The organism is Streptomyces sennicomposti (assembly GCF_019890635.1).
Lineage (GTDB): Bacteria > Actinomycetota > Actinomycetes > Streptomycetales > Streptomycetaceae > Streptomyces > Streptomyces sennicomposti.
Window position 1 is genome coordinate 1 of record NZ_JAIOAB010000033.1, and the last position, 57,514, is coordinate 57,514.

The following is a 57,514-nucleotide window of genomic DNA, read 5'->3' on the forward strand; positions in this document are numbered from 1 at the left end:
GCGGCGGAGCCCACGGCCGACGGGGCCGCTCCACGCGTCGAGGGCGGCCTGCGGGCCGTCGTGTTCGACCTCGACGGCGTGCTCGTCGACAGTTTCGAGGTTCCTCAGGCGCGCCGGAACCGCAGCGTCACCAGTTCGAAGGGCCTCAGGCGCACGGCGATCCGCTCGCCGTCCCGCTCGGGCGCCGCGGCCTCGGCGAGGGGCCGTTCCAGCAGGTCCGTCGCCGTCACCCCGGCGAACGGGAAGCCGGCCGTCAGCGTGGCCCGGGCCCGGCCGCCGTGCGCCTCGTGGAAGCGGACGACCACGTCGCCGCTGCCGTCGTCGGCGAGTTTGACCGCCGTGACGACCACCGCCGGGTCGTCCACGCTCACCAGCGGGGCGACCTCGCCGGATCCGGTGCGGCGCCGCTCGGGCACGTTGATCCGCCAGCCCTCGCGGACCGCGTCGGCGATGTCCGCGCCGGGCACCAGGGCGTGCCGGAAGCGGTGCACGCCCTGGTCGGTCTCGGGGTCGGGGAAACGCGGGGCGCGCAGCAGCGACACCCGGACCGTGGTCGTGGTGCCCCGGTCGCCGTCGGCGCGGACCGTGCGGGTCACATCGTGGCCGTATGTCGAGTCGTTGACGATCGCGACGCCCCAGCCGGGCTCGGCGACGTGGACGAAGCGGTGGTTACAGGCCTCGAACTTGGCCGCCTCCCAAGAGGTGTTGGTGTGGGTGGGCCGGTGGAAGTGCCCGAACTGGGTCTCGGACGCGTACCGTTCGGCGTGCACGTCCAGCGGGAAGGCGAGCTTGAGGAACTTCTCCGTCTCGTGCCAGTCGACCTCGGTGTCCAGCACCAGCCGCCGTTCCCCGGCCGCAAGGGACAGCACCTGGGTGACGCGGGAGGCGCCGAAGGACCGGACGATCCGCACCGAGGCGCCGTCCTCGCCGGGGGTGACCGAGTCGGCGTCGGTGAGGTCGGTGACCGTGTTGCGGTAGAACTCGTCCACGTCCCAGGCGTCCCACATGTTCGGGAAGTCGGGATGCAGCTGGAGCAGGTTCGCGGCGCGGCCCGGGGCGATCGTCTCGCGGTCGGCCTCCAGGTCGTGGGCGGAGACGACCAGGCCCCGGGCGTCGACGGTGATGCGCAGCAGGTCGTTGTCCAGGACGTGTCCGCCGTCCTCGCCGGGGGTCAGGCGGGTGCCGCCCGCGGTGGCCGGGGTGGATGCGCCGCCCGCGGGGACGCCGGCGCGGGTGTGCGGGGCCGCGTTGAAGAGGAGTTCCGTGGTGCCCTCGCCGGCCAGCGCGCGCTGCGCGGCCTCGATGATCGCGCCCAGTTCGGCGGCGACGCGGTCGTAGGTGGCGCGGGCCTCCCGGTGCACCCAGGCGATGGACGAGCCGGGCAGGATGTCGTGGAACTGGTGCAGCAGCACCGTCTTCCAGATCCGGTCCAACTCCTCGTACGGGTAGGGGAATCCGGTACGGACGGCGGCGGTGGCCGCCCACAGCTCGGCCTCGCGCAGCAGGTGCTCGCTGCGCCGGTTGCCCTGTTTGGTCCTGGCCTGGCTGGTGAGGGTGGCGCGGTGCAGTTCGAGGTACAGCTCGCCGACCCACACGGGCGGTTCGGGGTACTCGGCCTCGGCCTTGTCGAAGAAGGCGGCCGGGGTCTCCCACACCACCCGCGCCGAGCCCTCCAGGTCGCGCAGCCGGGCCGCCTTGGCGACCATCTCCCGGGTGGTGCCGCCGCCGCCGTCGCCCCAGCCGGTGGGCGCGAGGGAGTGTCTGGCGACGCCCTTGTCCTTGAAGTTGCGGGCGGCGTGGGCGATCTCGCTGCCCTTCATCGAGCAGTTGTAGGTGTCGACGGGCGGGAAGTGGGTGAAGATCCGGGTGCCGTCGATGCCCTCCCACTGGAAGGTGTGGTGCGGGAACCGGTTCGTCTGCGACCAGGAGATCTTCTGCGTCAGCAGGCGGGTGGAGCCGGCCGCCTTGATGATCTGCGGGAGTCCGGCGGCGAAGCCGAAGGTGTCGGGCAGCCAGGCCTCGTCGTTCTCGATGCCGAACTCGTCCAGGAAGAACCGCTTGCCGTGCACGAACTGCCGGGCCATCGCCTCCGAGCCGGGCATGTTGGTGTCGGACTCGACCCACATGCCGCCGGCCGGCACGAACCGCCCGTCCGCGACCGCCTTCTTCACCCGCGCCCACACCTCGGGCCGGTGCTCCTTGATCCACGCCCACTGCTGCGCCTGGGACATGGCGAAGACGAAGTCGGGCTCGTCCTCCAGCAGCGCGGTCATGTTGGACGTCGTGCGGGCCACCTTGCGCACGGTCTCGCGCAGCGGCCACAGCCAGGCGGAGTCGATGTGCGCGTGCCCGACGGCGCTGATCCGGTGCGCGGAGGGCACGGCGGGCGCGGCGAGGACGCCGGTGAGCCGCGCGCGGGCGCGTGCGGCGGTGCCGTTCACGTCCTGGAGGTCGATGGCGTCCAGCGCGCGTTCCACCGCGCGCAGGATCTCGTGCCGCCGCTGGGAGTCCACCGGCAGCTCTGCCATCAGCTCGCCGAGGACCTCCAGGTCGATCACGAGCTGCCACACCGTCTCGTCGAAGACGGCGAGGTCCATGCGGGTGAGCGTGTACTGCGGGTCGCTGCCGGCGGTCTCCTTGTCGCCGAGCCGGGTGGGCAGGAAGGGGTGGTAGTCGAGGATCACCGGGTTGGAGGCGGCCTCGATGTGCAGGCGCACCTCCTCGCCGCCCGCGACGGGCGCGCCGATCCTGACCCACTGGTTGCGCGGGTTGAGGCCCTTCACGGGGGCGCCGTCGGGCCGGTAGACCAGGCCCTCGCACTGGAAGCCGGGCATGTTCTCGTCGAAGCCGAGGTCGAGCAGCGCCTCGACGGTCCTCCCGGCCCACGCCTCGGGTACGGTGCCGGTGACCCGGAACCAGTTGGTGCCCCACGGAGCACCCCAGCGGGCGCCCACCTCGATCGGCGTGGGCTCGGCGGCCAGTCCCTCGGCGACCGGCACGGGCTCGCCGGGCGCGTGCCACACGGCCACGTCCAGCGGGACGGACTCGGGGTACACGGCGGGGCGGACGCGTTCGTCCAGGACGCGCTTGAGGCGGGCTTCGACCAGGCTGCGGTCGTCATGCATGGGGGATGCTCCGTAGGTCGTACGTCAGCGGGCGGATCGGCGGATGGTTACCAGGGTGCGGTTCCCGGGGCGGGGCTCACCAGGTGTGGGTGACGGTCGCGGGGGCCGACGAGGTGTACAGCTCCCCCACCGCGCGCACTTCCAACCGTGCGGCGCGTTCCCCGGGCGCGGGGGCGAGGCCGCCGGTGAAGTACGCCCGCTGGCAGGTGCCGCCGAGGAAGCGGCGGGCGCCGTCGGGCAGCACGCGGTGGACGGTGTAGTGGCGGACCGCGCCGGGCGCCGGATGGTCCCAGGCCAGGCGCAGGTCGCCGCCGGAGGCGGCGGTGATCCGCGCCCCGGCCGGGGCGGCCGGGGTGGTGACGCGGTCGCGGACGGCGAGGCCGCCGAGCCGCCAGCGCACGGGTGTGCCGCCGGTCGCGGTGAGCCGCACGCCGAGCGCGCGCACGGTCCCGGTCAGGCCGGTGAGGCGTACGGTCGCCGTCCGCCAGCCGTCGCCGGTCGCGGCGGGCAGCGGGAGGTAGGTGTACGGCGGCGCCGCCCCGGCCGCGTCCGGCTCGGCAGTGGCGACGGCCAGCTCGGCCCGTACGTCGCCGCTCTCCGTGCGGCAGGTCAGCTCGACCACGGTGTCCCGGCCGATCGGCAGGCGGGTGGCGTACAGGTCGAGCACGGCGGGCGCGTCCAGCGCACCGGACACCAGCACGCTGCTGCCGCCGCGCCAGGCGTCGGCGAAGTCGAAGGACACGGCCGGGCGTTGGCCCGCCGTGCGGACCACCCAGCGCCGGGACGGCAGCCGGTCCTGGAGGCCGAGGTGGTTCCAGGGGGTGTCGGAGGCGACCTGGCCGTCCTCGTGCCAGCGCAGTCCGTGCCCGGTGTTGAAGACGCTCGCGAACGGCAGCGCGGTCACGGTCGAGCGGTCGGCGACGGACACGGCGGGCGCGCGCCAGCGGTCGGTGGGGTCGGGGCGGGCCGGGTCGAGGGAACGGCCGGTCCAGAAGCGGTCGTCGGCGGCGTGGAAGTCCTCCGGGGTGTGGCCGGCGGGGAGGTGGTTGCGGGTCCACTCGGGGCGGTAGAGGCCGAGGGAGGTGGTGTGCGGGGCGTCGGCGGGCACGATCGCGTCCCAGTCGACGGACGTGTTCGAGCCGTTGGACTCCACGTCCACGCCCGCCCACAACGCGTAGCGGTCGCGCCCCAGTTGTCCGGCCTTCTGCCCGGAGGAGGCGAGCGAGCCGGCGCTCCAGCGGAAGTCGAGGAACATGGCGTCGGCGGCCTGGAACAGGGCCTGGTTCTGCCCGTTCAGCGCGCCCTGCCAGCTCACCGAGCCGTTCACGGTCATCGCGTCGTACCAGGTCACCCGCTGTCCCCTGGCCGCGGCGAGGGCCCGCAGCTCCTTGACGAAGCCGAGCATGGCGGCGCCGAGCGTGCTGTCGCCGCCGCCCGTCTCGGCGTTGACGAACCAGCCGTCGAAGCCGTACGCCGCCGCGACCGCGACGAGTTGGGCGGCGAGCGGGTAGTGCCCGGCGGCGTCGCGCCGCACGAGGTCGCGCGTCCACTGGAGTTGTCCGCCGTAGGCGGCGGGCGGCAGGAAGACGTTGCCGAGGACGGGCACGCCGTGCCGGTGGGCGGCGTCCACGATCGGGGCGTTCGGGGCGAGGATCAGTCCCTCGCCCGACGAGCCGCCCCAGAAGACCAGTTCGTCCAGGTACGCCCAGTGGGTGAGGGCGTAGTAGTCGGCGGTGGCCGAGCCCTGGGAGGGGTTGCCCGCGGTGGGGCCGAAGGAGACCAGGGACTGGACGCGGGCCTGGTCCGTACGGGCGGTGGTGTTGGCCGGGGTCGGGGTGAAGCGGGCGGCGAGCGGGACGGAGGCGGCGTTGAAGGCGAGGTCGGCGTCGGTCGCGGCGCGCCAGGACTTCAGGCTGCGCCAGGTGATGCCGGGGCCGGGGCTGCCGGTGGGCAGGGAGTCGGGGTACCAGTAGGAGGCGTACGGCTGGAGGGCGGTCGCGGCCCTCGGGGCGGCCGTCGCCGTGGCGGGCAGGGCGGGCAGGAGCGCGGTGCTGGCGGCGGCGAGCAGGACGGTGCGTCTGGTCGGGTTCACGAGCGGGTTCCTCCTCGGGGGTGGTGGAGTACCTGGTCGGACGTGACGACTTCGGTGATGCCGCGGGCGGTCAGATGCGCGTGGTCGGCCGCGTGGGTGTCGAGGACGGTGGTGGGGCGGGCGCCGTCGGCGGTCAGCCGGAAGAACGCCTCGAACACGTCGCCGCCGGGTGCGCAGCGGGAGCGGGCGGCCGGGTCGGCGGGGACGGCGAGGGCGGTGGTGCGGGGGGCCGGGGCGTAGGTGTGCGCGCGGGCGGCGCGCGCCAGGGCGCGGGCGATGTCCTTGGGCCGGCGGTCGTTGGTGAGCAGGCCGAGGCTGTATTCGAGGTCGGGGAAGTCGGCGAGGTCGCGGGAGACGTCGTGCGAGCACCACCAGGTGACGCCCCACAGGTCGGGGCAGTCCAGGGCGGCGGCGACGGTGGCCTCGGCGAAGGCGGCGGCGTGCTCGGCGGGGATCAGCGGGGCGGGCGCGCCGACCTCCTGGAGCCAGACCGGGCGGTGCGGGTCCGTCGCCCACGCCTTGCTCAGCTCGATCAGATACGCGGCGTGGTGCTCGGTGGGCACGGAGGTGCGGCCGTGGCGCTGGGCGGTGCCGTTGAAGACCCAGGAGTGGACGGCGGTCAGGGCGCCGTGCCGGGCGGCCTGGGCGGGGGTGAACGGCATGTCGTCGCGGTACCAGGTGGCGTCGTACTCGGCGTGCAGGTGCAGTTTGCCGGGGGCGCCCTTCTCGCAGGCGGTGAGCATGCGCTCCAGCCAGGCGTCGATCTGTTCGGCGGTGGCCCGGTCGGGGTCGGGGTGGGGGGCGCCGGAGAACTGGTTGATCTCGTTGCCGAGGGTCATGCCGAGGAAGTGGGGGCGGTCGGCGAGGGCGGCGGCGAGGGTGCGCAGATAGGCGGCCTGGCCGTCCAGGACCTCGGGGTCGGTGAACAGGTTGCGGCGGTGCCAGGTGCGGGTCCAGGCGGGCAGGAAGTCGAAGCTGGACAGGTGTCCTTGGAGGCCGTCCACGTTGACGTCGAGCCCGCGTTCGCCGGCGGCGTCGACGAGTTGGACCAGTTGCTCGACGGCGCGGGGGCGGATCAGGGCGCGGTCGGGCTGGAAGTAGGGCCACAGCGGGAAGACGCGGATGTGGTCCAGGCCGAGCGCGGCGATGGAGTCGAGGTCGGCGCGGACGGCGTCGAGGTCGAAGTCGAGCCAGTGGTGGAACCACCCTTGGCTCGGGGTGTAGTTGACGCCGAAGCGCACGGCAGCAGGCATACGGGGTCCTTGCGGGGTGGGGTACGGGATGCGGCCCGGGGGCTGTTCGCCGGCCCGGCCGTCGTACGTCGGCCGGGCGCGGCCGGAGGCTCAGCCCTTGACCGCGCCCTCGCCGACGCCGCGGAAGAAGAACCGCTGGAGGCAGGCGAAGAGGGCGATCAGCGGGGCCACGGCGATGACGGTGCCGGCGGCGACGAGGCGCTCGTCGCCCGCGAAGGTGCCGTGGAGGTAGTTGAGGCCGATGGTCAGGGTGAACTTGGACGGGTCGCTGAGCACGATGAGCGGCCACAGGAAGTCGTCCCAGGCGCCCATGAAGGCGAAGATCGCGACGACGGCGAGGGTGCCCTTGACCGAGGGCAGCGCGATCCGGCAGAACCGCTGCCACACGTCGGCGCCGTCGACGTAGGCGGCCTCCTCCACCTCGTAGGGCAGGTTGCGGAAGGCGTTGCGCATCAGCAGGACGTTGAGGGCGGCGACGGAGCCGGGCAGGACGACGCCCACGAGCGTGTTGTTCAGGCCGAGTTCCCGCATCGTCGTGAACTGGGCGATGATGATGCCCTCGGCGGGCACGAGCATCGCCAGCACGAAGACCAGGGTGGCCGCCCCGCGGCCCCGGTAGCGCAGCCGGGCCAGCGCGTACCCGGCGAGGGCGGAGCCGACGCAGTTGGTGACGACGTTGGCGGCGGCTACCTTCAGGGAGTTGAGGGCGTAGTCCCACACCGGGATGGTGTCGGAGACCCGTGCGTAGTTGTGCAGGGTGGGGTGGCCGGGCAGGAACTTGGGCGGGGAGCTGAAGATGTCCTCGGTGGGGCCCTTGAGCGAGGTGGACAGCTGCCACAGGAACGGGCCGACGGTCAGGGCGAGGACGGCGAGCAGCAGCGCGTAGCGCAAGACCAGCTCCCAGACGGGGATGCGGCGGCCGTGCTCGTCGGTGAGGCGGGGCTTGCGGGCCGGTGCGGCCGGCTTCGCGGCCGGGGTGTCGGCGGTGGTGCTCACGCGTCCTCCTTCCGGTCGGCCCGCAGGACGAGCAGCATCAGGACCACGGTGACGACGAAGACGACCAGGGAGATCGCGGAGGCGTAGCCGACCCGGCCGGACAGTCCGGTGCCGGTGCGCTGGACGAGCATGACCAGGGTGGTGTCCTCGCCGGCCGGTCCGCCGCTGGGCCCTGCCATCAGGTACACCTCGGAGAACACCTTGAAGGCGGCGACCGAGGAGAGCGCGGCGACCAGGACCATGGTGGAGCGGACGGCGGGCACGGTGACGGTGAGGAAGCGGCGCACCGCGCCCGCGCCGTCCACGGCGGCGGCCTCGTGCAGCTCGCGCGGCACGTTGGCCAGGGCGGCGAGGTAGACGATCATGTAGTAGCCGAGGCCCTTCCAGACCGTGACGGTCATGGCGCTGATCAGCAGCAGCCACTGGTCGCTGAGGAACCCGACCCGGCCGAGGCCGATCGTCTCCAGCAGCGAGTTCACCAGGCCGCGTTCGTCCAGCAGCCACACCCAGATCAGTCCGACCACGACGATCGAGGCGACCACGGGGGTGTAGAAGGCGGACCGGAAGAAGGCGATGCCGGGGATGTTCTTCTGCACCAGCAGGGCGAGCAGCAGCGGCAGGATCACCAGGGCCGGGACGACGCCGGCGATGTAGAGGACGCTGTTGCGCAGGCCGATCCAGAACATGTCGTCGTGCAGCAGCTCGCGGAAGTTGGCGAGCCCGACGAAGCGGCCCGGGACGAGGGTGCGGCGGTCGGTGAAGGCGTTGACCACCGTGGACAGGAACGGGTAGAGCACGAAGGCGGCGGTGACCAGCAGCCCGGGGGCGGCGAACAGCCATGGGCTGGTGGGCAGTTGGCGGCGCACCCGGACCGCCGGCCGCGCGTCCGGGCGGCCCGCGGGGCGGCGGCCCCGGAGCCAGGCCGGGCGGCGGCCGGTGGGCCGGGCCGGACGCGGGGCGGGCGTCCGGGAGACGGTCGAGGCGGACACGACTGCCTCAGCCCTGCTGCCGGAGGAGCTGGTCGCACGCCTTGACAGCGTTGTCAAGCGCGTCCTTGGGGCTCTGCTTGCCCTGGAGCGCCTTGGCGACCTCGTTGCGCAGGGCGGTCTTCATCTGCTCGCTGAACAGGACGGGCGTGTAGTTGACCGCGTTCTTCAGGGACTTGGCGGCGGCGACGCGGACGCGGGTCTCGTCGGTGCCGTCCTCCTTGGTGAAGTACGGGTCGTCCAGCGAGCCGGCGGTGCTGGGGAAGATGGCGACCTTCTTGGCGAACGACATCTGGTGCTCGGCGTCGGTGACGTAGTGCGCGAAGGCGACGGCGGCCGGGGCGTGCTTGGTGCGGGAGTTGACCATCAGGCCCATCACGTACATGTTGGCGTGGCCGGTGCTGGTGATCTGGTCGGTGATGCCGATGTTCTTGTACAGGCTCGGCGCCTGCTTCTTGAAGTTGTCCAGGTCCAGGGCGCTGCCGGGGTTCATGGCGACGGCGCCGGTGAGGAACTTCTTGCCCGTGGACTCGGGGGTGGCGGTGAGCGCCTGCGGGTCGAGCGCCTTGGCGTCGTACAACTGCTTGTACTTGGTGAGCAGTTCGACGCCCTTGGCGTCGTTGAAGGCGAAGCCGGTGCCGTCCTTGTTCATCAGGGCGGAGCCGTAGCGGCCGAAGTCCTCGATGGTGGGCACATTGGCGAGCGTGGCGACCTTGCCGCCGGACTTCTGGGCCAACTGGAGTGCGTCGGCGAAGAGTTCGTCGTACGTCTTCGGCGGCTTGTCGGCGTCGAGGCCGGCCTGCTTGAAGAGGGCCTTGTTGTAGAACAGCGGGCCGGTGTTCAGGTACCAGGGGAAGGCGTACGTGCCGGGCAGGCCGGGGACCTGGTGGCCGGCCCAGGCGCCGGGCAGGTACTCGGACTTGTACGGGGCGGCGGCCTTGTCGAGGTCCATCGCGAGGCCCGCCTCGGCGAGCGGCACGGCCAGGTCCGGGGAGACGTTGACGACGTCGGGCAGGGTGCCGCCGGCGGCGTCCGCGCTGATCTTGTCGGCGTAGCCCTCGGCGGGCTGGTCGATCCACTTGACGTGGGTGCCGGGGTACTTCTTCTCGAAGTCGGCGATCAATCCCTCGAAGTAGTCCTTGAAGTTGGCGCGCAGGTTCCAGGTCTCGAAGGTGATGTCGCCCTCGACCTTGCCGGAGGCGTCCGTCGTGCCCCCGCCGCCGTCGGAGGAGCCGCAGGCGCTCAGCGGCAGGACGAGGGCGGTGACGGCGGCTGCGGCGAGCGCTCTGCGGGACATGGGCACGGTGACACGGCTCCCTCGGACGACGGCGGCGGGGTTGCGGCTCGTTTCGGCAGTGACGATGCATGCCGACTTCGCGGAAAGTCAATGGATTAGGCGGCGCTAAAGCCATTAGTTGACGGAACACGCAGGTCAGAGGCGGTTGGTCAGGTGACTTGCCAACATGACTAATGCGCTTTAGGGTCCTGCTCGGAGTTGTTTCACTCAAGCGCTTTAGCGATCACCGGATCACCGCGTCGCCGTGTCGTCGTGTCGTCGTGTCGCGGGGAAATGAGGACGTCCATGCCGGCCAAGCGGTCCCCGGCTCGCCGGCCGACGATGAAGGACATCGCGCGCCGCGCCGGTGTCTCCGAAAGCGCGGTCTCCTTCGCGCTCAACGGCCGGCCCGGCGTCTCGGAGGTCACCCGCGACCGGGTCCGCCGCGTCGCCGAGCAGCTCGGCTGGCGGCCCAGCACGGCGGCCCGCGCCCTGTCCGGGGAGGGCGCCGCCACGATCGGCTTCGTGCTGGCCCGGCCCGCGGACACGCTGGGCGTGGACTCCTTCTTCCTGCAACTGGTCTCCGGCATCCAGGAGGTGCTGGCCGAGCGCCATCTCGGGCTGCTCTTCCAGGTGGTGGAGGATCTGGCCGACGAGTGCGCGGTCTACCGCCGGTGGTGGGCCGAGCACCGGGTGGACGGCGTCCTCGTGGTGGACCCGCGCACCGACGACCCGCGCCCCGATCTGCTGGACGAACTCGGCCTGCCCGCCGTGGTGATCGGCGGAGCGCCGGACGAGCGGCACCCGGGCCTGTCCACGGTGTGGGCGGACGACGCGGGCGCGATGGCCGCCGTGGTGGACGGACTGTACGCGCTGGGGCACCGGCGGATCGTGCACATCGCCGGGCTGTCCGGCCTCGCCCACACCCAGCGCCGGATCAGGACGCTGCGCGCCGAGGCCGAGCGGCGCGGGCTGACCGGTGTGGAGTCGGTGACCACCGACTACTCCGACGCCGAGGGCGCCGCCGTCACCCGCCGGGTCCTCGGCTCCCCCGCTCCCCCGACGGCCCTGATCTACGACAACGACGTGATGGCCCTCGCGGGGGTCGCCACCGCCGCCGAACTCGGTTTCACCGTGCCCGCGGACGTGTCGGTGGTGGCGTGGGAGGACTCGGCCCTGTGCCGGATGGTCCGGCCCTGGCTGTCGGCCCTGTCCCGGGACAGCGTCGAGTTCGGCCGCACCGCGGCCCGCGAACTCACCGCCCTCCTCGACGGCGGCCCGGCCCGCACCGTACGGGTGCCGCTCCCCCGCCTGATCGAACGGGAGAGCACGGGGGCGGCCCGGGAGAGGTGACGGCGGCGGCCGTCTCGGGGGACCGGGGTCGGCGGCCGTCTCGCGGGGCCCGGGTCGGCTGCCGTCCCGGGGGGCCCGGGTCGGCGGCCGTCTCGGGGGGCCCGGGTCGGCGGCCGTCTCGGGGGGCCCGGGTCGGCGGCCGTCTCGGGGGACCCGGGTCGGCGGCCGTCTCGGGGGAGCCGGGTGCGCGGCCGTCTCGGGGGAGCCGGGTGCGCGGCCGTCTCGGGGGAGCCGGGTGCGCGGCCGTCCCGGGGGAGCCGGGTGCGCGGCCGTCCCGGGGGAGCCGGGTGCGCGGCCGTCCCGGGGGAGCCGGGTGCGCGGTCGCGGGCGCCGTGCGGGACCGCGCTCCGCCTCCGGGCTCCCGAACCGGACCCTCCCCTCACCCCTGCGCCGCGCCGGCGGCGACGGGTTCCAGGCGGACCACGACTCCCTTGGAGGTGGGCTGGTTGCTGGTGTCGGCCACGCTGTCCAGAGGCACCAGGATCTGCGTCTCCGGGTAGTAGGCGGCGGCGGAGCCGCGTGTGGTCGGGTAGGGGACGACCTCGAAGTCCTCGGCGCGGCGTTCGGTGGCGTCCGTCCACACCCCGACCAGATCGACGTGCGCCCCTTCGGACAGGCCGAGTTCGGTCAGGTCGTCCGGATTGACCAGCACCACCCGGCGGCTGCCGTGGATGCCGCGATAGCGGTCGTTGGGCGTGTAGGGGATCGTGTTCCACTGGTCGTGGGAGCGCAGGGTCTGCAGGAGCAGATGGCCCCGGGGCACCTCGGGCATCTCCCAGGCGTTGCGGGTGAACAGCGCCTTTCCGGCCGGGGTGGGGAACACCCCCTCGTTGACCGGGTTCGGCAGTCTGATGCCGCCGGGGCGCGCCACGCGCCGGTTGAAGTCGTGCAGTCCGGGCACGATGCGGGAGATCCGGTCGCGGATCGCCCCGTAGTCGCCCTCGAACTCCTCCCAGGGGACGGCGACTTCGCCGCCGAGGGTGCGGCGGGCGAGGCGGCAGAGGATGGCGACCTCGCTGAGCAGCAGGTTCGAGGCGGGCTTCAGCCTGCCGTGCGAGGTGTGCACCTCGCTCATGGAGTTCTCCACGGTGACGAACTGCTCCCCGCCCGCCTGGAAGTCCCGTTCGGTGCGGCCGAGGGTCGGCAGGATGAGCGCGGTCTCGCCGCACACCGTGTGCGAGCGGTTGAGCTTGGTGGAGATGTGGGCGGTCAGCCGGCAGGTGCGCATCGCGTCCTCGGTGACCGCGCTGTCCGGGGCGGCCCGGACGAAGTTGCCCGCGAGGCCCAGGAACACCTTGATCCGGCCCTCGCGCATCGCCCGGATCGTGTTCACGGAGTCCAGCCCGTGGGCGCGCGGCGGGTCGAAGCCGAACTCCTCGCGCAGCGCGTCCAGGAAGGCGTCCGGCATCTGCTCCCAGATGCCCATCGTCCGGTCGCCCTGCACATTGCTGTGCCCGCGCACCGGGCAGGCGCCGGCCCCGGCCCGGCCGAGATTGCCGCGCAGCATCAGGAAGTTGACGATCTCCCGGATGGTGGGCACGCCGTGCTTGTGCTGGGTGACGCCCATCGCCCAGCACACGATGACGCGTTCGCTGCGCAGCACGTCGTCGCGGAGCTTCGCGATCTGGTCGCGGGTGAGGCCGGTGGCGGCGCGCACGTCCTGCCAGCCGATCGTCCGGGCGTGCTCGGCGAACGCCTCGAAGCCGCTGGTGTGGGAGCGGATGAACTCGTGGTCGAGGACCTGTCCCGGCCGGGCGTCCTCGGCCTCCAGCAGCAGCCGGTTGAGCCCCTGGAACAGGGCCAGGTCGCCGCCTGCGCGGATGTGCACGAAACGGTCGGCGATCTGGACGCCGTGCCCGATGACCCCGCGCGCCTTCTGCGGGTTCTTGAACCGCAGCAGCCCGGCCTCGGGCAGCGTGTTCACCGCGATGACGCGCGCGCCGTTCAGCTTGGCCTGTTCCAGCGCGGAGAGCTGGCGGGGGTGGTTGGTGCCGGGGTTCTGGCCCACCAGGAAGATGAGGTCGGCGTGGTGGAGGTCGTGCAGGCTGACCGTCCCCTTGCCGGTGCCGAGCGTCTCGTGCAGGGCGAAGCCGCTGGACTCGTGGCACATGTTGCTGCAGTCGGGCAGGTTGTTGGTGCCGAACGCGCGGGCGAACAGCTGGAGGACGAACGCGGCCTCGTTGCTCGCCCGGCCCGAGGTGTAGAAGACCGCCTCGTCGGGCGAGGCCAGGGAGTTCAGCTCGTCGGCGAGCAGTCCGAAGGCGTCGCTCCAGCTGATCGGCTCGTAGTGGTCGCAGGCCGGCCGTTTGACCATCGGCCGGGTCAGCCGGCCCTGGTGGTTGAGCCACATGTCGGAGCGGCCGCTCAGGTCGGTGACGGAGTGCCGGCGGAAGAAGTCGTCGGTGACGCGTCGGCCGGTCGCCTCGTCGTTGATGTGTTTCGCGCCGTTCTCGCAGTACTCGTTGCGGTGCCGGTGTCCCGGGGCGGGGTCCGCCCACGCGCAGCCGGGGCAGTCGATGCCGCCGACCTGGTTCATGGTCAGCAGGTCCACGCCCGTCTTTCCCACGGAGGTCTGCTCCAGGGAGTATTCCAGCGCGTGCACCACGGCGGGGACTCCGGCGGCCCACTTCTTGGGCGGGGTGACGGTGAGAGCGTCCTTCGGCTCTTCGCCGGGCGGCTTCTTCATCAGGTTGCCTCTCGCTTGCCCACGGCCAGGGGAAGGGCGGGCGCCACGGCCAGGGGAAGGGCGCCGGCGCCACGGCCCGGCCGGCATCCGGCGGATCAGCCGACCGGCCAGCAGGGCACCCGGCTGCGGGGCGGTTCCGGTTCCGCGGGATGGACGTGCCCGTGGCGGATGCTGCCCCGCCAGGCGCCGCCCGCCTCCCCGCGCCCTTCGATGAACTCCTTGAAGTGCCCGAGTTCCGACCGCAGCACGCGGCCGGTCAGGCCGGGAACCCCGCTCAGCCGTCCCGCGACGCCGCGCGGCTCCGCCTCGATGCGCACCGTGACCGCGGTGCCGCCCGCGGCGGTGGGCCGGAACCGCACCTCGCCGCGGTGCCCGGGACGCCTCTCGAGGCTCCGCCAGGTCACGTGCGAGTCGGGCTCCTGGTCCACGATCTCCGCCTCGAACTCGCGGCGCACCGGGCCGACGCCGATGACCCACGCGGTCACGGCCGGCCGGACCTGCTCGACCCGTCGCACCACGGTCATGAACCGCGGAAAGCTCTTGAACTGGGTCCACTGGTCGTAGGCGGTGCGCACCGGCACCGCGATGTCGATCGTTTCCTCGACGGTATGCATGGCGCACTACCTCCAGGCACCGCTTCCTCCCAGTGTCACCGCCGCCGCGGGGGGCCGCCACACGGGAGGCGGGACGTGTCAGGACGGTCGGCGCGAGGCACGCCGGGCGCACGCGCGGGCGGTCAGCGCGAGACGATCTGCGCGACGAGGTTGATGGCCGTGGCGAGGATGCTGGTGCCGAACACGTAGGAGAGCAGGCAGTGCCGCAGCACCATGGCGCGGATCGCCGGACTCGACACATCGGTGTCCGACACCTGGTAGGTCATCCCGAGGTTGTAGCTGAAGTAGAAGAAGTCCCGATACGCCGGTGGCTGCTCGGAGTTGAAGTCGATGCCGCCCGTGGAGCGCGGGTAGTACAGGAACGCGTAGCGGGTGGCGTACATGAGGTGGAGCGCCGCCCAGGCCATGAACACCCCGGCGAGCGCGGTCGCCGCGTGGGTGGGGTCGGAGTGGCCGAGCAGGAGGACCGCGATGCCCGCCAGCCCGCACACCGCCGTCCCGATCACGGCGATCTCCTCGGCGACGGGCCGCATGTCCTCGCGCCGGGCGTGGCGGTGCGTCGCCTCGGCGTCCATGGGCCACAGGACGATCCAGCCCGCCGCCACGAAGACCGTCTCCATCACGGTGATGCCGGCCAGCGCGCCGAGCGGCGCGTCGGTCGGCACGCCGACGACGGTCCCGGCCACCGCCCCGGCCGCCATCGCGCAGGCCAGCCGGGAGAACGCGGAGGAGAAGAACGACGCCCGTTTCACCATAAGCCGGGACAGTACCGTTTCATCACGACTGTTCCGTAGCGAACCGGGGCAGTAATGGACGATCCGGTACGAAGAATGCCGAACTCCCGGACGGCGAGCGCGGAACTCCCGGACGGTGGGCGCTGAACCTCCGGACGGCGAACGCCGAACTCCCGGACGGCGCCCGCGCCCGGACGCGTTAGCGTGGTGGCATGCACTACGAGGTGACCGAGGCCGACACCGCCGAGGCGTTGGGCAGCGGTGACGTGCCCGTCCTCGCCACCCCGCGGCTGATCGCCTGGCTGGAGGCGGCGACCGTACGGGCCGCCGGGGCGTTCCTGGAGGCGGGCCGGACCACCGTGGGAACGGCGATCCGCGTCGAACACCTGCGCGCCACCGCGGTGGGCGGCCGGGTCGAGGTGGCCGCCGAGCCGCCCGCCGCCCCGGACGGCACCCGACTCACCTTCCGCGTACGGGCCGTCGACGGCTCGGGGCGGCTCGTCGCCACGGGGGAGATCGACCGGGCGATCGTCGACCGGCAGCGGTTCCTCGCGAAGACGGCGGGGGCGTAAGGCCTGTCGGCGTAGAACCGCGGCGCGCTCCGTGCCGCCCTGGTCCGACCGGGCGGGAGCGCGCGTCGCGGGCCGCGGACACGGGCAAGGCACGTGACGATACGAGCGATATGAACCGACCACGGCGCACGCGCGCCCCTTTCGGCCGGCCGTGACCGGGAACGGTCTCCGGCGCACGGCCGCCGCCGTGACACGGGTGCTCTCCCCGCGCGGCGCGCTCGCCCTGCACCGGGTGGACGGGGCGTTCCTGTTCGCCCTGCGCGCGGCGGTGGCCATGGCGGTGGTGGCGCTGCCGCTCGTGCTGTCCGGGCGGGCGGACCTCGCGGTCTACGCCATGCTGGGCTCCTTCACCACCACGTTCGGCCGCAATCTGCCCTATCCGCGCCGGGGCGTCGCCCTCGCCCTGGTCGGCGTGGCCATGACGGCGTGCGTCGGCTGCGGCACGGCGCTGGCCGCGTCGGCCGACCCCCGGGCGGGCGGCGGCGGCGCGGTCGTGGTGGTGGCGGCCACGGCGGCGGTCGCCGGGGCGGCGAAGTTCGGGTGCGACGCCACGCGGCTCGGCGGCCTCGGCGCGGTGCTGCTGCTCTTCTCGTTCGCCGTGGCCGCCAACGGTTCGGCCACCGCCGCCGACGTCCTGCCCCGCACCGCGCTGGCGGCGGTGGCGTCGCTGGTGGCCTGGGCGCTGGCCGTGGCCGGGCGGCTGGTGCACCCGGCCCGGCCTGAGCGCCTCGCCGTCGCGGCGGCGCTGCGCGCCCTCGCGGACCTGCTGGACACGCAGGCGTACGACGCCGGGGGCGGGGCCCGGCGCGAGCGGTACCGGGCGACGGCGGCCGTCCTGGAGGCGTACGACGCCCTCGGGCTCGCGCCGCCCCCGGGCGCCCGGCGAAGCTCCCGGGACGCGGACTGCGTACGGCTCGCGGACCTGGCCTGGTCGACGCTGTTCGGCTCCGCGTCCCGGCCGCCGGAGGATCTGCCCGCGCCCGAGGCCCTGCGCGCGCAGGCCCGCGTCCTCGCGGACCGGCGTGCCAGGCCTCCCCTGCTGCTGCCCGGACTGTCGGCGGCGACCGTCGCGACCTCGGGCGGCGGCCGGGCGGGCGGCACGGCCCCGACGGGTCCTCCCTCGGCCCGGCCCGCCGCCGTACGGGCTTCCGAACTGATGACGGGACACCGGCCGGCCCGTCCCGGTCACGCCCCGGTCCGGCTCGTCCCCGCCCTGCGGATGGCCCTCGGCACCGGGGCGTCCGGCGGGCTGGCCCTGCTGCTCGGCCTCGGGCACGGCTACTGGGCGGCGATCTCGGCCGCCGCCGTACTGCACTCGGTCAACGCCCGCACGACCGCGCAGCGGGCCGTGCAGCGCACCCTGGGCACGGTGGCAGGGCTGCTGCTGGCGGTCGGCGTGCTGGCCGCGCATCCGGGTCCGGTGGCCCTCACCGCGGTCATCGTGGTCCTGGAGTTCCTGCTGGAGTACGTGGTGGTCCGCAACTACGGCCTCGGCGTCGTCTTCCTGACCCCGCTGGCGCTGCTGCTCAGCGATCTGGCGGCCCCCGTCTCCGCCGAGGAACTGGTCTTCGACCGCGGCCTGGCCAGTCTGCTGGGGATCGCGGTGGGGCTGCTCTGCGCGCTGCTGGTGGCCGGCGACCACGCGGCGGCACGGGCCCGGCGGGCGCTGGCCGCGTGCGGGCGGGCTGCGCAGCAGGCGGAGCGGGCGCTCGCCGGCCGCCCGGGGCCGCCGCCACCGGAGGTCCAGATGCGGCTGGCGCAGGCGGTGGTGGAACTGCGGGCGGCCGACGACGCCGCGGCGGGCGAGCTGTGGTCGGCGGGCATCGACCCCGTCGAGCTGGCCACGGCGGAACAGCGCGGCTACCGGCTCCTGGAACGGCTCCTGCACCATCGGTGGGACTGAGCCCGCCCCACAGGACCGACACCTCGGGGCGGCAACCGGTCCGTGACCCCCCGGGGGCGAGAGCCGGTCGGCGGCGCACCGGGGCGGGAGCCGGTCCGCGACGCACCGGGGCGGGAGCCGGGGCCGCGCTGCCCGGGCCGGGAGCCGGTCCGCGACGCACCGGGCCGGGAGCCGGTCCGCGACGCCCCAGGCCGGGAGCCGGGGCGGGGAGGGCCGGGGGCGGAAGCCGGGGCCGCGCTGCCGGGGGCGGCAGCCGGTCGGCGGCGGCCCAGGCCGGGAGCCGGGGCCGCGCTGCCCGGGCCGAGAGCCGGTCCGCGACGCCCCAGGCCGGGAGCCGGCCCACGGCGCACCAGGGCGGCAGCCGGGGCCGCGCTGGCCGGGGCGGGAGCCGGTCGGCGGCGGCCGACCCCTCACCGCGCCGGTACGGCGACGCTCAGTCCTCGGCCCCCTCGGCCCCCTTCGCCTTTGCCTTCTCCGCCTCCTCGGCCTCGCGCAGGATCCCGTCGAACTGCGCGCCCATGGCCTCGGCGAGCGCCTTGGCGGCCGACAGCGGCCGGACCATCACGGTGAAGTCCTCGATCTTCCCCTCCTCGTCGAAGTGGAGGAAGTCGCACCCCTGGAGCTGCTTGCCGGCGACGGTGGCCGTGAAGACGAACGCGTGGTCGCGGCCGTCGGGGTTGGCGATCTCCCGTACGTAGGTGAAGTCCTCGAAGACGCGCAGCACACCGCGCAGGATCGCCGTGGTGATCGCCTTGCCGTGGTACGGCTTGAAGACGACCGGGCTGGTGAAGACGACGTTCTCGGCGAGCAGCGCCTCGATGGCCGCCACGTCGCGGTTCTCGACGGCCTTGCGGAAGGGATGCACGGGGCCACCTCTAGTCAATTCGTTGAATAGGTGCATCGGAGAATAGGACCGTCTCGCGCACGCTGTCCACCCTCGTGCGCACCCCGGATCAGTCACTTTTTTGACTAATCAACGGCGTGCTAGCTTGCCCGCATGGCATTGCGCAACGCGGTGATGGCGGCGCTCCTCGAAGGAGAGGCGTCCGGCTACGACCTCGCCAAGGGGTTCGACGCGTCCGTCGCGAACTTCTGGACGGCCACGCCCCAGCAGCTCTACCGCGAGCTGGACCGCATGGAGGGCGAAGGGCTCATCGCCGCCCGGGTGGTCGAGCAGGAGCGGCGGCCGAACAAGCGGCTGTTCTCACTCACCGAGGCCGGCCTGGAGGCCGTGCGCGCCTACGTCGCCGAACCGCCCGGCAGGCCGACGGCCATCCGGGACGAGCTGATGGTCAAGGTGCAGTGCGCGGACGTGGGCGACCTGGGGGCCGTACGGACGGCGGTCGCCGAGCGCGTCGAGTGGGCCACGGCCAAGCTCGCCCGGTACGAACGGCTCCAGGAACGCCTGCTGGACGGGCGCACGGAGGACGAGTACCTCGCGCGGGCCGAGCGCGTCGGGCCCTATCTGACGCTGCTGCGCGGCATGGCCTTCGAACGCGAGAACATCCGCTGGGGCGAGACCGCGCTCCGCGTCATCGACCGGCGCACGACGGCGACCGGCGCCGGCGGGCACACCGGCTTCCCGCAGGCCCCCGCCGCGTCCGCCCCCACCGCGCCCACCGGCCGGTGACCGGCGGCGCCCGGCACGGGTCCGGCGCGGCGATCCGGTCACGGTCGCGGACGGGCCGCGCCCGGGCGGCGTCCGCCGCAATCAACAGAACCGCGACCATCTGTTTCCGCCGGTGGTTCGCCGCCCGCCCGGCCCCGGCAGGCTGGCCCGGCGGGGGCGTTTCCGAGGCCCCGGGGACCGTCGCGGGGTCTCGGAAACCGTCGCGCGGCCGAGGGCCGGTTGATGCGGTGCCCGAAGTGCGAGAGGGTGGCGGAGCCGTGTCTTCCAGTGGAAGGTGACCAGACACGCGGAAGCGGGTCTGAGGATCATGACGAGTAGGGAAGGCTCCGCGCGCTTCGCGCCGGGGCCGCTGTCGTCCGTGGGCGCCTCGTGGATGCGGGCGCCCTTCCCGGCGTTGGTCGTGGACGCCCTGGGCGCCGTGGTGGAGGTCAACGCCGAAGCGGCCGCCCTCTTCCCGGCGGCGGCCCCGGGCGTGCCGCTGGCGCGGTTCGCGCCCGGCTGGCTGGCGGACGGGCACCGGCTCGCCGTCGCGGGCGGGACCGACGCCGTGGGCACGGTGCGCGGCCGGCACGGCCCGTCGGTGCTGGCGGCCCACCCGACGCCCGGGGCGGACGGCGAGGTGGTGTGGTGGCTGGCCGACGAGACCGGCCGGTCGCTGGCCGAGGCCGCGCTGCGCACCGAACGGGAGCGCACCGCCTTCCTGGCCGACGCGTCCTCCCGGCTGCTCGCCTCGCTGAACGTCGAGCGGTGCATGGAGCTGACGGTGGAGCTGGCCACCGGCCGGCTGGCCGACGCCGCCGTGCTGGTCACGCCCGCCGTCGGCCGGCGCCATCCGGTGGCGAGCTGCGCCGGGGGCGCGGTCGAGCACGGGTCGGTGCGTCTGGACCCGGCCTCGGTGCCGGGCCTGGCCGAGGCGCTGCGCGGGTTCCCGCCGGTGCCGTCGCGGTGGATCGACCCGGCGGCGCTGCCCGGGTGGGCGGTGCCGGACGGCTTCGCCGGCCCGGTCGGGTCCGTGGTGGTCACCCCGCTGCCGGGGCACGGCGTTCCGGCCGGGGCGCTGATCCTGCTGCGGCGCAGCGGCCACGCCGCCTTCGACGCCTCGGAGGAGGTGTTCGCGCGGGTCTTCGCCGCCCGGGCGGGCGCGGCCCTGTCGGCGGCCCGGCTGTACCGGGAGCAGAGCGGCATCACGGCGACGTTGATGGCGGAGCTGCTGCCGCCGAGTCTGCGGCAGGTACACGGCGTGGAGTTCGCCGGCGGCTACCGCACCTCGATGGACGCGGAGCGCGTCGGCGGGGACTTCTACGACGTCCACCCCGGCGCCGGGCCGGACGACGAGACGCTGGCGGTCCTCGGCGACGTGTGCGGCAAGGGCCTGGAGGCGGCCGTGCTGACCGGAAAGATCCGTAGCACACTGCATGCGCTGCTGCCCCTGGCCGACGACCACGCGTATCTGCTGCGGCTGCTCAACGACGCCCTGCTCAGCAGCGGTCACACCCGGTTCGCCACCCTGGTCCTGGCCTCGGCGCGGCGGCGGGAGGGCCTGACCCGGCTGCGGCTGACCAGCGCCGGGCATCCGCTGCCGCTGATCGTGCGGCAGGACGGCACGGTGGAGGAGGCGGCGACCTCCGGCACCCTCGTCGGCGCGCTGCCGGAGGTCAGGTCGCGCACCGCCGAGGTCGATCTGGGGCCGGGCGAAACGTGTCTGCTGTTCACCGACGGGGTCACCGAGGCGCGCGGCGGGCCGCTGGGGGACGTGATGTTCGGCGACGACCGGCTGCGGGCGGCGCTGGCGGAGTGCGCCGGTCTGCCGGCCGAGGCCGTCGTCGAGCGGATCCAGATGCTGGCCGCCGCGTGGATCGGCGACAACCGGCACGACGACATCGCCGTGATGGCGATCACCACGCCCCGCACCGCACACCTGGCGACGGTGGACGGACACACCCCGGGCAGGTACACCGCATGACCGACGCCACCGCCGTCCAGGACGTCGGCGCCGTACTGGCCCACGCGCGCGAGGAGTTGTGGCGGGCGGCGTGCGCCCGCGACGAGTACGCCGCCGGGCAGGCCGTGTTCACGGCGCTGGACGCGGGCGCGGCGGCGGAGGACGTCCTGCTGGACGTCGTGGCGGCCGTGCAGCGCAAGGTGGGTGCGGAGTGGGCGGCGGACCGGTTCACGGTCGCCCAGGAGCACGCCGCCACCGCGATCCACGACCGGGTGATCGCCGCCATGGCCCACCGCGCCCCGCCCCCGCCCCCGCGCGCGCCGGGCGGCACGGTGACCGTGGCCTGTGTGGACGGCGAGTGGCACGCCCTGCCGGCCCGGCTGCTGGCCGAGGTGCTGCGCTGCCGCGGCCACCGGGTGGACTTCCTCGGCGCGCAGGTGCCCACCCCCCATCTCATCGCCCATCTGCACCGGACCGCGCCCGCCGTGGTGGCGCTGTCCTCCTCGCTGCCCGTGCGGCTGCCGGACGCGCACACCGCGATCACCGCCGTGCAGGCCCTCGGGATCCCGGTCCTGGCCGGCGGCGCGGCCTTCGGCGACGACGGCCGCTACGCCCGGCTGCTCGGCGCCGACGCGTGGGCGCCCGACGCGCGCGCCGCCGCCGACCTGCTCGCCCGCGGTCTGCCCCGCCCCGCGCCCGGCGCCGTCCGGCAGACGGTGGACGATCTGCCGCATCTGCTGGACCAGGAGTACGCCCTGGTGCTGCGCGGCAGAGGGCGGTTGGTGCGGGACACCCTGGCCGGGCTTCAGGAGCGGCTGCCGGCGATGCGCGCCTACACCGACGCGCAGCGCGAGCGGACCGCCGAGGACGTGGCGCACATCGTGGACTTCCTGTCCTGCGCCCTCTACACCGACGACGGCCGGCTGTTCACCGGCTTCCTGGAGTGGACGGGCGACGTCCTGGAGGCCCGCCGGGTGCCCGCGCGCGTCCTGGACCCCGCTCTCGCGCTCCTCCAGGACCTGCTGAAGGACTTCCCCCGCTCGCTCGGCTTCCTCACCCGGGGCCGGGCGGCCCTGGCCGGGCGCGCCGCTCGTCCCCGCGGTCCCGGCGCCGAAGCATGACCGCCCTCCCGGCGACGCCTTCTTCCACGCCTCGGCCCCGGACGGCGCGGGCGTCGCCCTCATCCGGATCACCGGCGGCCTCGACCGGATCACCAGCGGCGTCGACCGGATCACCGGCGGCCTCGACCGGGACACCGCCGACGAACTCACCGTGACGGCCGCCGCGTTGCTCGGGTGCGATCCGCCACCGCGCCGGCCGCGCCTGGACCGCGCGGGAATGACGCTGTGCGACTCCCTCGGCCCGGCCGCGCTGCTGATGGTCCACCGCGAGGCGACCGGGGCCAGCACCCGGCTGCGTCCGGCCGGCCGGCCCGCGGCGCTGCGACGGCTGCTGGACGTCACCGGCACCGCGCACCTGTTCCCCGAGCCGTGAGCGTTCCCCGGGCCATGGGCGCGCACGAGGGGTGCCCCGGCCGCCGTGCCGCGCCGGCGGCTTGTGAGAATGCCCTGGTGAACGACGAAGCCGAGATATCCGAGACCGTGCTCGACGGGGTGCGGATCGTCCGCGTCACGGGCGAGTTCGACTCCGACGGGGCGGACGGCGCGGCTCGGTGTTTCGCCGTTCCCGCTTCCAGGTCGGCCCGGGCCACCGTGGTCGACCTCGCCGAGGTCACCTTCGCCGACTCCTCCCTGCTGCACACGCTGCTCACGGCGCGGCTGCGGCACGAGGAGGCGGGGGTCCCGTTCGTGCTGGCCGCGGTGAGCCCACCGGTGCTGCGGCTGCTGGAGCTGACCGACACCGCCCGGGTCTTCACCCGGGCCGCCGATCTCGCGGCCGCCCTGAAGCTGACCCGCCCATGACCGGCCGTACGCCGCCCCTGTCTCCGCGGCCCCCGGAGGCGGGCGAGGGGTCCGCGCCCGGCGCGGGAGCGGACGTGACCGGCGCGGGAGCGGACGTGACCGGCGCGGCGCCCGGCGCCGGCCCGAGCCGGCCGCCCACCGCGGCCGCCGCCCGGGACCAGGTCCGCCGCCTGCTGACCGCGCCCGCCGGTGACACGCCGTCGGCCGTCCTGGACGACGTGCTGCTCGTGGTGACCGAACTGGTCACCAACGCGCTGCGGCACGGCGGCGGGCTGACCGCCTTCGACGCCCGTCTCGACGGCGGCGTCCTCACCGTCAGCGTCGCCGACGCCTCGCCCGTCGCGCCGCACACCGTGCCGCGCGCCCACGCCGCCGCTCCGGGCGGGTTCGGCTGGCGTATCGTCCAGCGGCTGTGCCGGCGGGTCACGGTCACACCCACGGCGGGCGGCAAGACCATCGAGGTGGTCATGGCGGCGTATCCGGAGGTGTGAGCGGACCCGAAGAGTGCCCGGTTGGGCGGATTGCCGTGTGCCGTATCGTCTTCCTGGCATATTCGATCAAAGCTCAGGTGGGGAAGACGTGACGACAGACAGCAAGCTGCCGCTCCTGGTGGAGACACTGACCGCACAGCGTGACGCATTCCTCTCGCAGTGGACCAGGACCGTCGGCGAAGACCTGCAAGGCCGGCTGAGCCTGGCCGAACTAGGCCGCGAACTGGGCGAGTTGTACGAGTCGATACTCCGCGCCCTGACGGGGGGCGATCTCGACAGCCACGGCGAGAACTTCGCCGAGACCCGCAGTCTGCTGATCGAACTCTCCCGCAACCGGGCCCGGCAGGGTTTCACCCCGACCGAGACCGCCCGCAGCGTCTTCTCCCTCAAGGAGGTGCTGGAGCCCACGCTGACCAGCGACGAGAAGGGCGCGCAGCAGTACCTCCAGTTCGCCCGGCTGCTGGACGACCTCGGTCTGCTGACCACCGAGGCGTACGTCCGCACCCGTGAGGAGATCATCTCCGCGCAGGCCGAGCAGCTGCTCGAACTGTCCACGCCGGTCGTCAAGCTGTGGGACGGCGTCGTCGGGGTGCCGCTGGTGGGCACCCTGGACTCCGCGCGCACCCAGGTCGTCATGGAGAAGCTGCTGCAGACGCTCGTCGACAGCGACTCCACGCACGCCATCATCGACATCACGGGCGTGCCGACCGTGGACACCCAGGTCGCCCAGCACCTGCTGAAGACGGTCGTCGCGGCCCGGATGATGGGCGCGCAGTGCACCATCTCGGGCATCCGCCCGCAGATCGCGCAGACCATCGTGGCGCTCGGCATCGAGTTCGGCGACATCCCCACCAACGCCTCGCTCTCCGACGCGCTGCGCCAGGCGCTGAAGGAAGTCGCCGAGGACGCCACCGAAGAGATCCGGGGCCTGCTGTGACCGACCGCGTCCCCGTCCTCAAGATCGGCGAGATCCTGCTGGTCTCCATCCAGGTGGACCTGGAGGACCAGATGGTGATGGACCTCCAGGACGACCTGTCGAACCGGATCGTCGCCACGGGCGCCAAGGGCGTCATCATCGACATCTCCGCGCTGGAGATCGTGGACTCCTTCGTCGGGCGCATGCTGGCCACCAACGCCGCCATCTCGCGCGTCCTGGGCGCGGAGACCATCGTCGTCGGCATGCGGCCCGCCGTGGCCATGACCCTGGTGGAGCTGGGGCTGTCCCTCCAGGGCGTCCGTACCGCTCTCAATCTGGAGCGCGGGCTGAAACTCCTGCGCCGGATCAGCGCGGGCCGCGCATGAGGGACTACGGCGCCGCGCTGGCCTCGGCCGACACCGTCTCCGTAGCCGACAGCAGCGACGTGGTCTCCGCCCGGCAGATGGTGCGCACCCTCGCCCAGCGCAGCGGCATGTCGCTGGTGCACCAGACCAAACTGGTCACGGCGGCCAGCGAACTCGGCCGCAACATGCTGGTCTACGGCGGCGGGGGCGTGGTCCGCGCGGCCACGATCACCGAGGCCGAACGCTGCGGCGTCTACGTGGAGTTCGAGGACCGTGGTCCTGGCATCGCGGACATAGAGCTGGCGTTGACGGACGGCTGGACCTCGGGCTCCGGGATGGGGCTCGGACTGAGCGGCGCCAAGCGGCTCGTGGACGAGTTCGACATCAGCTCCGGGCCGGACGGCACCACCGTGCGCATCCTCAAGTGGGGCCGGTGAAGGGCGTGCTGATCGCCGAGTCGGGTGATGTGCACTGGCTGCGCGCGGACGTCGCCCTCGCGGCGGCGGCGCGCCGCCAGGTGGGTCAGCTGGCCCGCGGCATCTGCCTGCCCGAGGAGCGGGTGGCGCGGGCCGAGCTGTGCGTGACGGAGATGGCGACCAATCTCCTCAAGCACGCCGACGACGGCGCCCTGGTGCTGCGCGTGGTGCGCTCCCGGGGCAGCGCGGCCGTCGAGTGCCTGTCCCTGGACAACGGCCCCGGCATCGCGGACGTGCACCGGGCGCTGCGCGACGGCACGTCCGCCGCCGGCAGCCTGGGCATCGGCCTGGGCGCCATCGGGCGGCTCGCGGACGTGTTCGGCGTCCACTCCCTGCGCGGGCGCGGCACCGCGCTCTACGCGCGCTTCTGGGCGGACGGCGAGGTCCCGGCGCCCGGCCCGGTGGAGACCGGCGGGCTGACCCGCCCGATCGGCGGCGAGCAGGTGTGCGGCGACAGCTGGGCCGTGCGCACGGTGGACGGGCACGGCCCGGACGCGCTGCTGCTGATGATGTGCGACGGGCTCGGCCACGGGCCGCTGGCGGCCCGGGTCGGCGACCGGGCCAGGGAGGCCTTCCGCGACAGCCGCAGCACCAGCCCGGCGGCCGTGCTGGAGGAGACCCACCGGGGGCTGCGCGGCACCCGCGGCGCTGCCCTGGCCGTCGCCCTGGTCGATCCGGCCGGGCAGCGGGTGCGGCTGTGCGGGGCCGGCAACATCACGGCGCTGGTCGCGGCCGGCGACGCCCGCACCGGGCTGCTGTCGATGCCGGGCATCGCCGGTGTGCAGCTGCCCCGGCCGCGCACCTTCGAGGCGCCGTTCCCGCCCGGCGCCGTCCTGGTGATGCACTCCGACGGGCTGAGCGACCGCTGGAAGCCGGCGGACTTCCCCGGTCTGTTCCCGCACGACTCCGCCCTGGTCGCCGGGCAGCTCCTCAATCAGGCGGCGGTCCGCAGGGACGACGCCGGGATCGTCGTGGCCGTGCACGGGCGGCCATGAGCACCGGACCGTCCGTCCATGAGCTGATCACGGTCGTCCTGCGGGAGGGCGGCGATGTCGTCGCCCTGCGCCGGTGCACCCAGTCGGCGTGCCGGGCCGCGGGGCTGAAGGGCAGTGCGCTGGTCCGGCTGACGACCGTGGTGAGCGAGGCCGGCGAGCATCTGCTGGGGGCCGCGCGCCTCACCGCCCGGCTGAGCCTGGAGCGGGACGGCGTCGCCGTGCTGCTGGCCGTGCGTTTCGGCTGGGCCGAGGCGCGCCGGCCGCCGGGAACCCTGCTGACCGCGGCCGAACGGCTGCTGGACGAGAGCGGTCTGCTGCCCTCCGGCGACGGCGACGGCCACGAACTGCTCCTCGCGCAGCGCCTTCCCGCGCCGGCGACCTCCCTCGGCGAGCTGGCCGCCGATGTCCGCGGGCGGCTCGCCGGCGGCGACGCGACGGCCGACCTGGTCGACACGCTGCGCACCCAGAACCGGCAACTGCTGGCCGCGCTGGAGGAGTCACAGCGCCAGCAGGAGGAACTCCAGCGTCTGAACGCCGAGTTGGAGGAGACCAACGCCGGGGTGGTGGCGCTCTACTCCGAGCTGGCCGGCGAGCTGGAGGAGACGAACAGCGGTGTCGTCGCCCTGTACGCGGAGCTGGAGGACAAGACCCGCCAGCTCGAACGGGCCGACGCGTACAAGTCCCGGTTCTGGGCCAACGTCAGCCACGAGCTGCGCTCGCCGGTGAACTCGGTCATCGCCCTGGCCCGGCTGCTGCTGGACTCGGCGGCCGACCCGCTCACCGACGAGCAGCGCCGGCAGGTGTCCCTCGTGCAGGCCTCCGGCAGCACCCTGCTGGCGCTGGTGGACGAGCTGCTCGACATCGCCAAGGCGGAGTCCGGACGGCTGGAGCCGCACCCCGCCGAGGTCGATCTGCGCTCCCTGCTGCACCAGTTGCGCGGCATGCTCCAGGGCACCGCGCAGCCCGGGGTGGACCTGCGCATCCCGGACCACATACCGCTGCGGCCCTTGGTCACCGACGAGGTCATGCTGACCAGGATCCTGCGCAACGTCCTGTCCAACGCGCTGAAGTTCACGGTCGGGGGCCGGGTGGCGCTGGAGGTCGCCGAGGAGGAGCGGGAGGACGGCGACCGCTTCGTCTTCCGCGTCCAGGACACCGGCGTCGGCATCCCGGCGGAGGAACTGGAGCGCGTCTTCGAGGAGTTCTACCAGGTGCGCGGGCCGCACCAGCGGGGCCGGGCGGGCACCGGCCTGGGCCTGCCCTACGCCCGCCGGCTGACCGAACTGCTCGGCGGCCGGCTGACGCTCGACAGCGAGGTGGGCCGCGGCACCCGGGTGATCATCGAGATCCCCGCCCGCCTCGGCCGTGGGCCGGGGGACGCAACGGCCGCCGTGACCGGCGCGGAACCGCCCCCGCACCCCGATGCGGCACGGCCCGCTGAGCCGGTCCCGCCGACCGGCTCCGGCGGCCCCTTGGTCGGGTCGGTGGTGGCCGTGGACGACGACGAGACGTTCCTGACCGCGATCCGCCCGCTGCTGGCCGCTGTGGCCGGGTCCGTCACCGTCGTCACCGACAGCGGCCGGGCCGTGGCGACCGTGGAGCGCGAACACCCCGACGCCGTCCTCCTCGACCTCGACATGCCCGGCCCGGACGGCTACGAGGTGCACCGGCAACTGGCCGCGAACCCGGCGACGGCCGCCGTGCCCGTGGTGGTGCTGACCGCGCTGGAGGCCGGTGACGTGGACCGCGCCCGCCTCGCCGGGGTCCGCGCCGTGCTCAACAAGTCCCGCCTGACCGCCGCAGACCTCGCCGCCGCCCTGCCCCGGCCGCAGGCCGCGCCGGCCGCGGACCGGCCGTCGGCCCCCGCGCCGGCCGGGGACCAGCCGTCCACCCCCGCCCCCTCGACGTCGCCCAGGGCCAAGGAGCGCCGATGACCCGACCGTCCGACACCGATCACAGTCCGGCCCACATCCTGGTGGTGGACGACACCCCCGCCAACCGGTACGTCCTGGCCACCACGCTGCGCCGGGCCGGGCACCAGGTCACCGAGGCCGAGGACGGCACCCGCGCGCTCGACCTGCTCCGGGGGCCCGGCCCGCTGCCGGAGATCGCCATCGTGGACGTACGGCTGCCCGACATGACCGGCTTCGAGGTGTGCGAGCACATCAAGAACGACCCGGCCACCGCCGCCGTGCCCGTCATCAACATCTCCGCCGCCGCCATCACCGTGGACGACCGCGCGCAGGGCCTGTACCGGGGCGCCGACGCGTATCTCGTCGAGCCGGTCGCCCCGGACGAACTGCTCGCCACGGTCACCGCGACCCTGCGCTACACCCGCGCCCGGCGCCGCGCCGAACTCCTCGCCGAGCGGCTGCACCTGCTCAACCGCCTCACCCTGGCGCTCTACAGCGCCGCCGACGCCCGCGAGCTGGTCAAGGTGACGGCCGAGGCGGCGGCGGTGATCTTCCGGTGCAGTGTGGCCGCGCTGCTCACCACACCGCAGGGCAGCCCCCTGGTCGCCCACACCTGGCAGGACGAGGACGGGACGGCGCGCGCCGACGCACCGCAGGTGCACTCCACGGCGGCCTGGCCGCAGCGCCGCGACCCCTCCGGCCGGGCGCAGCCGCCGGGCACCGATCTGCCGTGCCTGCCGCCCGAGTTGAAGGACCCGGCGCGCCGCCGGACGGTGATCGGCCGGGCCAAGGCCGAGCGTCCGCCGGTCGTCATCGTCACCTCGGCGGACGCCGTCACCACGCCGGACGACGAGCAGTTGCTGACCCAGCTCACCCAGGCCAGCGCCCTGGCCCTGGAGGCGCTGCGCAGCTACAGCGAGGAGCACGCCCTCGCCCTGACCCTGCAACGCAGCTTCCTGCCCGAGAGCCTGCCGGCCACCCCCCGCGCCGACCTGGCCGTGCGCTACCTCCCGGCCAGCGAACGCACCGAGATCGGCGGCGACTTCTACGAGGCGATCAGCACCCCGGCCGGTCTGGTGGTGGCCGTCGGCGACGTGGCCGGGCACTCGCTCGACGCGGCGATGGTGATGGGCCAGGTGCGGCACGCGCTGCGCGCCTACGCGGCCGAGGGCCATCCGCCGCAGGTGATCCTCTCCTGTCTGGACCATCTGCTGGCCTCGGTGGAGCCCGGCGCCACGGTCACGCTGTGCGTGGTGCTGATCGAGTTCGGCTCGGACACCCTGCACGTCGCCAACGCGGGCCACCTTCCGCCGCTGATCCGCCACCCGGACGGCACCACCTCGTACGTGCACGAGCACGGCCCGCTGCTGGGGCTCGGCCTCGCGCATCCGCCCGCCCGGCGGATCACCGTGGTGCCGGGTTCGCTGCTGCTCCTGGTCACGGACGGTCTGGTCGAGCGCCGTCACGAGGACCTCCAGCACTCCCTGGCCACCCTCGCCGCGGTGGCCGCCGGGGTTCCGGCGGACCCGGAGGAGGCGTGCGGGCTGCTCCTGGAGCGGCTGCTGCCGGACGGCAGCGACGACGTGGCGCTGATGGCCGTCCGGCTGAACGCGGTCCGCCCGGACTGACCGCGTTCAGGGCGGCCGGTCCGGGCGGGGGGTCCCGCGGGCGGGTGCGGCGGGGGCCGCCGCTCCTACCAGCCCACCGCCACGAGCAGCCACTGTGGGTCGCCGTGGGAGACGAAGGAGGACTGCCCGGCCACGTCGTCGTACGGGAAACCGTAGGCGAGGTGGTTGATGGCGTTGTCGTGCCAGAACTCGGCGTAGTAGTTCGCCGGCGCCGCCTTGTAGTACTGCGCCGGGTCGCCCTGCTGGGAGGCGGGCAGCGAGGCCACATGGCGGTTCAGTGCCGCGCACATGTCCGGGTCGCCGGCCAGCGCGGCGGCACAGCCGAAGATGTCCGAGGTGGCCGCGTCGACGCCGACCGACTGGGCGTAGGCGGTGAAGTAGTTGGCGTTGGCGCCGCCCGCGCGGAAGCTGGGGTCGCTGCCGGGCGCGATGATCCGATACGGGGCCTGGGTCTGGGCGAGCACCTTGAACGGGGCGGGCACGGCGTCGGTGAACCGCTGGAAGGTGGTGGCGCGGTCCTCGGCGAAGGTCTGGCGGTTCTCGCCGACCTCCACGTCGTAGCCGTCCTTGCTGTGCAGCCGCATGGCGAGCTTGAGGCCGAACGCGTCGACCCGTGTGGTGTTGCCGTTGAACACGTTGCCGCCGACGGTGAACTCGATGAAGTCGTAGTAGGGGCCGTCGGGCGAGCCGAGGTGGAAGTACATCCGGCCGGCGGAGTTGGCCGGCATGTCGAGGTAGGGCTGTTCGGCGATGGAGTGGGTCTGGCCGTTGAAGGTCCAGTAGACCTGGCTGTCGGGGTACTTGCCGTTGGTGCGGTTGAGGATCTTCACCTCGACGGCGTTGTGCGCGGCGGGGATGTCGGAGGTGGAGCCCCAGAAGTCGTCCGGCGGCTGGGTGGTGCCGCCGGAGCCGTAGACCTCGAACTCCCACAGGGAGTAGCCGTACTGGGTGGCGCGGGCGGTGCCGTAGAGGCGGACGTAGCGGCCGCTGCCGCCGACGGTCAGGTTCTCGGTGCCGCCGGTGGCGTCGGCGGTGGAGTAGGCGGTGGTCCAGTTCTGGGCGTCGGTGGAGGTCTCGATGCGGTAGGCCTTGGCGTAGGCGGCCTCCCAGCGCAGGGTGACGCGGGTGAGCTGCCGCACCGAGCCGAGGTCGATCTGGAGCCACTGGGGGTCGGCGAACGCCGAGGACCAGCGGGTGCCCTGGTCGCCGTCGACGGCGGCGCCGGCCGGGAAGGCGGCGTTCTCCACCGAGGAGGCGGTCGCGGGCCGGCCGCGGGAGAGCAACTGGTCCTCGGCGTGGGCCTGGGCGGGGACGAGGGCGACGAGGCAGGCGGCGAGCAGGGCGGTGACGAGAGCGGCGACGCGGGAGCGGGGGGCGGTGTCCGGTGGTCTGCGCCGCAGCGCGTGGGTGGCGGTGGGCATGGAGGTCTCCGTTTCACCGTGGATGTGTGGGGGTGCGTGGGGTGGGACGGTGTGCCGGGAGGGCCCGGCCGGAACGCCCGTGCGCTCCGGCCGGGTTGCGGGGGGTGGGGGCGGTGTCAGCCGGTGTAGGCGGCGAACACCCGGGTGTAGTCCCAGTTCTGCTGGCTGACGCCGGAGCAGCTGTCGGCGGGGCCGCCGGTGCAGGGCCGGTCGCGGTTGGCGGACCAGAAGGTGAGCCGGGCCAGGTGGTGCTGCTGGGCGTAGGCGAGGATGGTGCGGAAGTCGGCGACGGTGACGGTCTCGTTGTTGTCGGTGACGCCGTTCATGGAGGAGATGCCCATGTCGCGGTAGGCCTGGTCGTCGCTGTAGTGGTAAGCGTTCCTGAGCGCGGTCTTGAGGCCTTCGGCGGCGCGCTGGGTGAGGGTGCCCATGTTCTGTCCGGCGCCGCCGAAGTCGAACGGCATGATGGTCCAGGCGTCCACGGTGAGGCCGGCGGAGGCCGCGCGGTTGATCAGGGAGGTGTCGGGGCCGCTCTGGCCGGTGCCGATGGTGACGTAGACCTTGAGCCCCGGGTTGTTGTTCTTGACGGTCTTCAGGGCGTCCACGGTGCGCTGCTGGACGGTGGGGTTGCTGTAGGCGTCGGCCTCGATGTCGATGTCGATGGCCTTGAGCCCGTAGGCGTTGATCACCTTCTGGTAGGCGGCGGCCAGTTCGCCGGCGCTGGAGCAGGAGCTCTCCAGTTTGTTGCCGCTGTAGCCGCCGAAGGACGGGATGACGTCGCCGCCGTTCGCGCGGACCGTGTTGACGGTCTGCTGGTCGACTCCGCCGGTGAGCGGGCGGCTGCCGTCCCACTGGGGGTTGCAGTAGCCGTTGCTGAGGACGAAGGCGAGGGTGAACCACTTCACGCCGGTGGCGCTGGTGATCGTGCTCGGGTTCGGCGGGCTGCCCCAGCCGTTGTAGAGGTAGGGGGCGACGGCCATCGGGGCGGCCGGGGTGCTGCCGCCGCCGTCCGCCGCGGGCGCGTTCCACTTCTGGTTGGCGGCGCCGGTGCAGCTCCAGATCTGGGCGCGCGAGCCGTTGGCCGGGTTGTTGTCGGTGACGTCCAGGCACTTGTCCGCCTGGGGGTTGACGATGTCGTGGGCGGCGGTGACCGTCCACTTCTGGTTGGCGCCGCCGGTGCAGGTCCACAGCTGGACCTTGGCGCCGTTCGCCGTGGAGTTGCCGGTGACGTCGAGACACTTGCCGAGGGCGCGGAGGGTGCCGTCGGCGCCGACGGTCCACTGCTGGGCGGCGGTGCCGTTGCAGTCGTAGATCTGGACGCCGGTGCCGTCGGCGGAGTTCGCCCCGGCCACGTCCAGGCACTTGCCGGCCAGACCGGTGACGGTTCCGGTGGCCGCGGCGGCCGGGGAGGCGGTGAGCAGACCGGCGAAGAGGGTGAGGGCGGCGACGGAGACGGTGGTGGCGAGGGTGCGCGCGGGGCGTACGGCAGGGCGGGATCCGGCCATGCGGGGGCCTTTCACGTGGGGGGTGGCCGACCTCCGGTGCCGCCTCACGCCGTTCAGCCCACGGAACGTTGCGCGACACCATCGGTCTTTGATTAAGCCGTGAAGTTAAAGGTCCGGACCAGTGAGCGTCAAGAGGGCCGACAGCAGGGGCCGTTGATCGCACTGAACGCCTCGTACGGTCCGAACCTCCGCCCTGGCGCGCGCCCTTGACGGGCGGTAAGTCCGTACCTATGGTCACCGGCCAGCACCCGAGTTCAACCACCCATACCGAGTTCACATCCAAGAACGGATGGCCGCATGACTGCCGCTCCCCCACACCTCCGCAGCCGAACCCGGCCCGTACTCCTGCTCGCCCTGGTCGCCGCCCTCACCGGCGCCCTGCTGCTGCCCCGGGCCACCCGCGCCGAGGCCGCGCCGACCGCCTTCGCCCACCCCGGAGTGACCGTCTCCCGGGCCCAACTGGACTTCACCCGCGACAAGGTGCTGGCCGGCGCACAGCCGTGGAAGGGCGCCTACGACCAGATGACGGCGAGCGGCTACGCCAGTCTCAGCCGCACGCCCAAGCCCCGGGCGACGGTGGAGTGCGGCTCGTACTCCAACCCGAACTACGGTTGCACGGACGAGCGTCAGGACGCCATCGCCGCGTACACCGACGCGCTCGCCTGGTACATCACCCGGGACCCGCGCTACGCGCAGAAGGCCATCGAGATCATGGACGCCTGGTCGGCCGTGATCCGCAGCCACACCAACAGCAACGCCCCGCTGCAGACGGGCTGGGCCGGGTCCTCGTGGCCCAAGGCCGCCGAGATCATCAAGTACACGTACACCGGCTCCTGGCCGAACGCCGGCCGGTTCGCCACCATGCTGCGCGACGTGTACCTGCCGGTGGTGATCAAGGGCTCCAACTCGAACGGCAACTGGGAGCTGTCGATGATGGAGGCGGCCGTCGGCATTTCCGTCTTCCTGGAGGACAAGGCGTCCTACGACACCGCCATGGCCAAGTTCCGCACCCGCACGGCCGCTTACGTCTATCTGGAGTCCGACGGCGCCCTGCCGAAGACCGTGCCGAGCCAGAACCTGAACACCCGCGACAAGATCGTCTCGTACTGGCAGGGCCAGTCCACCTTCGTCACCGGCCTCACCCAGGAGACCTGCCGCGACTTCACGCACACCGGGTACGGCATCTCCGCCATCTCGCACATCGCCGAGACGAGCCGCATCCAGGGCCAGGACCTGTACGGCACCGACGTCGGGGAGCGGCTGCGCCAGGCCCTCGGCTTCCAGTCCAAGTACGAACTGGGGGCGGCCGTGCCGACCTGGCTGTGCGGCGGCGCGGTCGACCGGGGCCTCGGGCCGGTCACCGAGGTCGGCTACAACGCGCTGCACAACCGGCTGGGCGTCGCCATGACCAACACCCAGGCGCTGACCCAGCAGAACCGTCCGGCCGGCACCAACGCCCTGTTCGTCGCCTGGGAGACCCTGACCCACGGGGACAACCCGGCGTGACGCACACGGTCTGACGGCACACAGTGTGACGCCCCCGGCATGACGCACCCCGCGTCACACACAGCGCTCCGCGCACCCGCCCCGGGGCGCACGGCGGGAGCCGTCGCCGCCGTGCGTCCGGCGCGGGCTGCGGCGGCCGGGCCGCCTCACCCTCCTCGCCCTCTTTGCCCTTCTCGCCTCCTCCCCTCCTCAGGTCACCGGGTCCAGCAGGCCGTCGAAGGCGGAGGGGAGGCGTTTCCAGCCGTCGCTGCCCGTCACGTACTCCGCGTCGGTGAGCAGGCAGGAGTCGAGCAGGGCCGACAGGCCGTCGCGGTCCAGGCCGGGCGAGGTGAAGGCGAGGCACTGGCAGCGGTCGCCGTGTTCGGGGTGCCACTGGACGGCGGCGGCGACCCGGCGTTCGGCGGGCACCCTCTCCCAGGCGGCGTCGGGCAGCGCGGCCAGCCAGGGGCCGGCCCGCTCCACGCACAGCGCGCCGCCCGCGGCGTCCCACGACAGCAGCGTGTCGGGCCGGTCGGCCAGCCAGAACCGGCCCCGGCTGCGGACGGCGGCGCAGGCGATGTCCTCCAGCGCCGCGTGCAACCGCCGCGGGTGGAAGGGCCGTTCACGCCGATAGACCAGCGTGCCCACCCCGTGTTCGTCGCGCTCCTGCGGCAGCAGCGCGCACGCGGGATGCGTCCGGGCGGCGGCCGCCGCCACGTCGAAGCCCGCCGTCACGGCGGCCCCGAGACCGCCGCCCGCCACCGGCACGGTGCGCGCGCCCGGCGTCAGCCGGGCGAGCAGGGCGCGGTCGGCATCGTCGGCGAGCGGCTCCCCGGTCCCGTACGCGCCGCCCTCGGCGACCGCGATCACGGTGGGGTACTCCAGCTGCCGGGCGAAGGCGTCGGCGACCGTGCGCCGGTCGGTGGCGGCGGCGGCGAGTCCCACGTCGGCGAGGTCGTCGCCGTTGGACAGGTACGGCAGCACCAGCGCGGGATCGACGGCGGTGGCGACTCCGGTGAGGTCCAGCGGCGCGCCCGCGGCGGCGACGAGCGCGGCCATGGCCTGGGGTTCGACGGAGTCCCACAGTTCCACGACGGCCAGCCGGTGCCGCCCCTCGTCGGCGAGGCGCAGCAGCTGGGGCACCAGGTCGGCGCGGAGCGCGCAGCACGCGCAGTCGTCGACCGGGGGCGCCTCGCCGCCGCTGAGCAGGTGGCCGGCGTCGCGCACGGTGCGGTAGACGACGCTGTCGGCGGCGCGGATGACGTCGTGGTGCAGCGCGACCGAGCCGGGGATGGTGCGCAGGATCTCCTCCACCGCGGCCCGGCGGGCGTCGGCGTGCAGTCCGGCGACGATCACGACCGGCAGCCGCTCCGAGCCGCCGCTCACCGCTCGTCCCGTCCGCGTCCGCGGCGACGCCCGAAGCGCTCGACGCGTCCCGCGGTGCCGGTTGAGTCGGTTGAGTCGGCGGGGACGGCGGGGGCGGTGACGCGGTCACGGAGGACGACCGGGCGGAGTTCGGGGTGGTTTCCGGGCGTCACGGCTCTCAGCGCTCCTCTCGGAAGTCGACGTGGCGGCCGACGACCGGGTCGTACTTGCGCAGGGTCAGGCGGTCGGGGTCGTTGCGGCGGTTCTTGCGGGTCACATACGTGTAGCCGGTGCCGGCGGTGGACCGCAGCTTGATCACCGGGCGCAGTTCGTTGCGTGCCATGGGCGGCACTCTACCCCACTTTTGGATTTGGTTTTCATTTTCATCTTGCTGCTAGGGTGCTGTCGGCACACGCCAGCGACCAAGGAGGCACCATGTCCGCCCACTGCCAACTCACCGGCCGGGCACCCGGCTTCGGGCACCGGATCTCGCGTTCGCACCGGCGCACCAAGCGCCGCTTCGACCCGAACATCCAGCACAAGCGCTACTGGCTGCCGAGCGAGGGCCGGCACGTACGGCTCACACTCTCCGCCAAGGGCCTCAAGACGGTCGACGCCATCGGCGTCGAGGCCGCGGTGGCGCGCATCCGCGCCCGGGGAGGGAAGGTCTGATGGCGAAGAAGAGCAAGATCGCGAAGAACGAGCAGCGCCGCGCCGTCGTCGCCCGCTACGCCGCCCGCCGCGCCGAGCTGAAGGCGGTCATCGCCTCGCCCCGGTCCTCGGACGACGAACGCGCCGCCGCACAGCGGGAACTGCGCCGCCAGCCCCGCGACGCCAGCCCCACCCGGCTGCGCAACCGCGACGCCGTGGACGGCCGCCCCCGCGGTCACCTGCGCGCCTTCGGCCTGTCCCGCATCCGGGTCCGCGAGATGGCCCACGCGGGCGAGCTGCCCGGGGTGACCAAGAGCAGTTGGTGAGGGGCGTCGCTGGGGGCGGCTGGTGATGGGGGGCTGAGAGCGGCTTGTGACGGGGGCGGCGAGAGCGGCTGGTGACGGGGGCGGCGAGAGCGGCTGGTGATGGAGGGCGGCGAATTCGCCGTCGAGAGCGGCTGGTGATCGGTGGTGTTCGGTGGCGGCGAATTCGCCGCCGAGTTCATCCTCCGGTCCGGGGGCGGTGAGGCCGCCGCCTTCGCGCCTCGGCTCCCTGGCGACCCGCGATCCGGCGACCCGGCGCGCCACCGTCCGGCTCCGTGGCCCGGCGGGCTCGTAGCCCGCCTGGTTGGTGGCCCGACGAGTTCGTAGCCCGGTGCCCCGGCCCGCCGTCGTCGGGCTCCGCGCCTGGCGGTCCAGTGCTCCGCTCGCGGCCCGGACGCGGCCCACCGTGCGCCGCAGGCCAGCCCGCGGCGCACGGTGGCTCACTTCGCTTGCCCTTATCGGGACTTCGGTCCCTTCGATCCCTCGAGTCCCTTGTCCGTCCGCCCTCTTGACCCCCCTCAAGTGACCTGAGTGACGTCACCGGGGGCCCACCATCGCCGTCGTGGACGGCGTGCCGTACCCGGTGCCGCAGCGGTCGGCCGCGGCCGGAGGCCGTCGCACTCGCGCGCCCGAGCGGGAATCCGGGCGGAAATCGGGTGCACCGCCGCCGGACGCCTCGTAGCATCGGCGCCGCACCAGCCCGTCGAGCAGCAGCAAGGATTCTGTGAACCCCTCCGATCTCCCGGCCAGGGCCGCCGCGCTCGCGGCCGGTATGGCCGCCGCCGAGCACAGCCCCGGCGTCCAGCTGACCCAGACCCGTCACCGCGCCGCGCTCGTGGCGGGCTGGGGCATCGCACCCGGCTCGACCGTGCTCGAACTCGGCTGCGGACAGGGCGACATGACCGCCGTGCTCGCCGAAGCGGTCGGGCCGCGGGGGCGGGTGACGGCCGTGGACGTGGCCGATCCCTCCTACGGTGCGCCGGTCACGCTCGGCGAGTCGACCGCGCGGCTCACGGCGGGCCCCCTCGGTCCGCGCATCGACTTCCGCCTCGGCACGGACGTACTCGATCCGTCCCTCGACTTCCCCGAGGACGCCTTCGACCATGTGGTGCTCGCGTACTGCTCCTGGTACTTCGCCTCGCTCGGGCAGGTGCGCGACACCCTCGCCCGGGTGCGACCGTGGGCGCGGCGGCTGTGGTTCACCGAGTGGGACCTGACGCCCGCCTCCGGGGACCAACTGGCGCACCTGCTGGCCGTGTTGGTGCAGGGCCAGTTCGAGGCGGCCGGCTCGCGCGGCGACGGCAACGTGCGTACGCCCTTCTCCCGCGCGCGGTTGCTGCGGCTGCTGGCCGAGGCCGGCTGGACGGTGGACGGCGGCGGGCCGGTGGAAACCGAGGGGCTCCAGGACGGCGACTGGGAGGTGGCGGCCTGTCTGCGCCTGGCCGCCACGCCCGACCGTCTGTCCGCCCTGCCCGATCCGGTACGCCAGCTCGTCCTCAGCCAGACGGACACCCTCCGCTCGATCGCCGCGCCGCGCGGCAACCGAGCGCTGCCCGCGTACTCGGTCACCGCGCACTGACCTCCCGCCGGGGAGCGGCCCGGGGCCGGTAGCACTCGACGCCGCTGCCGGCCACCGTGACCGCCCCGCCGGACGCGCGGGCCGGGCTCGATACAGCCGCACGGCCCGGCGGACGGCACAGGTCTCACCTGCGAGAACCGGGGTATGCGGGGGTGAACGCACTGTCGCCGAGGAGTGGGAGTCGCTGTGCCGGCAACTGACGTCGTCGAACTCATCCTGAAGGACCACCGGAAGATGGAGGACCTCTTCCGCATCCTGCGCAATGTCGAGGCCGACCGCGGCGCCGCCCTCCAGGACTTCGCGCACCTCCTGATCGCCCACGCCTCGGCCGAGGAGGACGAGGTCTATCCGGCGCTGCGCCGCTACAAGAACGTGGACGACGACGAGGTGGACCACGGCGTGCACGAACATCACGAGGCCAACGAGGCGCTGCTCGCCCTGCTGGAGGTCGGGGACACCGGCTCCGAGGAGTGGGACGAGAAGCTGGAGGAACTGGTCACGGCCGTCAACCATCACGCGGACGAGGAGGAGCGGACGCTGCTCAACGACGCCCGGGAGAACGTGGCCGAGGACCGCCGCTCCCAGCTGGGCGAGGCGTTCCGCGAGGCCCGTGCGAAGTATCTGGCCGAGGGCTGTGGAAGCATCGAGAACGTGCGCAAGCTGGTCGCCGCCGCGGACGAGTGACCCCGGGACCCGGCGCCCGCACCGGCGCCGACGGGCGGTGCCCCGGAGGGCAAGAGTGACCCGGGGGGCAAGGGCGACCGGAGGGCAAGGGCGACCGCCGACGGGCGGTGACCCGGAGGGCAAGGGCGACCGGAGGGCAGAGGCGACCCGGAGGTCAAAGCGAGGTCAGGGGCCGGGCGGCAGGTCGTCGAAAAGGGCGATGGTGGCGGTGAGGCACTTGCCGGTCGGCTCGCGCCGGGCCTCGAAGGCCAGTGCGACGGCCTTGACGATCTCCAGTCCGTGCTGGCCGACCCGGTGGGCGTCGGCGTCCCTGGCCACGGGGAGGACGGGATCGGTGTCCCGCACCGCCACCACCACCGCGTTCCGCGAGAGCCGCAGTTCCAGGGAGACGGGTCCGGGGGCGTACTTGCGGGCGTTGGTGACCAGCTCGCTGACCACCAGCTGGGCGTCGCCGAGGGCGCGCGCCGAGACGGGTATCCCCAGCTCGGTCCGTATCCGGCCACCGAGGAAGTCGGCGACGAGATCGCGGGCCTCGGCGATGCACAGGTCCTCGCCCCCCAGCGTGGCCGTGACCTCGGTGGGACGGAGAGGAGCAAGGCGGCCGTCGCCGCCGGTGACCGACTCCATAGACCCTCGTCCTCCACTAGCGCTGCGCCCGTCGCATGACACGGAGAAGACCGGCCGCCCCCGATCCGCCTGCTCAGCGTAAGGCAGACTTCACGCCGGCAGCCCACGACGGCGAACGCCGAAGCAACTGTGGCAGCCGTGGGGAACCCGGTCACCTGCACCCGGGCCCCTGGCGGACGCCTCCCTCAGAGCACGCCTCCCGCCTCGTCGTGGAACGCCTCCGGCCAGTACCGGTAGTCGTCCGGGCCCTGTGCGGGACGGCAGGCCACCGGGTCGACCGAGGCCAGCACCTCGATCATGGTGTCGGCGAGCTGGTGGTAGAAGTCCTGGGTGAAGTCGTGCTCCTGGTTCAGTTCCTGTTCGCGCTGGTGCAGCCAGAGGGTGAAGGCGAGCGTGGAGACGTCGGCGTTGACCGGGACGACGTGGTCGGCCTGGAACTCCGTGTAAAACAATGCGCCGGTCCGGCCGTCGATCAGGACCTCGAAGTCGTGGACCAGTCCGCCGAGGACGACCAGGTGCTCCGCGTCCGGCGGCAGCTGTTCGTCGCCCTTCCACAGGTGGGCCAGGCGCGGATCGCTGCGCGACTCGGCCCAGCGCTGCGGGAGGGTGGGCAGCGGCTCCGGGGCGGGGCCGTAGAACATGAACCCGTCGCCGGGCAGGCCCACTTCGGTCAGGAAACGGCGGGTCGGCGCGTGGACGAGGGCCGGTGGCAGGTGGTCGTCGGCGAGCCGGACCATGCCCTCGCCGCCGAACACCTCGTCCAGCAGGCCGTCGGGCAGGTTCAGGGCCAGTCCGCCGCCGGGCCCCGCGATCAGGCCGAGCGGGCGTATCGCCGCCGCTGTCCGCCAGTACACCGGCAGCGGGTGCTCCCAGTCGGAGCGGGGACCGGCCGGGCCCCAGCCGTCCTCGCCCCACTCCTCCCCGGCGAACGCCTCGGTCAGCAGCCGCTCCGCCGTCCGCACCGCCTCGGGCCCCGTCCGCCCGGCCAGGTCCGCGAACCGTCCGCGCAGCGTCCGGAAGTCGTCCACCACGGTGAGCAGCCGGGTGAGCGCCCCGACGGAGGGGGCCAGCGGGAACAGCTCCGCGCCGCCGGGCGACTTCGCGTACAGCCACATGCTGAACACCCGGCCGGTGGTCCCGTCGAGGACGACCTCGTCGCCCTCCTCGTGCCCGTCGACGATCAGACGGCCGATCAGCAGCAGCCGCGCGAGGTCCGGGTCCAGCTCGGCCGGATCGCCGCCCAGTCCGGTCAGATGGTCGCCGACCGTCAGCAGCGTCGGCCGGGCGAGCGGGCGGAAGTCCACCAGTCCGCGGCCGTCCGGCCGCTCGCCGGGCGCCAGGGCGCGGCGGCTCGGTGCGTGGACGAGCGACGGATGCGGTGGACGCTCCGGGATGACGACGCTGGTCTCGATCATGGTTCCCCCGTGTGCTGTGCGGAGTTCGAGCGTGGCCTTCAGCCTAGGAGACCCCACTGACAATGCCGTCGCCCGCGGTCCCGGCGCGGGCCGTGCGCCGGTACATCCGGGCGACGGCCGCGCACTGCGCCGCCATCGACAGCGCCATGGCCAGGCAGACGCCCGGCAGTCCCGCCCGCGACAGGGCGGCGGCGAGGGCGAGAGCTGAGGAGGCGGGAACCCGGGTACGGGACCGGGCGCCGTGCGGAGCACTCCGCCAAGTCGCCGTCCCGGGCGCGTTGTCAGTGCTGTGTCCCACAATGGCCGGCATGATCAGAACGCTTCCGCTGCCCCTGCCCGGCTCGTTGGTCGACGCCCACCGCATCGACCTGTCCGCGCTCTACTCCACCGGGTGGGGCGTGGACGCGTTCGACGTCACGGCCGCGCCCTCCGGGGAGATCTACGCGCTGTACGGCGTGCACCGCTACACCTGGAACGTGGGGGACGACGAACGCGACCCGGCGGTCGCGAACTTCGGCTACCGGCTGCTGACCCGCTACTCGCCGGACGGGGTGCCGCTGGCGACCGCGCTGTGCTGCCCCGCGTACCGGAACGGCCTGGGGGAGGCCGAGTCCGCCGTGGCCAACGGCGACCGCATGACCCTGGCCGTGCTGCCGGACGGCGCCCTCGCGGTCAGCGCCCACCCGGACCGCACCACCCTCATAGCACCCGATCTGTCCTCGGTGCTCCGCGCCTACGACGCCCCCGGCCGCCAGGCGTTCGAGGAGTTCGTCCCGGGCGACCCGTTCGCCGGCTCCCTGACGGTCACGCCGTCGGGCCGGCTGCTGTGCGTGACCTCGGAGTACGGCGTGCACCGGTACGGCAGCTGCATCGCCAACATCGTCGGTGTGGCGGACGACCCCCTCACGGCGGACGCGAAGCCCACCGTCCGGGCCGTCGCCTCGCTCGACCCGGCGCCCGCGCACCAGACCGAGGACGACCTGCGCCCCCATGTCCGCCACCGCGGCGAGCCGGTCGGCCTGGACAACCGGCCCCGGCCCTCTCTGACCGAACTGCTGACGCCCGACACCGACCGCTGGCGCTGGGACCAGTCCAAGCTCGGCCGCCCCGCGGCGCTGTCCGACGAGACGTTCGTGGTCCCCGTCTTCGCCCGCACCTTCCGCGGCGGCAGCCGGGGGCAGCCGTTCGTCTTCGCCCTCGTCGACGACCAAGGGGAGATGACCGGCCGGCTGCACGGTCTGCACGAGTACCGCGACAGCCCGTTCACCGGCTTCTGCTTCAACGTCGTCGCCGACCCCCACCGCCACCGCGCCTTCCACCTCAACCGCTACGGCCTGTACGCCTGGAACGCGGACGGCAGGCTCCGGGCGCGGCTGGACACCACGACGAAGGCGTTCAAGCCGCTGACCCGCTTCACCCTCACCGCCTGCACCCCGGCCGGTGAACTGCTGCTCGTGCACGGCAAGCAGCACCTCGTGCTGTCCGTCCCGGTCCCCGACGAGCTGGGCGACCTGCCCGCGGCGGTCGAGGACGCCCTGCGCGCCTACGCCCGGCAGCGCACGGCCCTGAAGAAGCAGTGGGCGCCCACCGACTGGCACTGGGTCGCCTCCGACCTCCCGGTGCACCGGCTCTGACCCGCGGCCGGCGGCTTCGCAGGATCCGTCAAAGAGGCAGTGCCGCTCAGCGCCGGAACACGCCAGTGAGGTGTCGATCGGATGCGCCCGGCCTGGAGAAGACCTGCTGGGACAGGTCAAGAATCGTGGCGGGATCATCCGTTGAGACAACCGTGAGGGTCATGCGTAGTCGGGCAGTGTGAGCGCGCTGTACGTGGTGTTCTTCGGTTCGGCGGGGAGGGTCGAGAGCGCGCGGAGGGCCGCGTTGCGCTTATGGAGGGACTCGTAGGTGGCGGGGAAGAGGGGTGTGTCGCCCCCGTTCGCGAGTTTCTGGTTGAGGGTGACGAACGGCCGCATCACCCTGTCGTAGGCGTCGAACGCCTCGGTGTGGTCGGCGCGTGTGGCCAGCTCTCCGGCCAGGACATACGCGCCGACCAGGGCAAGACTGGTGCCCTGGCCCGTCAGGAACGAGGGTGCGTAGGCGGCGTCGCCGACCAGCGCGACCCGGCCGTGGGACCAGCGCGACATCCGTATCTGGCTGATGGCGTCGAAGAACAGGTCCTTGGCGGCGCGCATCTCGGCGACCATCCGGGGAATCTCCCAGCATTCGTCCGGGAAGGCGGCGGCGACCAGCTCGCGTTGCGCGTCCGGGGCGCGCAGGACGTCGAAGGGCAGGTCGGGGCGCCTGAAGGAGAGCAGCCCGAACACCTGCTCACCGGAGCCGGCGGCGTAGAGGGCGGCGCGCCGGCTGGGGGTGTTCCACACCATGCCCTCGTGGGAGAGCCCGAGGTGGTTGGGCACGGTGAAACCGGCGAAGCATGCTCCGAGGTAGTGGTGGAAGGGCTCCTCGGGGCCGAAGATCAGCCGACGGGTGTGGGAGTGGATTCCGTCCGCACCGATGACGATGTCGTAGGTGCGGCAGGCGCCGCTGCGGAAGGTCACCTCGATGCCGTCGGTGCGATCGTCGAGGGCGGCGATGGAGTCGTTGAACAGGAACGTGACGGATTCACGGACGGCGTCGTAGATGGTCTCGGTCAGGTCGCCGCGCTGTACCTCGAGGTCTCCGTCCGCGCCGATGGCCATGCTCTCGGCGCTCAGGGCGGCGATGGTGCTGCCGTCGGTGTCCACGAAGGTGATGCGGCGCGTGTCGACATGGGCCTCCCGCAGCTGGGGCAGGATGTTCATGCGCCGTACGACCTCCAGGGCGGTGCCGCGAATGTCGATGGGGTAGCCGCCGCCGCGCACGGCGCCCGCCTTTTCGACGACGGTGACATCGAAGCCGTGACGGTGCAGCCAGTAGGCGATCGCAGGGCCGGCGATACTCGCGCCGGAGACGAGGACGGAGCGGTTGCGGTAGGCGTGGTGTGTCTCGGTCATGTTCAGCCCTTCGGGTCTGTCGGTGTTTTCTGAAGGCATGCCTGCGGAGGGCAGGCTTGCCTGGGGGCTGCTCCGCGCGGGTCGTGGCGGCGGGCGCTACAGCCCGGCCCTGCCGGTGGCCCAGTACGGCCTCGTGGTGATGGCACGGCGCGGCAGGTTCAGGCCGTCGGTGAGCACCCGGCGCTGACGCTGGATCGACTGGGCGTGGCCCAGCAGCACGGCGCCGTCGAGGTTTCCGAGCTCGTCGTTGCCGACGGCCCGTTCGAGCCAGGACTGCAGTGCGTCGCCCGGCGCTTCCGCGGCGGGCAGGAAGCGGTACCGGGGCCAGCGGTCGGCGAGGGGCTCGACGGCGTCCGCCGGCACCTCGACGGCCACGATCGGCGCGTCAGCGCCCTGGGCACAGGCGTCGAGGGTGCCGAGGGCGCAGCCGTCGCCGAGGTAGAGGAGGCGGGTTCCGTGCTCGCGTAGCGGCCGGTGGCGCCCGGCCAGCACCGTCGTGCGGCTGCCGACGCGCAGCCGGCGCATCCACGTCGTGCCGGGCCCTTCGGCCTCGGTGGCGACGAGGATGCCGATGCGTTCGGGGTCCGTGACGCCTACGGTCCGCACGGTGTAGCGACGCCCCTGAGTAGGCGTGGCGCGAATCTGTATCTCGTGGCCGGGATGCCAGCCGCCGGGCGGCGGCTCGGCGTGCATGTCCAGCTCGAGGAAGCCGGGGGCGGGCTCACCGGCGTCGAGCAGGTGAGCCGGCCGCCCCATGGCGGATTCGACGAGATCGCCGATGACGGCGGGCGCTCGCGGCATGAGGGATCCCTCTCTCTTCGGTAGGTCCTGGTCTCTTCGGTAGGCCCTGGCGGTGCCGGTTAGTAAACTACACCGTGCAGTGCAGTGAGTAAACCGCACAGTGTAGAGTTGCCCCCGGAGGTGCCAGTGAACTCTTTCGCCAGGGAGAAGACGGTGCGCGAGGGGTCCCCGGAGAAACGGAAGGCGATCCTCGCCGCCGCCCGAGACCTGTTCGTCCGCGAAGGCGTTGACCGCGTCAGCATGGATGCCGTCGCGACCCGCGCGGCCGTCTCGAAACGCACCGTGTACGACTACTTCGGCGACAAGCGGCGCCTCTTCCTGGCCATCCTCTCCGACGTGTCGGAGTCACTACTGGCCACGGGACGCCGGGCGATCGAGGAACACCTCCCGGAAGACGCACCGATCACGACGGTGCCGCAACTGGAAGCGGCGTTCACCGCGCTGGCGATCGACCTCGGCGCAACGGTCGTCGGCTCCGCCGACTTCTCCGCCGGGTTCGCCCTCGTCGCCCAGGAGCGTCTGCGGACACCGACGACCGAGGACGACATCGAAACGGCGCCGATGCAGGCAGCACTCGCGGACCGCATCGCCCACTTCGCCGATGCCGGACTCCTGGACACGGACAACCCACGCCTGGCCGCCGACCACTTCGGCGCCCTGACACTCCTGTTGGCCTACGAACGCCAACCGGTCCCCGCCAACGCCGACCCTGACCAGATCCGCCAGATCATGATCGACGGAGCCCACGCGTTCATCCGCGCGTACGCCAAGCGCTGAACTCCTCACGAAAATGATCTTTCGGGGACGGCAAGTGTGGTGCCCATCAAAGAGACAGGCTCTGTCAAGCGCCGCGTCTCGAGCCGCCGCCGAGGCGCGGTGCCGAGGTCCAGCGCAGGGTGGGCGGCGCCCCGACCCGTATCCGGGTGGTCCGGGCGCGTACCGCCGCCCGGGCCTCGTCGGCCGGGACGCCGACGAAGGCGAGGACGTCGAGGACGACCATCGTCACTCCGGTGGCGGCCGCGGCGGTCTCGGCCGCTTCCCCGTCCGCCAGGGCGGGCGCGAGAGCGGCGGCGCCGAGGGCGCGTTCGGCGGCGCGTTGCCGTACGGCGTGGTCGCCGGGGGCGGCGGCGAGCGAGCGCAGCGTGCGCGACAGCTCCGCGACGGCGGGCGTGAAGTCGGCCCGGCGGCCGGGGGCCAGGGCGAGGACCGTGCGGGTGAGCGTCAGACAGCTCGCGCCGAGCAGGTCGAGGCCGGCCGCGTACCGGGACTCCCGTTCGACGGGCTCCCGGCGGCCCCACCACACGGGTGAGCGGCGGGCGGCCGTACCGGCGTCGGCGCGGGCCTCGCCGAGTTCGGCCAGGCGGGCGTAGGCGGCGCGCAGATGCTCCCAGGTCCACTCCCGCTGTCCGGCGTCGCCGCCGTCCACCGCCCGTACGGTCAGGGCCAGCGCTTCGGCCAGGTCGGCGAGGGTGCCGGACTCGGCGCGGCGCAGCAGGGCGAGGGGGTGGGCGGGGAACAGCAGCTGGCTGAAGACCAGGGCGACGCCCGCGCCGAGGAGCGCGTCCACGACCCGATTCGAGCCGGCCTGGATGCCGGTGCCGACGGCGATGACGGCGCTCACCGCCGCCTGGGCCATGGTGACGCGTTCGCCGCCGACCACCAGGGCGGCCAGGATCGCGAGGAAGACGGCGAGCGCGATGGTGGGGTAGCCGGGGCCGAGCAGGGCGACGGCCGCCTCGGCGACGAGGACGCCCGCGACGACGCCGGCGACGAACCGCACCGCGTTCGTGCCGCGCCCGCCGCGCGCGGTGTTCAGCGCGACGAGGGTCGTGATGGGGGCGAAGACCGGCTGATGGTGGTGGATGACGTGCCTCGCGATCCACCAGGACAGGGTGGCGGCCACCGTCTGCTGCGCGACGGGCCACAGGTTCTCGGTCACCCGCCGGTACGCCGCCCGCACCGCCGCGCCCGTGCGCCCGGCGGCCCGCGCGATCAGGGCGCGCGGGCGGCGCGGAGCGGGGGCCGGGGCGGGGGCGGGGGCGGGCGTCAACCCCGCTGCCTGATCGCCTCGGGCCTCGGGCCGTGTCCGAAGCGGGACTGGAGGTCCGCGTCCACCGCGCCGTAGTCGCGGCCCTTGGTCTCGGGGACGAAGCGGGCGACGAAGCCGAGGCCGAGCAGGCAGACCACGCCGAACAGCCAGAACGTCTGCCCCTGGCCGATGGCGCCGGCCAGCGGCAGGAACGCCTGGCTGACCACGAAGTTGGACAGCCAGTTGACCGTCGTGGACGCGCTCGACCCCACGGCCCGCGCGGACGGCGGGAACACCTCGCCCACGAGCACCCAGAACACCGGGCCGACACCGGCGGCGTAGGCCGCGATGTAGAGGATCATGAACACCAGGGACAGCGCGGACGGCAGCGCGACCACGAAGCTCAGCCCGAGCAGCCCCACGGTGACGAGCATCCCGAGCAGCGATCCGAGCAGCAGTTTCCGGCGGCCGAGCCGGTCCACGAGCCGGATGGACACCAGGGTCATGACGAGGTTGATCACGCCGATGAAGACCGAGTAGAAGATCGAGTTCGAGGCGGTCAGTCCGGTGTTCTGGATGATGGTCGGCGCGTAGTAGATGATCGTGTTGATGCCGCCGAACTGCTGGATGACGGCCAGGGTGACGCCCACGATCAGCGCGGGGCGGACGGAGCGCGCGGTCAGGGCGCGCCAGCCCTGACGCTGCGGCTCGCCGTCGCCACTGGTGCGCTGCCGCTCCTCCCGTGTGCGCCGGAACTTCGCGATCAGCTGGTCGGCCCGCTGCTCGCCGGTCACGGACGCGATCAACTCCCGCACTTCACCGCTGCGGTGGTTGCGGATCAGCCATACGGGTGACTCCGGGACCAGGAACAGGGTGCCGAGGGTGAGGGCGGCGCCCGGGATCAGGCCGACGGCGAACATGGCGCGCCAGTCGCCGCTGCCGGAGAAGGCGAGATCGACCAGGTAGGAGACGAGGATGCCGACCGTGATCATCAGCTGGTTGGCGCTGAGGATCCGCCCCCGGATCTCGGCCGGAGCGATCTCCGAGAGGTAGACCGGCACCGTCGCGGAGGCCCCGCCGACGGCGAGCCCCAGCACCACCCGGGCGAGGAGCAGCATGCCGTATCCGTCGGCGGACACCGCGACCAGCGTGCCGACGACGAACACGGCGCCCTCCAGGGCGAGCGTCCGGCGGCGGCCCAGCCGGTCGGCGACGCGGCCCGCCGACAGCGCGCCCACCATCGCCCCGATCAGCAGGACGCTCACGATGCTGCCCTGCTGAGCTGCGGTCAGGCCGAAGTCGCGGGTGATGAAGAGCAGTGCGCCGGAGACGACTCCGGTGTCGTAGCCGAAGAGGAAGCCGCCGATCGCGATGGTCGCGGCCCAGCGCAGGATCTTCCGTTTCCCGGCGGCGGGGACGGCCTCCAGCGGTCCGCGGACCCCCGGCTCCCTGGTGAAACCTTGCATACGTCGTTCTCCTCGGCTGGGAGCGGCGGCTCGCGGTGTCCGCGCGGAGGCCGTACGGCGTGGGGCGTGGGGGCGTGGGCGCACCTGTGTGCGTGCCTGTGCGGGGGTGCACATACGTGCGGGCCCAGGCGCCGGTGCTCGGGTGCGGTCCGCCGACGGGTTCCATGCCGAGTCTCGGCGGGTTCCACCGGACCGGCCAGCTCCGCCGGTCCGTCGGAGGGACACGGGCCGCGGCACCCGGGACCCGGGACGGAGCGGAACCGGAACGACGGCCACGACCTCACGTCCGCAGATCGACCACGACCTTGACGTCGTCCGGGTTCTTGCGCAGCGCCTGCGCGTAGTCGTCCATGGGGACCTTGCGGGTGATGAGGCGGTCCAGCCAGGCGCGGTCGGCGGCGGCCAGGGCGCGGGCCGCCTGCTCGTAGTGCCGGCGGGCGGCGTTGACGGTGCCGAAGACGACGGTGTTGCCGAGCACCAGGTGGTTGTTGGCGTCGTCGGTGCTGACGCGAGCGGGCGCCGAGCCGCCGGAGATACCTGTGAGGCAGACCACCGAGTTCGGGGTGGCGGCCTTCGTGACCTCGAAGACCAGCGGGCCGTGGCCCGTGCACTCGATCACGACGTCCGGCGCGACGCCCGCCGAACGCACGTCGCCGGTGTGGAAGACGGCGCCCACGTCACGGGCGAGCGTGCTCTTGGGCGGCCGGTCCTCCCGGTCCAGGACGTGCACCTCCAGCCCCCGCTGCACCCCCATCAGGGCGGCCAGCAGACCGATCGGCCCGGCCCCGGTGACCAGGGCGGTACGGGGCCGCCAGGAGGAGCGCGCGAAGATGTGGTCGGTCTGCTCCCACGCCTTGGCCAGCACCGAGGCCGGTTCCAGCAGCACCCCGCAGTCGCCGAGACCGGGATCGACGCGCACCGCGAACTCCGGCTCCACCCGCCAGTGGCGCGAGCCGTAGCCGTTGCGTTCCTTGATGCCCCGCTCGGTGTAGCCGCCGTTGCGGCAGAAGTCCCATTCGCCCTGGGAGCACGGGTCGCACGGCTCGGGATCGGGCCGCCGTACGATCCCCACGACATGGTCGCCGGGGGCGAACCCGCTGTCCGGCGGGGCCTCCAGGACGGCGCCCAGCGACTCGTGCCCGATCACCAGCCGGTCCTGGCCGGGCGGCAGCCAGCCGTAACCGCGCTCGACGATGTCGACGTCCGTCCCGCAGATCCCCAGGAGCCGCCCCTCCACCAGCAGGGAGCCCTCCCGCTCCGCGGGCTCGGGAACCTCCTCGACCCGTACGCGCCCGGGTTCGCCGGGCACGACCGTGATCGCCTTCATCCGCACCGCCTCCTGCGCCGTCGGCCTCCGGGGACGCGTCCACCACGGGGTACGGGTCCGCTCCCTGCGGGTACGGGTCCGCTCCCGGGCTCGGGTCCGGGGACAGACCGAGGCTCTCCGCTGCGGAATCGGCCCGCAACCGGACGGCCCGGCGGGCCGGACCGCCGGGCCGTTCACCGGACGGGCCGGCAGACCGAGGAACGGGGGAGCTGGCCAGCCGAGAAGCGGGGGCGGCAGGCCGAGGACCGGAGGGCCGCCGGGCCGGGAAATTCGGAGGCCGACGCCGCCGTGCGTCACTAGCATCGGCCGCATGACCACGGCCCACCCCGCAGTAGTCGACGTCCTCGCCCGCCACGCACCGGCCACCCCGGCGGAACGCGCCGACGCGGACCGGGTGAGGGCCCTCCTCGCGGCGCCGGGCGACCCGTGGGACCGGTCCCGCCCGCTGCACGTCACGGCGACGGCGGTCATCGTGCATCCGGGCAGCGGCCGGGTCCTGCTGCGCCGGCATCCGCGGCACCGGTCGTGGCTGCTGGTCGGCGGCCACGGCGACCCCGGCGAGGACGCCCCGCTCGCCGTGGCCCTCCGCGAGGCGCGCGAGGAGACCGGACTGCCCGACCTGGCCCCCTGGCCGGACGCCGACGTACGGCACCTGGTGATCGTGCCGGTCCCGGCGGGCCGGCACGAACCGGCCCACGAGCACGCCGACCTGCGCTACGTCCTGGCCACCGGCGTCCCGCAGGCGGTACGGCCGGAGAACCCGGACGCCCCGCTGCGCTGGCTGACGCCGCAGGCGGCGCGGGAGACGGTCACCGAGCCCAACATCCTGGCCACGCTGTCGCGGGTGGCGCCCCTGCTGGAGCGGTGACACGCCCCGCCGGGCCGCCCCGCGGGACGCGATGATGGGGCCATGCGCGCCGCCCGTCTGATCCGTATGGCCCTCCTCCTCCAGTCGAGTCCCGGACTGACCGCCGCCGCCCTCGCCCATGAGCTGGACGTCTCCGAGCGCACCGTGATCCGTGACGTGCAGGCGCTCCAGGAGGCGGGCGTGCCCGTGCGGTCCGAGCGCGGCCGGGCGGGCGGCTACCGGCTGGCGCCGGGCCACCGGACCCGGCTCACCACGCTCCGCCCCACCGAGGCCGAGACGCTGTACCTCTCGGGCCTGCCCACCGCCCTGCGCGACCTCGGGCTGTCGGACGCGGCGGACACCGCCCGGCTGAAGCTGGCGGCCACGCTGCTGCCGTCGCTGCGCACGGCGGCCGAGTCGTCGGCGCGCCGTTTCCACCTCGACGCACCGGCCTGGTTCCGCGAGCCGTCGTCGCCCGAGCTGCTGCCGGAACTGGCCCGTGCCGTCTGGTCCGACCGCGCCGTCGAACTGACGTACGCCCGACCGGGCCGCGACGGCGCCCCGCCCCGCCCGGTGACCCGCCGGCTCGAACCGTACGGCCTCGTCCTGAAGGCGGGGATCTGGTACGTCGTGGGCCGCGTCCCGGAGGAGCGGGGCGAGGGGGCGGGCGGACGCCGGGCCGGGGCGGGGACCGGAGCCGGGGGCGAGGCCGGAGAAGCGACCCGGGCTGTGGCCGGTACCGGCAACGGCGGCGGCGGCAGTGGCAGGGGTGGTGTCTGGCGTACCTATCGCGTCGACCGCGTCACGGCGCTCTCCCCCTCCCCCGACGCCGACGCCCCCTTCCGCCGCGATCCGTCCTTCGACCTGGCCGCGCACTGGCGGGCGCACTCCGAGGCGTTCGCCCGGGGGATGCTGCGCACCACCGTCACCCTGCGGCTGACCGAGGACGGGCTGCGCCGCCTGCCCGCCGTGCTGGACCCGGCCGCCGCCGGCGCGTTGCCGGTCGGCGCGCCGCCCCGGGACGCCGCCGGGCGGGTCACGCTCGACGTGCCGGTGGAGTCGGAGGACGTGGCCTTCGGGCAGCTCACCGCGCTGGGCGCGGACGCGGAGGTTCTGGCCCCGGCGAGCCTGCGCGCCCGCTTCCGCGCGTACGCCCGCTCCCTCGCGGCACGCTACGACGCGGAGCCGGACGCGCCCGCACCGCACGACCGGGACAGGCCCGCCCCGGAGGAGGCCGATCCCGCGCCGGACGATCCCGAGCTGGCCGATCCCGCGCCGGGCAACCCCGGGCCGGACAACCCCGGGCCGGGCGATCCCGGGCCGGGCGATCCCGGGCCGGAAACTGCGGGACTGGAGGGCACGGAGCCGGAAGCCGCAGGACCGAAGGCCGCGGAACCGAAGGGCGCGGGGCCGCAAGCCGCAGGACCGGAAGGCGCAGGACCACAAGGCGCAGGACCGGGGGACGCGGGGCCGTAAGCCGCGGGGCCGCAAGCCCCCGGAGCCCTGCGGCCCGGCGCCCGGCGGCTCGCGGCCGCGGCCTCAGCGGTAGTCGTCCGCCGAGCCCGGCTTGCCGCCGAAGACGACGTCCTCGAAGTACGCCATGGCGTCCGGCCGGCTGCCGTCCACATCCGTCACCCCGTAGACCTTGGCGAGTTCACCGCTGGAGGTGGACCTGCCGTTCCAGCGGGCGGCCCGGTCCGGGTCGGCCGCGAGCGCGGCCACCGCGCGGGCCAGGTAGGACGGCGACTCGGCGACGGCGAAATGCGGATCGCGGGCGATCGCGTCGCGCCAGGTCTCCTCGGTGACGCCGAAGTGGCCGAGCATCTGCTCCGACCGGAGGTAGCCCGGCGTGACGGCGACCGCCGTGCCCCCGTACTCCCCGAGCTCCTCGCCCAGCCCGAAGGCGATCCGGATCGGGGCGTTCTTGGCGAGGTCGTAGTAGAGGTTCTGGCGGTAGCGGCGGTTGAAGACGGCCGTGCCGTCGGTGACCTCCACGAGCAGCGGGGCCTGCGCGCGGACCAGCAGCGGGAGGGCGAGCGCCGCGGTGATCACGTGTGAGCGCACGCCGAGTTCCAGGATGCGCAGCCCGTCGGCGAGCGGCGTCTCCCAGCTCTTCTTGCCGAAGACGGAACCGGCGAGCAGGTGTTCGCCGCCCCACAGATCGTTGACCAGGATGTCGAGCCGTCCCTGCTCCCGGTCGATCCGCTCGACGAGGGCGCGTACCCGGTCCTGGTCGAGGTGGTCGGTGGGGACGGCGACGCCGGTGCTGCCGGCCGCGGTGACCAGCTCGGCGGTCTGCTCGATGGTCTCCGTGGTCCGGCCGACCTCGCTGGCGTGCTCGCGGGTGGTGCGGCCGGTGACGTAGACGGTGGCGCCGGCCCGGCCGAGTTCGACGGCGAGCGCGCGGCCGGCCCCGCGGGTGGCTCCGGCGACGAGCGCGATCCGGCCGGACAGGGGACCGCGCCGGCTGTCCGCGCCCACGTCCTCGCGCTCCACGGGCTCCACGGGTCCCACGGGCTTGTTCTCCATCCGGTCCATCCGGTCCATCCGGTCCATCCGGCCCTTGCTGTCCTTGCTGGCCTTGCTGTTCTCGCGGTCCTTCTTCGCGGCGTTCTTCTTCGCGGCGTTCTTCTGCATAGGTCCACCGTGCCCGCCAAAGGTGACAAAGTACGTCACCTTTTCCGGGAGCACGCGCAGCGCGTCGTACCGCGACCTCGTTTCGCCGGTCGCGGGGGCGGGAAGTCGGTTCGCCGCACCCCGCCCCTCGCGCTCCCGGAGGTTTCCCATGTCGCAGTCGGCCAGGGTCGGGCCGGGGCCCATCGGAGGACGGCCGGTCCGGTGAGCGGCCGCGATGTGCGCCTGTACCCGTTGCGGCTGACCGTCACGGCCAAGCCGCTGGTCTTCGGCGGTCACGCCCTCGCCCGCCGCCTCGGCAAGACCGGCATCCCGGACTGGAGCGTCGCCGAGACCTGGGAGTGCAGCGACGTGGCCGGACTGAGCGGTGTGGTGACCGAGGGTCCGCTGGCCGGCCGGTCCCTGCGCCAGGTGGTCGCCGACCACCCCCAGGACCTGATGGGCGCCGGCTGGTCGGGCCGGTGCTTCCCGGTGCTGACGAAGTTCATCGACGCCACCGGCTCCCTGCCCGTCCATCTGCACGCGGACGACGAGGCCGCCCGGCGGCTCGAAGGACAGCGCAACGGCAAGACGGAGGCCTGGCACATCCTCGACGCCGCCCCCGGGGCCACCACCCTATGCGGCGTCAGGGAAGGGGTGACGCCGGGCCGGCTGCGCGCCGCGCTGCAGGCGCAGGACTTCGACGCCGTACTGCGCCGCCTGCCGGTGCGCGCGGGCGAGACGATCTACGTCCCCGGCGGCACCCCGCACAGCTTCGGCCCCGACACCCTGGTCTACGAGATCGAGCAGACCTCCGACATCCAGCAGCACGCGATGCGCTGGCGGATGGAGGACGGCTCCCCCGTGAGCGACGCGGAGTTCGACGCCAACCTCGACATGCTGATGCGGCAGGTGCATCCGGAGATGCCGGCCGGACTTCACCCCCGGGCTGCGCATCGCCCTCGGCGACGGGGCCGAGCGGGTCTTCCTGTGCGCGAGTCCCTACTTCGCCCTGGAGCGCTGGACCTCCGCCGGGCCGTTGCGACGCTCCTTCGCCACCGCGCAGATCCTGTCCAACGTCGGCGCCCCGGTGCGGGTGCGGTCAGGCGACTGGGAGGGGGAACTCGGCCGGGCGCAGACGCTTCTGCTGCCCGCGTCCTGCGGGGAGGCCGAGATCACGGGGCCGGCCGACGTCCTGTTCGGCTGTCTGCCGGACCTGGACCGCGACGTGCGCGCTCCGCTGCTGGAGGCCGGTTACCCACGGCGGCACATCGCCGCCTTGGGCGCGGGGAGCTGACCCCGGTCCCCGCCGCCCGTCGCCTGCGGCCCCCTCTGCCAGAATCGCCGCATGGCTGAGCACGACGCGGACACCGGCGCAGGAGCAGAAACAGAGGCAGGGGCAGGGGCAGGGGCAGAGACAAAGGCAGGAAGGACAGGGGCAGGGGCAGGGGCGAACGCCGAGGTGCCGGCGCGGGCCGAGCGCGGTTACCTGCTGGACAACCGGCAGTCCGAGGCGGGGACCCGGTTCGAGGCCCTGGGCGAGCTGTTCGACCCGGTGACGTTCCGGCACATCGACCAGTTCGGGATCCGTGCCGGTATGCGCTGCTGGGAGGTCGGGGCCGGTGGCCCGTCGGTGCCGCTCGGGCTGGCCGAGCGGGTCGGCCCCACCGGCGCGGTCCTCGCCACGGACATCGACACCTCCTGGCTCGCGGGCCTCGCCGATCTCGGCGGCGGCGTGATCGAGACGCGCCGCCACGACGTGGCCGCCGACCCGCCGCCGGCCGGCGGTTTCGACCTGGTGCACGCCCGGCTGGTGCTGGTGCACGTCACCGACCGGGCCGAGGCGCTGCGCCGTATGATCCAGGCGCTGCGGCCGGGCGGCGTGCTGTTCCTGGAGGACGCCGACCCGGCGTTGCAGCCGCTGCTGTGCCCGGACGAGTCCGGACCCGAGGAGCGCCTCGCCAACCGGCTGCGGTCCGGCTTCCGCGCGCTGATGGCGCAGCGCGGCGCGGACCTCGCCTACGGGCGGACCCTGCCCCGGCTGCTGCGCGAGGCCGGTTTCACCGATGTGCGAGCGGACGCCTACTTCCCGATCATGTCACCGGCGTGCGCCGTTCTGGAGGCCGCGACCGTGCGGCAGATCCGCGACCGGCTGGTGGCCGAAGGGCTCGCCACCGACGAGGAGATCGAGCGACATCTGGCGAACGTCGCCACCGGACGCCTGGATCTCGCCACCGCCCCGATGGTCTCCGCCTGGGGCCGCCGCCCGTAACCGCCGCCCCCGCCGGGGTCCCCCAACCCCCTTGCGCATCCGGGCCGTTCGAGGCATCCCGCGGTACGACGCACCCGCGCGGTTCGACGAGAACACACCTGTCCCGTGTTCGTTGTCATTGGGAAGGTGACCGCACACTCGACGGCCGAAGGGGTTTCTCCATGACGGGTCTAGCGGAATCGATCGAATCGATGGAACAGCTCGCCACGGTGTGGCGGGCCATGGTCCGGGACCGGGACCCGGACGCGGACGTCCGGGACCTGCCCGGTCTCGCCGTGCGCTGGGCGGACTGCCGGTTCGCGTTCTGGAACTGCGTCACGCTGACCGAGGTCGGCGCGGACGCGGCGCTCGTCGCGGAGCGGCTGCGCCAGGCGGCGGAGATCATGCGGGCCAAGAAGCAGCCGGGTTTTCTGTGGCTCTTCGAGGACCTGCTCGACGGCGGGGCCCGCGCGGGGCTGGCCGAGGCGGCCGAGCGGGCCGGTCTCCAGCACGCCTTCCCCGGCACCGGAATGGCCGGCGACCTGCTCCCCGTCCCCGACCCGGCGCACCCCGACCTGACCTTCGTCCGCGTCCGCACCGACGACCACCTGCGAGCCTACGCGGATATCAACTCCCGTGCGTACGGCTTCCCTTCGGAGGAGGGCCGGGACGGTCTCGTCGGCTCCGCGCTGTGGAAGGACGAGGTGTACGCCTACCTCGGTCTGCGGGACGGCGTCCCGGTCACCTGCGCCGGGGCGGTGGAGGCCCAGGGCCGTCTCTTCGTCGTGCTCGTCGCCACGCTGCCCGAGTGGGAGCGGCGGGGCTACGGCGAGGCGGTGACCCGCAAGGCGCTGCACGAGGGCGCCCGGGCCACCGGACTGACCCGCGCCACTTTGCACGCGACCGCGGCCGGGGCGCCGGTGTACCCGCGTATCGGCTTCCGGCCGAACTCCCCGATGCACTTCTACAGCCTGAAGGGCTGACCTCCCCCGTGAAGCCACGGGTTCCGCCCCCGAAGCGCCGGACCTCGGTCTGAAAGGCGCACCCGCTCTGCGTCACCGCCTTGACAGGTGACGCGAGCGGGTGCGACGCTCGGTGCATCGGAACGGGCTCGGAGCGATCCGCCCCGGCCAGACGGAGGTCGAACCGTGGAAAGCAACAGCACTCCGGACGTCGCCGCACAGCTCCGCCACGCGCGGTTCGGAAAACTGCCCGAGCGCATCGCCTACGCCGACATGGTCGAGGAGAAGCCGTCCGACCCGAAGGACCCGTCCGGCGGCTACGACCCGGAGGGCTCCTGGAAGCACTTCTCCTGCCTCGCCCTCGACCTGGGGCTGTAGCGGGCCGCCGCGAGAGAGCGGAGGGCTCCCCGCACGGTGGGCTCCCCCCGCACGGAGGGCTCCCCCGCACGGTGGGTTTCCCTGGCGCGGCGCACCGCCGATCGGGCGGGTGGATGCCATGCTGGTGCGCCGTGGGCGCGACGCTGCCACCGGCAGTCGCCGTGCCCTCACGCACTCCACCCGACGGTGAACAGGGGACCGGCTTCTCATGGCAAAGCGAGGACGTACTTCTCCACGGCAGCGCGCGGCCCGGGAGGCGGCTCGGCGAGCCGCCGCCGCCGTACGTCTCGCCGCGGCGGGGCCGCCCCGTCCGCGCCGGCACGAGCGACAGCAGCACGAGCAAGGGAGCGCGCGGCAGCACGACAGGACGGCCGAGGCGCCCGCGGTGCCCGCACCCGCCCGTGCGGCCGACGACATCGCCGCAACCGGTGACAGCGCCGCGACCGGCGACGCCGCGGCGACCACCCCCACCCCCGCTTCCGCCGCCGTCGCCTCGGCTGCCGCCGGCGCCCTCGACACCACCGACAACGCCCCTCTCCCCGCGCCGTCCTGTGCCGACGGGTGCGAGGTCTGCGCCGAGGCCGCCGACGAGTTCAGCGCCCTGCGCGCCGAGTCGCTCGCGCAGCGGAACCGCTTCACGGCGTCCGGACACACTCCCTACGCCGCCGAGAAGCAGACGCTGCACCGTGGCGACTGCAAGAAGGTCGAGCAGTCGGTCGGCCGCGTGACGGGCGACGGCCTGGCGACAGGGGCGGAGGCGCTGAGCCGCTTCGCGCACGACGGCCGCCTCAGCCCCGAATGGGCCACACACGTGCGCCTGCTGGAGACCGGCGAGGCCGCACAGTGGGTCAAGGAACGGATCGGCCCGCGCGGCGGCGCCCGCTACCGCCTGTGCCGCACCTGCACGCCCGAACTCCCCTGAAACCA

50 protein-coding genes and 2 pseudogenes are annotated in these 57,514 nt (G+C 73.6%); 29 read left to right on the forward strand and 23 right to left on the reverse strand.

From position 1 onward, the window contains the following. Positions 1-104: 104 nt before the first annotated feature. From K7787_RS19070 to K7787_RS19095, 6 genes are all read right to left on the reverse strand, one after another. A complete protein-coding gene (locus tag K7787_RS19070; protein WP_223002304.1) occupies positions 105-3,125 on the reverse strand; it encodes an alpha-mannosidase in 3,021 nt (1,006 codons plus the stop codon). Between the two features lie 76 nt (positions 3,126-3,201). Further along, positions 3,202-5,217, reverse strand: a complete 2,016-nt coding sequence (locus tag K7787_RS19075; RefSeq protein ID WP_223002305.1) for an endo-beta-N-acetylglucosaminidase — start codon at positions 5,215-5,217, stop codon at positions 3,202-3,204. Continuing rightward, a complete protein-coding gene (locus tag K7787_RS19080) occupies positions 5,214-6,470 on the reverse strand; it encodes a glycoside hydrolase 5 family protein (RefSeq protein ID WP_199293417.1) in 1,257 nt (418 codons plus the stop codon). Before K7787_RS19080 ends, K7787_RS19075 begins: the two co-directional genes overlap by 4 nt. A 90-nt stretch (positions 6,471-6,560) precedes the next feature. After that, positions 6,561-7,466, reverse strand: a complete 906-nt coding sequence (locus K7787_RS19085) for a carbohydrate ABC transporter permease (protein ID WP_019979899.1) — start codon at positions 7,464-7,466, stop codon at positions 6,561-6,563. Beyond that, complete coding sequence (locus tag K7787_RS19090) at positions 7,463-8,455, reverse strand: carbohydrate ABC transporter permease (protein WP_169436882.1); 993 nt, start codon at positions 8,453-8,455, stop codon at positions 7,463-7,465. The genes K7787_RS19085 and K7787_RS19090 overlap by 4 nt, the downstream gene beginning before the upstream one ends. A 7-nt stretch (positions 8,456-8,462) precedes the next feature. After that, positions 8,463-9,755: an ABC transporter substrate-binding protein gene (locus K7787_RS19095; protein ID WP_223002306.1), complete on the reverse strand. Its 1,293-nt coding sequence runs from the start codon at positions 9,753-9,755 to the stop codon at positions 8,463-8,465. Between the two features lie 279 nt (positions 9,756-10,034). On the opposite strand from K7787_RS19095, the gene K7787_RS19100 reads away from it, so the two are divergent. Then, positions 10,035-11,081 carry a LacI family DNA-binding transcriptional regulator gene (locus tag K7787_RS19100; RefSeq protein ID WP_009192576.1) on the forward strand — a complete coding sequence of 349 codons (1,047 nt, stop codon included), beginning with the start codon at positions 10,035-10,037 and terminating at the stop codon, positions 11,079-11,081. A 379-nt stretch (positions 11,082-11,460) separates the two neighbouring features. Here the strand turns inward: K7787_RS19100 and K7787_RS19105 are convergent, their stop codons facing one another. From K7787_RS19105 to K7787_RS19115, 3 genes are all read right to left on the reverse strand, one after another. Then, positions 11,461-13,767, reverse strand: a complete 2,307-nt coding sequence (locus K7787_RS19105; RefSeq protein ID WP_223002307.1) for an FdhF/YdeP family oxidoreductase — start codon at positions 13,765-13,767, stop codon at positions 11,461-11,463. A gap of 95 nt (positions 13,768-13,862) precedes the next feature. Then, on the reverse strand, positions 13,863-14,381 hold the full coding sequence (locus K7787_RS19110; RefSeq protein ID WP_223002308.1) for an SRPBCC family protein: 519 nt from the start codon (positions 14,379-14,381) through the stop codon (positions 13,863-13,865). Between the two features lie 122 nt (positions 14,382-14,503). Next, positions 14,504-15,136, reverse strand: coding sequence for a DUF1345 domain-containing protein (locus tag K7787_RS19115; RefSeq protein WP_223002309.1), 633 nt, complete (start codon positions 15,134-15,136; stop codon positions 14,504-14,506). Positions 15,137-15,327: 191 nt separating this feature from the next. Between K7787_RS19115 and K7787_RS19120 the strand changes: the two genes are divergently transcribed. Beyond that, a complete protein-coding gene (locus K7787_RS19120; protein WP_223002310.1) occupies positions 15,328-15,687 on the forward strand; it encodes a thioesterase family protein in 360 nt (119 codons plus the stop codon). 187 nt (positions 15,688-15,874) lie between these two features. After that, entirely contained in the window at positions 15,875-17,590 is a 1,716-nt protein-coding gene (locus tag K7787_RS19125) for an FUSC family protein (protein ID WP_308036389.1), read from the forward strand. Positions 17,591-18,023: 433 nt separating this feature from the next. Here the strand turns inward: K7787_RS19125 and K7787_RS19130 are convergent, their stop codons facing one another. Further along, a complete protein-coding gene (locus K7787_RS19130; RefSeq protein WP_223002311.1) occupies positions 18,024-18,455 on the reverse strand; it encodes a nuclear transport factor 2 family protein in 432 nt (143 codons plus the stop codon). A gap of 132 nt (positions 18,456-18,587) precedes the next feature. Here K7787_RS19130 and K7787_RS19135 point away from each other — a divergent pair, with 132 nt between their 5' ends. The 12 genes from K7787_RS19135 (at position 18,588) to K7787_RS19190 (ending at position 29,868) form a co-directional block, all read left to right on the forward strand. After that, a complete protein-coding gene (locus K7787_RS19135; RefSeq protein WP_247721069.1) occupies positions 18,588-19,220 on the forward strand; it encodes a PadR family transcriptional regulator in 633 nt (210 codons plus the stop codon). Between the two features lie 307 nt (positions 19,221-19,527). Next, positions 19,528-21,183: a PP2C family protein-serine/threonine phosphatase gene (locus K7787_RS19140; RefSeq protein ID WP_223002312.1), complete on the forward strand. Its 1,656-nt coding sequence runs from the start codon at positions 19,528-19,530 to the stop codon at positions 21,181-21,183. Beyond that, positions 21,180-22,283 carry a cobalamin B12-binding domain-containing protein gene (locus K7787_RS19145; protein WP_223002313.1) on the forward strand — a complete coding sequence of 368 codons (1,104 nt, stop codon included), beginning with the start codon at positions 21,180-21,182 and terminating at the stop codon, positions 22,281-22,283. The genes K7787_RS19140 and K7787_RS19145 overlap by 4 nt, the downstream gene beginning before the upstream one ends. A gap of 109 nt (positions 22,284-22,392) precedes the next feature. Beyond that, positions 22,393-22,656 (forward strand): STAS domain-containing protein, encoded by a 264-nt coding sequence (locus tag K7787_RS19150; protein ID WP_308036395.1) that lies wholly within the window; start codon positions 22,393-22,395, stop codon positions 22,654-22,656. Positions 22,657-22,733: 77 nt separating this feature from the next. Continuing rightward, positions 22,734-23,084: an STAS domain-containing protein gene (locus tag K7787_RS19155; protein WP_223002314.1), complete on the forward strand. Its 351-nt coding sequence runs from the start codon at positions 22,734-22,736 to the stop codon at positions 23,082-23,084. Between the two features lie 74 nt (positions 23,085-23,158). Further along, a complete protein-coding gene (locus K7787_RS19160) occupies positions 23,159-23,575 on the forward strand; it encodes an ATP-binding protein (protein WP_308036390.1) in 417 nt (138 codons plus the stop codon). Between the two features lie 88 nt (positions 23,576-23,663). Beyond that, positions 23,664-24,512 carry an STAS domain-containing protein gene (locus tag K7787_RS19165; protein WP_009192565.1) on the forward strand — a complete coding sequence of 283 codons (849 nt, stop codon included), beginning with the start codon at positions 23,664-23,666 and terminating at the stop codon, positions 24,510-24,512. Next, the gene (locus K7787_RS19170) at positions 24,509-24,877 is read left to right on the forward strand and encodes an STAS domain-containing protein (protein ID WP_009192564.1); all 369 of its coding nucleotides are present in this window, start codon (positions 24,509-24,511) and stop codon (positions 24,875-24,877) included. Before K7787_RS19165 ends, K7787_RS19170 begins: the two co-directional genes overlap by 4 nt. Next, positions 24,874-25,293: an ATP-binding protein gene (locus K7787_RS19175; RefSeq protein ID WP_009192563.1), complete on the forward strand. Its 420-nt coding sequence runs from the start codon at positions 24,874-24,876 to the stop codon at positions 25,291-25,293. The genes K7787_RS19170 and K7787_RS19175 overlap by 4 nt, the downstream gene beginning before the upstream one ends. Beyond that, positions 25,281-26,327, forward strand: a complete 1,047-nt coding sequence (locus tag K7787_RS19180) for an ATP-binding SpoIIE family protein phosphatase (RefSeq protein WP_223002315.1) — start codon at positions 25,281-25,283, stop codon at positions 26,325-26,327. Before K7787_RS19175 ends, K7787_RS19180 begins: the two co-directional genes overlap by 13 nt. Next, positions 26,324-28,261, forward strand: a complete 1,938-nt coding sequence (locus K7787_RS19185) for an ATP-binding response regulator (protein WP_223002316.1) — start codon at positions 26,324-26,326, stop codon at positions 28,259-28,261. Before K7787_RS19180 ends, K7787_RS19185 begins: the two co-directional genes overlap by 4 nt. Beyond that, positions 28,258-29,868: a fused response regulator/phosphatase gene (locus K7787_RS19190; protein ID WP_164394607.1), complete on the forward strand. Its 1,611-nt coding sequence runs from the start codon at positions 28,258-28,260 to the stop codon at positions 29,866-29,868. Before K7787_RS19185 ends, K7787_RS19190 begins: the two co-directional genes overlap by 4 nt. Before the next feature lie 65 nt (positions 29,869-29,933). Here the strand turns inward: K7787_RS19190 and K7787_RS19195 are convergent, their stop codons facing one another. Together K7787_RS19195 and K7787_RS19200 are read right to left on the reverse strand one after the other, a co-directional pair. Next, positions 29,934-31,289: a beta-1,3-glucanase family protein gene (locus tag K7787_RS19195; RefSeq protein WP_223002317.1), complete on the reverse strand. Its 1,356-nt coding sequence runs from the start codon at positions 31,287-31,289 to the stop codon at positions 29,934-29,936. Between the two features lie 116 nt (positions 31,290-31,405). Further along, positions 31,406-32,794: a chitinase gene (locus K7787_RS19200; protein WP_223002318.1), complete on the reverse strand. Its 1,389-nt coding sequence runs from the start codon at positions 32,792-32,794 to the stop codon at positions 31,406-31,408. Positions 32,795-33,091: 297 nt separating this feature from the next. Here K7787_RS19200 and K7787_RS19205 point away from each other — a divergent pair, with 297 nt between their 5' ends. Further along, complete coding sequence (locus tag K7787_RS19205; RefSeq protein WP_223002319.1) at positions 33,092-34,300, forward strand: alginate lyase family protein; 1,209 nt, start codon at positions 33,092-33,094, stop codon at positions 34,298-34,300. A gap of 189 nt (positions 34,301-34,489) precedes the next feature. On the opposite strand, the gene K7787_RS19210 is transcribed toward K7787_RS19205, so the two are convergent. Next, the gene (locus K7787_RS19210) at positions 34,490-35,665 is read right to left on the reverse strand and encodes a CobW family GTP-binding protein (RefSeq protein ID WP_308036391.1); all 1,176 of its coding nucleotides are present in this window, start codon (positions 35,663-35,665) and stop codon (positions 34,490-34,492) included. Between the two features lie 157 nt (positions 35,666-35,822). Next, complete coding sequence (rpmG, locus tag K7787_RS19215; RefSeq protein WP_009192555.1) at positions 35,823-35,987, reverse strand: 50S ribosomal protein L33; 165 nt, start codon at positions 35,985-35,987, stop codon at positions 35,823-35,825. Between the two features lie 92 nt (positions 35,988-36,079). Here rpmG and rpmB point away from each other — a divergent pair, with 92 nt between their 5' ends. The 4 genes from rpmB (at position 36,080) to K7787_RS19235 (ending at position 38,881) form a co-directional block, all read left to right on the forward strand. Then, positions 36,080-36,316, forward strand: coding sequence for a 50S ribosomal protein L28 (gene rpmB / locus K7787_RS19220; protein ID WP_019979923.1), 237 nt, complete (start codon positions 36,080-36,082; stop codon positions 36,314-36,316). Next, positions 36,316-36,621: a 30S ribosomal protein S14 gene (rpsN, locus tag K7787_RS19225; protein ID WP_009192553.1), complete on the forward strand. Its 306-nt coding sequence runs from the start codon at positions 36,316-36,318 to the stop codon at positions 36,619-36,621. Before rpmB ends, rpsN begins: the two co-directional genes overlap by 1 nt. Positions 36,622-37,342: 721 nt before the next feature. Continuing rightward, complete coding sequence (locus tag K7787_RS19230) at positions 37,343-38,197, forward strand: class I SAM-dependent methyltransferase (RefSeq protein WP_223002320.1); 855 nt, start codon at positions 37,343-37,345, stop codon at positions 38,195-38,197. A gap of 186 nt (positions 38,198-38,383) precedes the next feature. Then, positions 38,384-38,881, forward strand: coding sequence for a hemerythrin domain-containing protein (locus K7787_RS19235; RefSeq protein WP_223002321.1), 498 nt, complete (start codon positions 38,384-38,386; stop codon positions 38,879-38,881). A gap of 165 nt (positions 38,882-39,046) precedes the next feature. Here the strand turns inward: K7787_RS19235 and K7787_RS19240 are convergent, their stop codons facing one another. From K7787_RS19240 to K7787_RS19250, 3 genes and pseudogenes are all read right to left on the reverse strand, one after another. After that, positions 39,047-39,508, reverse strand: a complete 462-nt coding sequence (locus K7787_RS19240; protein ID WP_019979927.1) for an ATP-binding protein — start codon at positions 39,506-39,508, stop codon at positions 39,047-39,049. 185 nt (positions 39,509-39,693) lie between these two features. Beyond that, positions 39,694-40,923: an SUKH-4 family immunity protein gene (locus K7787_RS19245; RefSeq protein ID WP_223002322.1), complete on the reverse strand. Its 1,230-nt coding sequence runs from the start codon at positions 40,921-40,923 to the stop codon at positions 39,694-39,696. Between the two features lie 43 nt (positions 40,924-40,966). Beyond that, positions 40,967-41,125, reverse strand: a pseudogene (locus tag K7787_RS19250) (MATE family efflux transporter); the annotation flags it as partial. 106 nt (positions 41,126-41,231) lie between these two features. Here K7787_RS19250 and K7787_RS19255 point away from each other — a divergent pair. After that, entirely contained in the window at positions 41,232-42,557 is a 1,326-nt protein-coding gene (locus K7787_RS19255; protein ID WP_223002323.1) for a hypothetical protein, read from the forward strand. Between the two features lie 159 nt (positions 42,558-42,716). Here the strand turns inward: K7787_RS19255 and K7787_RS19260 are convergent, their stop codons facing one another. Further along, the gene (locus K7787_RS19260) at positions 42,717-43,913 is read right to left on the reverse strand and encodes an FAD-dependent monooxygenase (protein WP_223002324.1); all 1,197 of its coding nucleotides are present in this window, start codon (positions 43,911-43,913) and stop codon (positions 42,717-42,719) included. 96 nt (positions 43,914-44,009) lie between these two features. Then, complete coding sequence (locus K7787_RS19265; protein ID WP_043262184.1) at positions 44,010-44,714, reverse strand: ferredoxin reductase domain-containing protein; 705 nt, start codon at positions 44,712-44,714, stop codon at positions 44,010-44,012. A 153-nt stretch (positions 44,715-44,867) separates the two neighbouring features. Between K7787_RS19265 and K7787_RS19270 the strand changes: the two genes are divergently transcribed. Next, complete coding sequence (locus K7787_RS19270; protein ID WP_308036392.1) at positions 44,868-45,491, forward strand: TetR/AcrR family transcriptional regulator; 624 nt, start codon at positions 44,868-44,870, stop codon at positions 45,489-45,491. Between the two features lie 64 nt (positions 45,492-45,555). On the opposite strand, the gene K7787_RS19275 is transcribed toward K7787_RS19270, so the two are convergent. The 3 genes from K7787_RS19275 to K7787_RS19285 form a co-directional block, all read right to left on the reverse strand. After that, complete coding sequence (locus tag K7787_RS19275; RefSeq protein WP_223002325.1) at positions 45,556-46,764, reverse strand: FUSC family protein; 1,209 nt, start codon at positions 46,762-46,764, stop codon at positions 45,556-45,558. Then, positions 46,761-48,209, reverse strand: coding sequence for a sugar porter family MFS transporter (locus K7787_RS19280; RefSeq protein WP_223002326.1), 1,449 nt, complete (start codon positions 48,207-48,209; stop codon positions 46,761-46,763). The genes K7787_RS19275 and K7787_RS19280 overlap by 4 nt, the downstream gene beginning before the upstream one ends. A 280-nt stretch (positions 48,210-48,489) precedes the next feature. Beyond that, a complete protein-coding gene (locus K7787_RS19285) occupies positions 48,490-49,536 on the reverse strand; it encodes a glucose 1-dehydrogenase (protein ID WP_223002327.1) in 1,047 nt (348 codons plus the stop codon). A gap of 310 nt (positions 49,537-49,846) precedes the next feature. On the opposite strand from K7787_RS19285, the gene K7787_RS19290 reads away from it, so the two are divergent. Both K7787_RS19290 and K7787_RS19295 read left to right on the forward strand, forming a co-directional pair. After that, positions 49,847-50,404 carry an NUDIX hydrolase gene (locus K7787_RS19290; protein ID WP_223002328.1) on the forward strand — a complete coding sequence of 186 codons (558 nt, stop codon included), beginning with the start codon at positions 49,847-49,849 and terminating at the stop codon, positions 50,402-50,404. A 42-nt stretch (positions 50,405-50,446) separates the two neighbouring features. Then, a pseudogene (locus tag K7787_RS19295) lies at positions 50,447-51,574 on the forward strand (helix-turn-helix transcriptional regulator); the annotation flags it as partial. 348 nt (positions 51,575-51,922) lie between these two features. On the opposite strand, the gene K7787_RS19300 reads toward K7787_RS19295, so the two are convergent. Next, positions 51,923-53,020: an SDR family oxidoreductase gene (locus K7787_RS19300; RefSeq protein ID WP_247721071.1), complete on the reverse strand. Its 1,098-nt coding sequence runs from the start codon at positions 53,018-53,020 to the stop codon at positions 51,923-51,925. A 201-nt stretch (positions 53,021-53,221) separates the two neighbouring features. Between K7787_RS19300 and K7787_RS19305 the strand changes: the two genes are divergently transcribed. The 5 genes from K7787_RS19305 to K7787_RS19325 all read left to right on the forward strand — a co-directional run bounded on the left by K7787_RS19305 (position 53,222) and on the right by K7787_RS19325 (position 57,509). Beyond that, on the forward strand, positions 53,222-54,352 hold the full coding sequence (locus K7787_RS19305; RefSeq protein WP_308036393.1) for a class I mannose-6-phosphate isomerase: 1,131 nt from the start codon (positions 53,222-53,224) through the stop codon (positions 54,350-54,352). A gap of 106 nt (positions 54,353-54,458) precedes the next feature. Next, a complete protein-coding gene (locus K7787_RS19310; protein WP_223002329.1) occupies positions 54,459-55,268 on the forward strand; it encodes a methyltransferase domain-containing protein in 810 nt (269 codons plus the stop codon). 161 nt (positions 55,269-55,429) lie between these two features. Beyond that, positions 55,430-56,230 carry a GNAT family N-acetyltransferase gene (locus K7787_RS19315; protein WP_223002330.1) on the forward strand — a complete coding sequence of 267 codons (801 nt, stop codon included), beginning with the start codon at positions 55,430-55,432 and terminating at the stop codon, positions 56,228-56,230. Between the two features lie 165 nt (positions 56,231-56,395). Then, complete coding sequence (locus tag K7787_RS19320) at positions 56,396-56,587, forward strand: hypothetical protein (RefSeq protein WP_223002331.1); 192 nt, start codon at positions 56,396-56,398, stop codon at positions 56,585-56,587. 385 nt (positions 56,588-56,972) lie between these two features. After that, positions 56,973-57,509: a hypothetical protein gene (locus K7787_RS19325; RefSeq protein WP_223002332.1), complete on the forward strand. Its 537-nt coding sequence runs from the start codon at positions 56,973-56,975 to the stop codon at positions 57,507-57,509. Positions 57,510-57,514 lie beyond the last annotated feature (5 nt).

Coding starts and splice junctions, on each gene's coding strand:
- K7787_RS19070 (WP_223002304.1), bottom strand. CDS start 3,125: ATGCATGACGACCGCAGCCTGGTCGAAGCCCGCCTCAAGCGCGTCCTG.
- K7787_RS19080 (WP_199293417.1), bottom strand. CDS start 6,470: ATGCCTGCTGCCGTGCGCTTCGGCGTCAACTACACCCCGAGCCAAGGG.
- K7787_RS19100 (WP_009192576.1), top strand. CDS start 10,035: ATGCCGGCCAAGCGGTCCCCGGCTCGCCGGCCGACGATGAAGGACATC.
- K7787_RS19105 (WP_223002307.1), bottom strand. CDS start 13,767: ATGAAGAAGCCGCCCGGCGAAGAGCCGAAGGACGCTCTCACCGTCACC.
- K7787_RS19110 (WP_223002308.1), bottom strand. CDS start 14,381: ATGCATACCGTCGAGGAAACGATCGACATCGCGGTGCCGGTGCGCACC.
- K7787_RS19115 (WP_223002309.1), bottom strand. CDS start 15,136: ATGGTGAAACGGGCGTCGTTCTTCTCCTCCGCGTTCTCCCGGCTGGCC.
- K7787_RS19120 (WP_223002310.1), top strand. CDS start 15,328: ATGCACTACGAGGTGACCGAGGCCGACACCGCCGAGGCGTTGGGCAGC.
- K7787_RS19135 (WP_247721069.1), top strand. CDS start 18,588: ATGGCATTGCGCAACGCGGTGATGGCGGCGCTCCTCGAAGGAGAGGCG.
- K7787_RS19140 (WP_223002312.1), top strand. CDS start 19,528: ATGACGAGTAGGGAAGGCTCCGCGCGCTTCGCGCCGGGGCCGCTGTCG.
- K7787_RS19145 (WP_223002313.1), top strand. CDS start 21,180: ATGACCGACGCCACCGCCGTCCAGGACGTCGGCGCCGTACTGGCCCAC.
- K7787_RS19175 (WP_009192563.1), top strand. CDS start 24,874: ATGAGGGACTACGGCGCCGCGCTGGCCTCGGCCGACACCGTCTCCGTA.
- K7787_RS19185 (WP_223002316.1), top strand. CDS start 26,324: ATGAGCACCGGACCGTCCGTCCATGAGCTGATCACGGTCGTCCTGCGG.
- K7787_RS19190 (WP_164394607.1), top strand. CDS start 28,258: ATGACCCGACCGTCCGACACCGATCACAGTCCGGCCCACATCCTGGTG.
- K7787_RS19195 (WP_223002317.1), bottom strand. CDS start 31,289: ATGCCCACCGCCACCCACGCGCTGCGGCGCAGACCACCGGACACCGCC.
- K7787_RS19200 (WP_223002318.1), bottom strand. CDS start 32,794: ATGGCCGGATCCCGCCCTGCCGTACGCCCCGCGCGCACCCTCGCCACC.
- K7787_RS19205 (WP_223002319.1), top strand. CDS start 33,092: ATGACTGCCGCTCCCCCACACCTCCGCAGCCGAACCCGGCCCGTACTC.
- rpmG (WP_009192555.1), bottom strand. CDS start 35,987: ATGGCACGCAACGAACTGCGCCCGGTGATCAAGCTGCGGTCCACCGCC.
- rpmB (WP_019979923.1), top strand. CDS start 36,080: ATGTCCGCCCACTGCCAACTCACCGGCCGGGCACCCGGCTTCGGGCAC.
- rpsN (WP_009192553.1), top strand. CDS start 36,316: ATGGCGAAGAAGAGCAAGATCGCGAAGAACGAGCAGCGCCGCGCCGTC.
- K7787_RS19240 (WP_019979927.1), bottom strand. CDS start 39,508: ATGGAGTCGGTCACCGGCGGCGACGGCCGCCTTGCTCCTCTCCGTCCC.
- K7787_RS19245 (WP_223002322.1), bottom strand. CDS start 40,923: ATGATCGAGACCAGCGTCGTCATCCCGGAGCGTCCACCGCATCCGTCG.
- K7787_RS19255 (WP_223002323.1), top strand. CDS start 41,232: ATGATCAGAACGCTTCCGCTGCCCCTGCCCGGCTCGTTGGTCGACGCC.
- K7787_RS19260 (WP_223002324.1), bottom strand. CDS start 43,913: ATGACCGAGACACACCACGCCTACCGCAACCGCTCCGTCCTCGTCTCC.
- K7787_RS19265 (WP_043262184.1), bottom strand. CDS start 44,714: ATGCCGCGAGCGCCCGCCGTCATCGGCGATCTCGTCGAATCCGCCATG.
- K7787_RS19280 (WP_223002326.1), bottom strand. CDS start 48,209: ATGCAAGGTTTCACCAGGGAGCCGGGGGTCCGCGGACCGCTGGAGGCC.
- K7787_RS19285 (WP_223002327.1), bottom strand. CDS start 49,536: ATGAAGGCGATCACGGTCGTGCCCGGCGAACCCGGGCGCGTACGGGTC.
- K7787_RS19290 (WP_223002328.1), top strand. CDS start 49,847: ATGACCACGGCCCACCCCGCAGTAGTCGACGTCCTCGCCCGCCACGCA.
- K7787_RS19300 (WP_247721071.1), bottom strand. CDS start 53,020: ATGCAGAAGAACGCCGCGAAGAAGAACGCCGCGAAGAAGGACCGCGAG.
- K7787_RS19315 (WP_223002330.1), top strand. CDS start 55,430: ATGACGGGTCTAGCGGAATCGATCGAATCGATGGAACAGCTCGCCACG.